Origin of the sequence: Kitasatospora sp. NPDC057738, assembly GCF_042798815.1 — a bacterium.
Classification (GTDB): domain Bacteria; phylum Actinomycetota; class Actinomycetes; order Streptomycetales; family Streptomycetaceae; genus Kitasatospora; species Kitasatospora lactacystinica.
In genome coordinates this window covers 1-49,890 of sequence record NZ_JBHVJT010000070.1, presented here as the reverse complement: position 1 = coordinate 49,890, position 49,890 = coordinate 1, and the positions used below count along the sequence as shown (strand labels likewise).

Below are 49,890 nucleotides of genomic sequence, written 5' to 3'. Positions count from 1 at the left end.
CTCGCGTGCCCCCCGCGCCGGCCGCGCACCACCAGGTGCTCCAGGCCGGACGGGTGCTCCGCCAGGGCCTGCTTGGACTCGGCGGCGCCGATGAAGCCGACCGGAACGCCGATCACCGCGGCCGGTCGCGGTGCGCCCGCCTCGATCATCTCCAGCAGCCGGAACAGCGAGGTCGGCGCGTTGCCGACGGCGACCACCGCGCCCTCCAGCCGGGGCAGCCACAGCTCCATGGCCGCGGCGCTGCGGGTGTTGCCCATCTTCCGGGCGAGTTCGGGCACCGACGGGTCGGTGAGGGTGCAGATCACCTCGTTGTCGGCGGGCAGCCGCTTGCGGGTGACGCCGCTCGCGACCATGTTGACGTCGCAGAGGATGGGCGCACCGGCGTGCAGCGCGGCGCGCGCGGAGGCGACCACACCGGGCGAGTACACCAGGTCCTCGACCAGGTCGACCATCCCGCAGGCGTGGATCATCCGCACCGCGACCTGGGAGACGTCCGCCGGAAGGGCGGCCAGATCGGCCTCCGCGCGGATGGTGGCAAAGGACTGGCGGTAGATGGACGCGCCGTCCTTCTCGTACTCGATCACTTCGTGGTCCTCCTGGCCTCGGCGACCGCCTCGGCCATCTCCTCGTTCGTCACGTCGACGCCCGTCGCGTCCTTGACGTCCACCGCATCGGCAGCCGTCGCACCGGCTCCCGCGGCGTTCACCGTCACCCGGTAGCCGCGCCCTGTGGCGAGCACGTCCACCCAGCGCCCGGCCGGGTGGCCGCAGCGCCGTTCACAGCCCGACCAGTGGACGGGCAGCACACCTGCGGGCCCGGCACCGGCCCCCACCGCGAGACCCGTTCCCGCAGCGGCGCCGGCGGCCAACGCGGCACCGGAGTCCAACGCGGCACCGACTGCCGCAGCGGCGCCGGAGTCCAATGCCCGGGCCGCGTCCGAGCGGACGTCGGCCAGCGACTTGGCGCAGCCCGGCAGCCCGGTGCAGGCGGTGGCCCGCTCCCAGGCCGAGCCGGGCTCGGTGCGGAAGCCGGCCGCGGCGAGCGCCGGCAGCCGGTCGGCCGGAGCCCCGGGCAGCACCGCTCCGCGCCAGGGGGTCAGTCGCAGTTCGCCGGCCGAGGCGGCGACCAGCGCCCGCCACTGTCCGGCGCCCGCCCGGCCGAAGCGCAGTCCCACCGAGAGCCCGCCGGGCAGCGCGCCGACGGCGGGCGCGGCACCGGCGAAGGCGGGCAGCGGCACCGGGCCGGCCGGCAGCAGGTCGGGGACCTCGCGCAGGTGCCAGGCCTTGCGCCCGTTGGTCCGCAGCACCGCCAGGAAGGAGCGGGCCGCGTCCAGCACGGCCGTCACCTCCTGCCCGGCCTCGACCGGGTGTCCGCGGTCGGCGCGCCCGAGGCGCAGCAGCCGGGTGCCGTCCGGGCCTGCGATCAATGTCACATCGGCGTCGAGCGCGGCGACGTCGCCCCGCCCGTCGTCCAGCGCGAACAGGAACTTGCCGGAGAGCCCGGCCGCCCAGTCGCTCGCGCACAGTCGTGCGTCCAACTCCCGCACCCAGGCCTGTACATCGGCTCTGCCGGGGCCGCCCGCGGCGTCCAGTCCGGCCGCCGGCGAGGCGACGATGTTGCGGACCCGCTCGTGGGTGTCCGAGGGCAGCAGTCCGACGGCGCGCAGGCGGTCGGCGAGCTCGGCCGCGCAGTGCGGGGCCAGGCCGCGCAGCTGGACGTTGCCGCGCGAGGTGGTCTCCAGCTCACCGTCGCCGAGGGCCTCGGCCGCCTCGGCCAGCGCGAGGGCCTGACGGTCCGTCAGCAGCCCGCCGGGCAGGCGGATCCGGGCGAGGGCGCCGTCGTCGGCCGTATGCAGACGAAGCGCTCCGGGGCAGGCGTCCGCACGCCCCCGGTCGGGCACCTCCCGGTCGGGTCCTGCGGCGCCCGGCGCGGTGGCGTCGGGTGTCGGTGGCATGGCGGCGAGCATACAGATGATCCGATCGCTTGCCTCCGTCCGCTGCATCACACCCGGGCCGCACCCCGGCCGCACGCCGACCACCTCATCGGCTTCACCACCGGCCTCGCCTCCCGCTTCGGCCCCGCTTCGGCCCCGCTTCGGCCCCGCCTCGGCCCCGCTTCACCCCCGCCTCGTCGTCGCCTCGCATGCCCGAACGTCCGAAAGCTCACTCTCCCCCAGGTCAGCCGTACCCCGTACGATGCTGACGGGCGGTCCCAGCGGGCCGCCCACACGCCAGCGACGGCGCAGGGGAGGAAACCGGTGCGAACCCGGTGCGGTCCCGCCACTGTGACCGCGGTTCACCGGTAGACCGGTCGGCCGCGGGAGCCAGGAACTCCTGCCGTCCTCCACCGGCCCGGGGCGCGGACCCCGAGGAAGGCAGACATGTTCCAGCGCTGTCGCATGCCCGCGCCCGCGTCCCCGGCCGCCATCACGGCCGTTCCGGCCGCCGCCACGACCACCCCGGTCGACCGCGCGGCCGCTCCGGCCACCTCTGCGGCCGACCCGGCCCAGATCCCGGCCGCCCTGGCCACCGACGAGGCCGGGAGGGCCTTCATATGATCCTGCTGCTGTCGACGTCCGACACCGACCTGCTCAGCGCCCGCGCTTCCGAGGGCCCGGTGCGCTACCGGCTCGGCAACCCGGCCCGACTCACCCCCGAGGACCTGCCCGCGCTGCTGGAGGGCACCGAGCTCGTCGTGGTCCGCCTGCTCGGCGGGCGCCGCGCCTGGCAGGAGGGCCTGGACACGCTGCTGGCCGGCCCCCGCCCGGTCATCGTCCTGACGGGTGAGCAGGCCCCCGACGCCCAGCTGATGGAGCTGTCCACCGTCCCGGCCGGCATCGCCGCCGAGGCGCACGCCTACCTGGCCCACGGCGGCGCGGCCAACCTCGCCGAGCTGGGCGCCTTCCTCTCCGACACCGTGCTGCTGACCGGCCACGGCTTCGCCCCGCCCGCCTCCGCCCCGGCCTGGGGCCCGCTGGAGCGCGAAGCCCGTACGACCGAGGGCCCGACCGTCGCGGTGCTCTACTACCGCGCCCACCACATGAGCGGCAACACCGCCTTCGTGGAGACGCTCTGCCGGGCCGTCGAGGACCAGGGCGCCCGGGCCAAGGCCTACTACTGCGCCTCGCTGCGCGGCGCCGAGCCCGAGCTGCTGGCCGCGCTCGGCGAGGCCGACGCGATCGTCACCACCGTGCTCGCCGCCGGCGGCACCCGCCCGGCCGACGCCCAGGCCGGCGGGGACGAGGAGGCCTGGGACGCGGGCGCGCTGGCCGCCCTCGACCGCCCGATCCTCCAGGCGCTCTGCCTCACCTGGTCGCGCGCCCAGTGGGAGGCCAGCGACGACGGCCTGTCCCCGCTGGACACCGCCACCCAGATCGCCGTGCCGGAGTTCGACGGCCGCCTGATCAGCGTCCCGTTCTCCTTCAAGGAGCTGGACGAGGACGGCCTCACCGTCTACGCCGCCGACCCGGAGCGCGCCGCCCGGGTCGCCGGCACCGCCGTCAAGCACGCCCGGCTTCGGCACGTTCCGGCCGCCGAGCGCCGCCTCGCCCTGGTGCTGTCCGCGTACCCGACCAAGCACGCCCGGGTCGGCAACGCCGTCGGCCTGGACACCCCGGCCAGTGCGGTGCGGCTGCTGGAGCGGCTGCGCGCGGAGGGCATGGACCTCGGGAACGACCTCCCCTCGTTCGACGACGGCGAGGGCGGCCACGAGGGCGACGCGCTGATCCACGCCCTGATCGCGGCCGGCGGCTACGACCAGGACTGGCTCACCGAGGACCAGCTGGCCCGCAACCCGGTGCGCATCCCCGCGGCCGACTACCGCCGCTGGTACGCCACCCTCCCGCAGGGCCTGCGCGAGCAGGTCGAGGAGCACTGGGGCCCGGCCCCCGGCGAGCTGTACGTCGACCGCTCGCAGAACCCGGACGGCGACATCGTGCTGGCCGCGATCCGCTCCGGGAACCTGCTCGTGCTGATCCAGCCGCCGCGCGGCTTCGGCGAGAACCCGGTCGCCATCTACCACGACCCCGACCTGCCGCCGAGCCACCACTACCTGGCCGCCTACCGCTGGATCGAGGCCGCCCAGGAGGACGGCGGCTTCGGCGCCCACGCGGTGATCCACCTCGGCAAGCACGGCAACCTGGAGTGGCTGCCCGGCAAGACCGCCGCGCTGTCCGCCGAGTGCGGCCCGGACGCCGTCCTCGGCGACCTGCCGCTGGTCTACCCCTTCCTGGTCAACGACCCGGGCGAGGGCACCCAGGCCAAGCGCCGCGCCCACGCCACGCTCGTCGACCACCTCGTCCCGCCGATGGCCCGCGCCGACTCCTACGGCGACATCGCGCGCCTGGAGCAGCTGCTGGACGAGCACTCCAACATCGCCGCGATGGACCCGGCCAAGCTGCCGGCGATCCGAGCCCAGATCTGGACCCTGATCCAGGCCGCCAAGCTCGACCACGACCTCGGCCTGGACGAGCGCCCGGAGGACGACGGCTTCGACGACTTCCTGCTGCACGTCGACGGCTGGCTCTGCGAGGTCAAGGACGCCCAGATCCGCGACGGTCTGCACGTCCTCGGCCAGGCTCCGGCCGGCACCGACCGGGTCAACATCGTGCTCGCCATCCTGCGCGCCCGGCAGATCTGGGGCGGCGTCAGCGCCCTGCCCGGTCTGCGCGAGGCGCTCGGCCTGGACGAGGCGGCGCTCACCCTCGGTGCCACCGACGCGGCCGAGGCCAAGGCGCGCGCCCTGGTCGAGGCCATGGAGGCGGAGGACTGGGCGCCCGAGGCGGTCGAGAAGGTCACCGCCGAGCTGCCGGAGACCGTCCAGGAGGCCGTCCGCCAGGTGCTGGACTTCGCCGCCACCCAGGTGGTGCCGCGGCTGTCCGCCACCACCGACGAGCTGGACGCCGTGCTGCACGCGCTCCAGGGCGGCTTCGTCCCGGCCGGCCCGTCCGGCTCGCCGCTGCGCGGCCTGGTCAACGTGCTGCCGACCGGCCGCAACTTCTACTCCGTCGACCCGAAGGCCGTCCCCAGCAAGCTCGCCTGGGAGACCGGCCAGGCCCTCGCCACCTCGCTGGTCGAGCGGTACACCGCCGACAACGACGGCGCCTACCCGCCCTCGGTCGGGCTCTCGCTCTGGGGCACCAGCGCGATGCGCACGGCCGGCGACGACATCGCCGAGGCCTTCGCCCTGCTCGGCGTGCGCCCGGTCTGGGACGACGCCTCGCGCCGGGTCACCGGCCTGGAGCCGATCCCGCTGGAGGAGCTGGGCCGTCCGCGCATCGACGTCACGCTGCGCATCTCCGGCTTCTTCCGGGACGCCTTCCCGCACGTCGTCGCCCTGCTGGACGACGCGGTGCGCCTGGCCGCCGCCCAGGAGGAGTCCCCCGAGTCGAACTACGTGCGCGCCCACGTCCAGGCCGACCTCGCCGTCCACGGCGACGAGCGCAAGGCCACCGTCCGGGTCTTCGGCTCCCGCCCGGGCACGTACGGGGCGGGCCTGCTGCAGCTGATCGACAGCCGGGACTGGCGCACCGACGCCGACCTGGCCGAGGTGTACACGGTCTGGGGCGGCTACGCGTACGGCCGCGGGCTGGACGGGCGCCCGGCGCGCGAGGAGATGGAGACCGCGTACAAGCGGATCACCGTCGCCGCGAAGAACACCGACACCCGCGAGCACGACATCGCCGACTCGGACGACTACTTCCAGTACCACGGCGGCATGGTGGCCACCGTGCGCGCCCTCACCGGCAAGGCGCCGACCGCCTACATCGGCGACTCGACCCGCCCGGAGACGGTCCGCACCCGCACCCTGACCGAGGAGGCCGCCCGCGTCTTCCGCGCCCGGGTGGTCAACCCGCGCTGGATCGAGGCGATGCGCCGCCACGGCTACAAGGGCGCCTTCGAGATGGCCGCGACGGTGGACTACCTGTTCGGCTACGACGCCACCACGGGCGTGGTCGCGGACTGGATGTACGAGAAGCTGACCCAGGAGTACGTCCTCGACCCGGTCAACCGGGAGTTCCTCGCGGGCGCCAACCCGTGGGCGCTGCACGGGATCAGCGAGCGGCTGCTGGAGGCGGCGAGCCGCGGGCTGTGGGAGCAGCCGGACCCGCAGCTGATCGAGCAGCTGCAGGCCGCGTTCCTGGAGACCGAGGGTGACCTGGAGGGCGGCGAGGACTGACGCCCCGCTGAGCGGAGGCCGCCGGTGTCAGGACCGGCGGCCTTCGCGTTCCCACCACTGCGCTTCGAGGCGGGCCCGCCAGCGGTCGGCCTCCTCGGTCCGGCCGGCGGCGATCAGGACGTCCAGGTAGGTGGCCTGGAAGGCGAGACCGACGTGGTCGTCGTCGACGCGTCGTTCCACCAGCTTCAGCGCGTCGTCGTACCTCTCGGCGGTCAGCAGAATCCGGACCAGGATCTGCGCGATGTACGCCCGGTCCGTCAACGGGCGCAGCTCCTGCTCCGCCTCGTCGAACTTCCCTTGGAGTGCCAGGGCCTGGGCAAGCCACTCCTTGACCTCGATGTCGTCGCTGCCCGACGACCGGGCGACCCGCTCGGCCTCGGCGAACCGGCCGGCCTTGACCAACGCCCTGGCACAGCCGGCCACGCAGAGGTTGTCGGTCGGGAAGAGCTCGGCGCCCCGCCGGTAGTACGGCAGAGCCTCCTCGGGACGGTTCAGGTAGTCGAGATAGCCCGCCACGGACCAGGCGTACAGCCCGTTGCCGGGGTCGAGCCGAAGGGCGTTCAGCATGTGTCCGAGCGACGCCTCGACGTCCCCGAGGTGGTCCTCCAGGTAATCGGCGACCGCTTCGGCCGCGTCCGCCGACTCCATGTCCACGCCCCGGAGCGTCTTCAGAACAGCTGTGATCCCGCTGTCATTCGACTTGGCCAGAGCGCGCAGGTACAACACCGTCAACGGGCTCCGAGGGTTTCCTTCGAATTCCTTCTTCAGGAATTTCGCAGCTTCTTGAGGATTTTCGGAGTCGAGCATCCTCTCGGCGATGCGGTACGCAATGCGCTGCCTCCCCAGACCCGTTTCCGTCCCTTCCGACAGCCGATAGCGGCGACTGTCCGCGGGCATCGCCCGGTCGGCGGGTTCCTCCGGGCTGTCCTCCTGGAGCCGAGCGGACTTCCAGGCGGCGCGGAACTCCTCCGGATCTCCCCCGAGCGCCTCCACGATCAGCTCCAGCGCGCCCCACCTGGGCAGGCGCTTGCCGGTCAGCGCCTGGTGGACGGTGCTGTGGCTCACCGCGCCGGCGGTCCCGGCGGCGATCCGCCGGGTGCTGGGCTCGCCGGCGTTGAGGTGCAGCTCGCGAAGCCGCATGGTCAGGTCGGCGAGCGCTCCACCATTTTGCACGTATTGCCCCCTTTTTCCGTAATCCCTCGTAAAACGTTACACCACTCCCGTCCCGCCGGGTCCCGCCACGTATCACTCGGTAACGCTTTGCCCGGCCCCGTATTCGACACGTCCCGGTACACCAGATTTGAAGCATGACGACGAACACCGAAACCAGCACGGCCGGGAACGGGAAACTCCACGAGCGCATCAAAGTCGCGGTCAACCTCCTTTCCGCGGCCAATCTCCTCACCCAGGTGATTTCGGGGGTGATCCAGTTGTTCCGATGATTCGCCGACCCGCCGGTCCGCGTCGGCCTCGCGTGCGGCCATCTGGCACCGAGGGCGGTCCGAGCGGACAATACGGGGCATGTCGCGCCGCACCGCTCCCACCGGCCCTGCTCCGACCACGACGACCACGACCCCCACCGAGGGGCGGGAGCCGCACGCGCCGCACCGGTACCGGGGGCGGGTCGGAGCGCTGGCGGCCGGAGCGGTTCCGGTGCTCGCCCTCCCCGAACCCGGGCAGGCGTGGCTGGCGTGGATCGCGCTGGTGCCCGGGCTGCTGCTGATGCAGCGGGCGCCGTCGGGCCGGGAGGCGGCGGTGCGCGGCTGGTGGTTCGGCGCGGGGTTCATCCTGACCGCGATGTCCTGGCTGGTCCCGTCCATCGGGCCGGGGCTGCCGGTGCTCGCGGTGCTGCTCGGGGCGCTCCAGAGCGGCGTCGGGTACACCGTGCACCGGCTGCTGCACCCCCGGCTCTCCGCCCGGCGGGCGCTCCTGGCGCTCCTGGTCGTCCCGGCGGTCTGGGTGACCGCCGAGTACGCGCGGTCCTGGCCCGCGCTCGGCGGCCCGTGGGCGCTGCTCGGCGCCACCCAGTGGCGGCACCCGGCGATCCTCGCCCTGGCCTCGGCCGGCGGGATCTGGCTGGTCAGTGCGGCGGTGGCGGCGGTGAACACCGGGGTGCTGATCGCGCTGACCGCGGTGCACCGGCGACCGCGGGCCGTCGCCGCCGGCTCCGTCGTGCTGGTGCTGGCCTCCGGCCCGCTGCTGTTCGCCCTGCGCGAGGCGCCCGCCAGGGACGGGGCCGCGACCGTGGCACTGGTCCAGCCCGGCATCGTGGAGGACCCCAGGGCCCGGTTCGAGGCGAGCGCGCGGATCACGGCCGGACTCGTCGGACAGCCGGTGGACCTGGTCGTGTGGGGCGAGAGCAGCACCACCGCCGACCTGGACCGCGACCCGGCCGCACTGGACACGCTGCGCGGGCTCGCCGCGACCACCGGCGCCGAGGTCGTGGCCGGGGAGGACGCGCGCAAGGCGGACGGGCGGATCTCCAAGGACGCTGTACTGGTCTCCCCCGCCGGCGTGGTGGACCGCTACCGCAAGATCCGGCTGGTGCCGTTCGGCGAGTACATCCCGCTGCGGCCGGCGCTCGGCTGGATCGCCGGGGTCAGCCGGGCGGCGGGCGAGAACCGGGCGCCCGGCACGTCCTTCCACCTCCTGCCCGCCACCGACCGGGCCGGCGCGCCGCTGCCCGTCGGGGCACTGATCTGCTTCGAGTCGGCCTTCCCCGACATGGCCCGCACCGCCGCCCGGGACGGCGCCCGGGTGCTGGTCTACCAGTCCTCGACCTCGACCTTCCAGCGCACCTGGGCGCCCGAGCAGCACGTCTCACTGGCGGCGATCCGGGCCGCCGAGACCGGGCGGCCGGCCGTGCAGGGTTCGCTGACCGGGGTCTCGGCCGCCTTCGACGCCCAGGGCCGGGAGCTCGCCCGGCTCGGTACCGGCGGCACCGGCGCGCTGACCGTCCGACTGCCGCTCACCGCGCCCGGGACGCTGACCTGGTACGACCGGATCGGCGACGTGGTGCCGCTCGGGGCGCTGCTGGTCACGGCGGGGGCGGCGCTGGTGGCCGTGGCCGGGTGGCGGCGCTCGCGCGTCGCCCGGCGGGCCGGTCAGCCCTCGGCGCCGGCGGTGTAGACCCCGAACGCGGCGCCCTGGGGGTCGCGGAGCACGGCGATCCGTCGTCCCCCCGGCAGTCCGGTGGCGGGCATCAGGACGTCCCCGCCGAGCGCCGTCGCCCGACCGACGGTGTTGTCGACGTCGGCGACCGCGAAGTACGGCAGCCAGTGCGGCGGCACCTGGGGCGGGAAGCGGTCGTCCATCGTCAGCATGCCGCCGAAGTCCCGTCCGTCCAGGCCCCATTGGGGGTAGTGCTCGGACGGGGCGACGGACCAGCCGAAGACCTCCGGGTAGAAGGCGAGCGCGCCGGCCGGGTCACGGGTGAGCAGTTCCACCCAGCCGAGCGAGCCGGGCTCGTTGAACACCCCGGCGCCCCGGAAGGCGCGGGCCTGCCAGACGATGAGCACCGCGCCGGAGGGGTCGGCGGCCACCGAGAAGCGGCCGAAGTCGGAGACGTCGGTGGGGTCCTTCAGGACCCGGCCGCCGGACTCCTTGACCCTCGCGGCGGTGGCGTCGGCATCGGCGACCGCGATGCAGACCGTCCAGGCGATCGGCTGCTGCGGGGCGTAGCGCGGGGTGATGGCGGCGGCCGGGGCTCCCCCGACCAGCATCTGGGCGTAGTCGCCGTGCCCGGGGCGGGCCGTGTCGTCCACCTGCCAGCCGAAGAGCTCGGTGTAGAAGGCCAGGGCGGCGGGCGGGTCGGAGGTGCCCAGCTCCGTCCAGCAGGGGGCGTTGGTGGTCACGGAGGTCTGCTTCATGGCGTCTGTCCTCGCAGCTTGCTCGGGAACTCCCGGGTTTTTCGGCGCCTCGGCCCCCGCACCTCCCGCCCCAGCATGCGGGGCGGGGGCGGAGCTTGGCGGGCGATGGTGGGCCGAACGGGGTGGACGAACAGATGACAGCTGACAGATTTCGAAATCTGTCAGCTGTCATCTGTTATTCGTCATCGGTTATCTGTCGGCTGTTGTCCGGCGGCGGGCGTCCGGCGACAGGCGCCTGACGGCTGGTGCCCGCCGGCTGCCGTCCGCCATCCGTCAGCTGCGCACGGCCCGTGCCACCGGGATCCACAGCTCCGCCTCGGCGTCGCCCGTCCCCGGCACGGGGCGGACCCGGAGGATCTCCGGACCCGGCCGGGCCTCGTACGGGTTGGACGGGAACCACTGGCTCGCCACGTCCCCCCACATCTCCTGCAGGGCCTGCGGGAACGGCCCGGTGTTGGTGAACACCGCCCAGGTGCCGGCCGGGACGTCGAGCACGTCCAGATCCGCCGGGACGGCGACACCCTCGCGCGCCACCACCGCGTGCCAGTAGTCGAGTTCGGACCCCTCCTCGCGGTTCGGCGCGAAGTCGTCGCTCACCGAAAGGATCCCGGCCGGGTCGTCCCCGGACAGGGCCGCGATCCGAGCGACCGTGTCCTTGTCGAGCCCCTTGACGAACTCGGCGATCCCCGGGTTGATCCCCACGTAGATCAGGGTGACCCGGGCCTTCTTGCCGACGATCCGGAAGTCCGGCTTCTCCACGATCCGGTATTCCATGCTGCTGCTCCCCTCCACGACGAGTCGGAAGGACATCCGGGGCTGGGAGACGAGCACCGCACCGTCGCGCCGGACCTCGCCCGGCCCGACTCCGTGCATGGCCCGGAACGCCCGGGCGAACGCCTCCCCCGAGGAGTACCCGTACCGGACCGCGATGTCGAGCAACGTCCGCTCGCCGTCGAGGACTTCGGCCCCGGCGACGGTGAGCCGCCGACGCCGGACGTACTCCGACAGCGGCATCCCGGCGAGCATCGAGAACAGCCGCCGGAAGTGGTACTCCGACGTCATCGCGATCCGCGCCAGCTCGGCCACGTCGACCTCGCGGTCCAGGTCTCGTTCGATCCGGTCCATCGCCCGGTTCAGGTGCTCCAGCACGCCAACCCCGTCCTTCCCTTGTGACACTCACCGTAGGAAGGACACACCCTGCCGCACCCGACAATCGGTGCCCGCTCCGGTCGGGTACCGATCACCGGGTACCGATCACCGGGCGACGGCCGTCGGGTGACGGCCGTCGGCGGCTCGGATGCGGCGGTGCTGCCTCGGCGGCGCCGAGGCAGCTGCCTTGCGCCAGCGGGCCTCACGTCAGCGGCTCAGATCAGGCCCTGGGCCAGCATCGCGTCGGCGACCAGCTCGAAGCCGGCGATGTTCGCACCGACCACGTAGTTGCCCGGGTGGCCGTAGCGCTCGGCGGTGGTGAAGCAGGAGTCGTGGACGTGCTTCATGATCCCGGCCAGCCGCTCCTCGGTGTGCTCGAAGGTCCAGGAGTCGCGCGAGGCGTTCTGCTGCATCTCCAGGGCGCTGGTCGCGACGCCGCCGGCGTTCGCCGCCTTGCCCGGACCGAAGGCCACCCCGGCTTCCTGGAACACCCGCACCGCCTCCGGGGTGGTGGGCATGTTGGCGCCCTCGGCGACGGCCAGCACCCCGTTGCGCACCAGGGCCAGCGCGTCGGCCTCCGCCAGCTCGTTCTGGGTGGCGCAGGGCAGCGCGACGTCACAGGGAACGCTCCACACGCCCGGGCCCTCGACGAACCGGACGTGGCCACCGCGCAGTCGGGCGTAGTCGGAGACCCGGCCGCGCCGGACCTCCTTGACCTCCTTGAGCAGGTCGAGGTCGATGCCCTTCTCGTCCACCACGTAACCGGAGGAGTCGGAGCAGGTGAGCACGGTCGCGCCGAGCTGCTGGGCCTTCTCGATCGCGTAGACCGCGACGTTGCCGGCCCCGGAGACGACCACCCGGCGCCCGTCCAGGCTCTCGCCGCGGCTGTGCAGCATCTCGGAGGTGAACATGACGCAGCCGTAGCCGGTGGCTTCGGTACGGACCTGCGCCCCGCCCCAGCCCAGGCCCTTTCCGGTGAGCACGCCGCTCTCGTACCGGTTGGTGATCCGCTTGTACTGGCCGAAGAGGTAGCCGATCTCCCGGCCGCCGACGCCGATGTCCCCGGCCGGCACGTCGGTGTACTCGCCGAGGTGGCGGTAGAGCTCGGTCATGAAGGACTGGCAGAACCGCATGATCTCGGCATCCGACCGGCCCTTGGGGTCGAAGTCGGAGCCGCCCTTGCCCCCGCCGATGGGCAGACCGGTGAGCGCGTTCTTGAAGATCTGCTCGAAGCCCAGGAACTTGACGATCCCGAGGTTCACCGAGGGGTGGAAGCGCAGCCCGCCCTTGTACGGCCCGAGGGCGCTGCTGAACTCCACCCGGAAGCCGCGGTTGACGTGGATGTCACCGGAGTCGTCCGTCCACGGCACCCGGAACATCAGCTGCCGCTCGGGCTCGCAGATCCGCTCGATGATCCGGGCGTCGAGGAGCTCGGGGCGGTGGGCGAGCACCGGCGCGAGGGTCTCCAGCACCTCGTGGACGGCCTGGTGGAACTCGTCCTCGCCCCGGTTGCGGCGGACCACGTCCGCGTAGAGCGCCTCTATCGCGCGCCGCTCGGCGTCGAGGGAGGAGTCGAGGGAGGAGTGGGGGGTGGCGGGGGTCAGCGGCATCTGGTCAGGACCCTTCCGTGGTCGTCGATGGGCGTGCGCGGTGTCCCGGCGGGCCTGAGGGACGTGCCCAGGAAACGCGGCAAGTCTCGCAGTGTCCACACCGCGGGTCCCGCACCATCCACATGCTGGAAGGCCTGGTGGGAACAGTCGGGACCGGTGGGGTGGTGTGCGCCTCCGCGGTCGAGCCCCGTCCCATCGGCCCGCTAGTTGTTCAAATTGGAACTACCTAGTACGGTCGACCTCCGATCCACCGCGATCCGTCCGGACCGGTCGAACCCACCCGGTTCGTCCCGGTCCACCCCTGATTCGTCCCGGCCCATCCCCGATCCACGGAGGCCCACCCATGCCGCAGCCCGGCTCCGCCACGGTGCGCTCGCGTGTGCGCATCCCGCTGACCTTCCCCGACGGCTACCGCGCCGAGGCGGAGACCTTCACCTTCCACGGCCTCGCCGACGGCGCCGAGCACCTGGCGCTCGCGCTCGGCACGGTCCCCGAGGGCGGGACGCCGCTCGTGCGGCTGCACTCCGAGTGCCTGACCGGCGACGTCTTCGGCTCCGACCGCTGCGACTGCGGGCCGCAGCTGCGCGAGTCGGTGGAGCGGATCAGCGAGGCCGGCGGATACCTGCTCTACCTGCGGCAGGAGGGCCGCGGCATCGGGCTCTACAACAAGCTGGACGCGTACGCCCTCCAGGACTCCGGTCTGGACACGTACGACGCCAACACCGCCCTCGGCCTGCCCGAGGACGGCCGGGACTACACCGCGGCCGCCCAGATGCTCGCCGCGCTCGGCGCCACGGACATCGACCTGCTGAGCAACAACCCGGACAAGGCGGCGCAGCTGGCCGAGCTGGGGATCGTCGTGCGGCACCGGGTGCCGACGGGCGTGCACCTGTCGGCGAGCAACGTCCGCTACCTGCGGGCGAAGGTGGAGCGGACGGGACACTCGATCGAGCTCTCCCGACTGGTCGGCTGAGCGCCGGCAGAGAACGGGCCGCAGCGAACAGAGAACAGATGACGGATGACAGCTGACAGATTTCGAAATCTGTCAGCTGTCATCCGTCAGTCGTCATCCGTCCGCTGCCAGCTGCCAGCTGCCAAGTGCCAGCTGGCACTCGTCGCCCCTCAGCCGCGCCCCGCCCGTCCCCGGACCGTCCGCAGCCCCCCGTACGCCGCCAGTGGCAGCATCACCAGCAGGGCGGCCCAGAAGGCCCCGTGCCCCCACAGCCCGGCGATCGACCTGAACGGCCCCTCGAACACCGGTATCCGCAGTGCCTCGACCGGTCCCAGCGGCCCGGGCCAGGCCCCCAGGAACAGGGTGGCCGGGACCCAGAGCGCGAACAGCCCCCGGGCGGTGGCCGGAGTCCCGAGGGCGCTCACCAGCGACACCACCGCCAGCAGCAGGACGAACCCGGCCTGGTAGGCCGCGCCGCTCTGTCCCGTCCCCCAGGAGCCGGGCGTCCGGTGCACCCCGGTGGCCGCGAGCCTGACCTCGACCGCCGCCCACAGCAGCAGCACCAGCACCGCCGTCGTCCCGAGCGCGAACCGCACCCGGTCGCGGGTCCCCGCGCCGCCCGTCCGCCACCGCCCGGACGGCGCGCTCCACACCCGTTCGCCGCCGGTGGCCCCGGGCGATTGCTCAGCGCTCCGCTCGTCCAGCCGCCGCCAGGCCGCCCGGACCTGGGTGCGCGCCTCCTGGGCGGGCTTCAGCAGCCGGTTGGAGGCCCGTTCCACCAGGACGAGCGAGACCACGATCGCCACCACCGCCGCGATGCCGGCCCAGCTCCCCATCCCGCCCTCGAACACGACCACCCGGTCGGCCACCGACTGCGGCGTGGCCGGCGCGGTCATCGGCGGCCCGAGCCGCAGGTAGCCGATGGCGAGGGCCCCGGCCCCGGTCAGCAGCGCCGTGCCGATGCCCACCCGGGCGGGGAAGAAGGCGATCACGGCGGCCGCCACGAGCCCCGCACCGAGTTGTCCGACCACTTGCCGGGCCGCGTGGTCGCCGGCGTTGCGCAGGTGTCCGCCGAAGGCGCCGGCGGGCGAGAGGTCGAGCTTGTCGCCCGCCTCGACCGGGTAGCGGAGCACCGCTCCCGCCCACAGCAGCAGTCCGAAGGCGAGGAGCAGCAGCAGGACCGCCCCGGCCCGGCGCGGCAGTGCGGTGCGGGCGTAGGGCCACCAGGCCGCCAGTCGGGCCCGCCGGTCCACCGGGGGCCGCCGGCGCCGGTTGTGCCACAGCCGGGCCACCCGCCCTTCCTGTCGTACCCCCGCCTCCGGCTCGGGCCGCTCGGGCTGCTCGGACCGTCCCCGGCCGCGCCGCCGCAGTGCCTCCGCCGCGATCAGGGCCGCTCGCCCGCCCTGCTGAGCCGGGTCGGCGCCCACCGCCCGGCGTCGCAGCGCGGACCAGCGGCGCCGCACCACGTCCCGGGCGGTGGCCGCCGCCGGGTCCGGCGCCGGCCTGCGGGCCGCCGCCCGTACGACGGTGCGGGCGCCCGCGTCCACCGCCAGCGCGCCGTCCACCACCGTGGCGGCCACCACGGCCGCGAGCTCGGACACCCGCTCGGGCAGCGGCAGCCGGTGCAGGGCGGCGGGCAGCGGCGAGAGCCGGCCGAGCAGCCGTGCGCGCTCCTCGGGCCGGATGCTCAGCCAGACCGCCTGCCGGTGCGCCTCCTCGCGTTCCTCGGGGCTGAGCCCGTCGCCGCCGCGCCGGCCGCCGCCGACGGTGCGTGCCAGCCGGTCCACCTCGGCCAGCACCTCCGGCAGTCCGGCCAGCGCGAGCAGCCGCGAGCAGTGCTCGCCCGCGCACTCGGGGTGGAAGCAGTCGTAGCGGGCGACCACGGTCGGCGCCCCGCCCCGGACCAGTTCGTCGATGAACTCGGCGCCGTCCGGTTCGGTGACGACGCGTTCCAGGCCGGTGGTGTCGATCCGGCGGTCGCGGTAGTGCGGGACGGCGCCCGGGGCGAAGGCGGCGCCCAGGGCGAGCACCGCGACCGCCGCCACGGACTCGCGCCGGGAGCCGGGCGCCCGGGCCACGTCGGAGAGGTGGTGCAGGTCGAAGACGGTGTCCTCGACCTCGTCCCGCAGCCAGTCGCGCACCCGTTCCGCTCCCCCGGTGGAGAGCCAGCGGGCCGCCGCGCCGGAGTTCTTGAGCAGCGCCTCGGTGAGCCGGACCGGGTCGGTGAACGGGTTGCCGAGGAAGGTGACCGGCCGGTGCGCCCGGGCCTGCGCCTGCGGCCGGCGGCGGATCACCTCGGGGGTGCCGCCGGCCAGCCAGCCGCGGACCTGCGGCGCGGTCCAGCGGTCCTCCGGCTTCTTGGTGAACAGCCCTTGGAGGAGCAGCAGTTGGCGCGGGTCGCGGACGGCTGCGAGGTCCACCTCCTCGCCCATGACCAGTTCCAGTTCCAGCTCCTGGTCGGCCGGGCGCTCGCCGTCCGCGCCGATGAAGCGCGGGCGGCCGACGAACAGCTCGTACAGCACGTTGCCGAGACCCCACCAGGGCCCGGCCTGGTGGTTCTTGCCGGCCAGCTGCTCGGGGGCCATGTAGGCGACGGTGACCATCATCGCGGAGGTGAACCGGCGGCTGTCGGTGAGCCGGTCGACGCCGCCGAAGTCGGCGATCACGAACTCCCCGGACCCGCTGCCGGGGCGCACCAGGATGTTGGCGGGCTTGAAGTCCAGCGGGTTGCGCTTGATCCGCTGCTGCCAGAAGTCGAGCAGGGCGACGAGCTCGTGGACGATCTGTTCGGTGGTCCGCCGGTCGCCGTGACCGCCCTCCCGCCACAGTCCGGCGACGTGCGCGGCGAGGGTGACCGGCAGGTACTCCATGGCCACCCAGTCCACCTGGGCGCCGTGGTGGCCGACCCGGCCGAAGTCGATCAGGTGCGGGACGTGCCGGCGGAAGCCGTCGTTGCGCAGGTGGGCGAGCAGGTCGTGGTCCATCGGGTGCCCGGCGACGGCCACCTTGACGGCCGCGTCACCGCCTCCGTCGGTGCGCCGGACGTACCAGACGGTGCCCTCGGAACCGGCCCCGGCCCGGCCCAGCGGGATGAAGCGGCCGCGCAGGGCGTCCGGGAAGGCGCCCTCGAACGGGCCGTCGGAGCCCGGGCGTCCGCCGGGGCCTCCGGCCGGAGCGGGACCGCCGGGCCCGATGCCGTCCTGCCAGGAGGGCGAGCCGCCTCCGCCTCCCGCCCCGGACCTGGGCCGGACGACCTCGGTGACCGCCTCCGGGTCGGCGCCGCCCGAACGTCCCGGGTGCGTCGGACGCCCCGGCCGGCCCGGACTCCCCGGCCTCCCCGGCCGGACCTCCGTCAGCGCGTCCTGGTCGGACCCCCGCCCGGCATCCGGCCTGCGGCGGGTGGCCGCCTCCGGGTCGAACCGCGGCTCGGCGCGGGACGTCCGACGCGTCGCCGCCTCCGGGTCGAAGCGTGGCGGGACGGCGGGCGCCCGACGGGTCGCGGCGCGCGGGTCCACCCGGGTCGGCGGATCCACCCCGGGCGGCACCGACCCTGACGACACCGACCCTGAAGGCACCGACCCGGGCTGGACCGACCCGGGCGGGACCGACCCGAGCCGGGAGGGCCGGTCGGAGGCGGCTTCGGAGCCGCGCCAACGCCCCCGCGACCACCGCTCCACCCTGCTCCCCGGCGGATTCCCCGGCTCGGCTCCGGCGGCCGACCGGGGCCTCGGCCCGCGCCGTTCGCCCTCGGCCGGATCCGCGTCCTCCGTCGTGCCCATGCGACGTTTCCCTCCCCCGCAGCCCGGACCGGCGCGGGGTCGTGACCGCGGGCGCACCGGTGCCGGGGTGGATTGTGACGCGTCATCATCCCGCACGGCGGGCGCGGGTGTCGGGCGCTTTTCCGGATCAGGACCGACCCGTCGCAGGACCGGTACGCAAGCGCCTCCCGCGACGCGGAACCGGGCGCCGTCGGCCCTCAGTTCTCCCCGACCGGGCGCCCCGCCGGCTCCTCCACGATCCGCCGGGCGATCTCGTCGGGCCGCACCGGGCGCCCGAAGTGCCAGCCCTGCGCCCAGTCGCAGCCCATGGTCCGCAGCCGCTCCGCGTCCCGGTGGGTCTCCACGCCCTCGGCGGTGACGTTCAGCCCGAGCGCGTGCGCCATCGACACCAGTCCGCTGACGATCCGCCACCCGGTGGACTCGTCCTTCCCCGGTTCGTGCAGGTCGCCGACGAAGGAACCGGCGATCTTCAGCCCGGAGACCGGCAGGTCGCGCAGGTAGGCGAGGTTGGACCAGCCGGTGCCGAAGTCGTCCACGGCCAGCGACACCCCGAGGTCGACCAGCCCGTGCAGGGTGCGCAGCGCCTCGTCCTCGGGCCCGACCACGGTCGACTCGGTGATCTCCAGCTGCAGCCGGGCCGGGTCCAGTCCGGTGCCGTCGAGGATCCGGCCGAGGTCGGTGACCAGGGCGGCGCTGCGGGCCTGCCGGACCGCCAGATTGACGTTCAGCTGCGGGGCGGCGTCGCCGTACCGCTTGATCCAGTCCGCGGCCTGGCCGCAGGCCTGCTCCAGCACCCAGCGGCCGAGCGGCATGATCAGCCCGGTCTCCTCGGCGGTGGTGACGAACTCGTCCGGGCCGAGCACGCCGAGCTGCGGGTGGCGCCAGCGCACCAGCGCCTCCACGGCGGCCAGCCGGCCGTCCGCGAGGCGGTAGAGCGGCTGGTAGTCGATGAAGAACTCGCCGCGGTCGAGGGCCGCCGGCATCCGCACCGACACCGCGTAGCGGCTGACCGCGCGGGCGTTCTCCTTGGGGTCGAACAGCGTCCAGCGACCGCGGCCGGCCTCCTTGGCGCGGTACAGCGTGAGGTCGGCGGCGCGGACGGCCGCGCCCGGGGTGGTGGTGGACACCCGCCGCTCCAGCACGCCGACGCTGGCACCGACGGCGAGCTTGTGGTCGCCGATCAGCACCGGCCCGGCGAGCGCCTTGAGCACGGTCTTCGCGGCGGCCACCGCCTCCTGCTCGCCGCGGCAGCGCTCCAGCAGGACGACGAACTCGTCGCCGCCGAGCCGGGCGACCAGGTGGCCCAGCGGGCTGAGGGCGGCCTTCAGCCGGGCGCCGACGGCGGCCAGCAGCTGGTCGCCCATGTCGTGGCCGAGGCTGTCGTTGACAACCTTGAAGCCGTCGAGGTCGACGTAGCAGAGGCCGAAGCGGGCACCCGGCTCGGGCTCCTCGAACAGCTTCTCCAGCCGCTCGAAGAAGGCCGCGCGGTTGGGCAGCCCGGTCAGCGGGTCGTGGGTGGCCTGGTGGCGCAGCCGCTCCTGGAGCCGGTAGCGGTCGGTGACGTCCTCCAGCATCGCGACCTGGTACTGCGGGATGCCGTCGTCGTCGCGGATCAGCGAGACGGTCAGGTGGGTCCAGATCACCTCGCCGTCCTGGCGGTAGTACGGCTTGTCGAACTGGAAGTAGTCCCGCTTGCCGCTGATCAGCTCCTCGTACGCCTCCCACACGCCCGGAGTGTCCTCGGGGTGCACGAGGTCGCCGACCCGGCGCCCGATCATGTCCTCCGGGCCCGCGCCGAACAGCTCCTGGAGGGCCTTGTTGACCGCCATGATGTTGCCGTCGGTGTCGCCGATGCCGATGCCGATCGCGGCGCTCTCGAACAGCGCCCGGAAGCGGGCCTCGGACGCGCGCAGCGCCCGCTCGGCCTCCTTGCGGGCGGCGTCGGCGGCGGTGCGGATCGCCTCCTGCTCGATCAGCGTGCGCTCGCGCAGGGCGCCCGCCCAGCCGGCCGCGAAGGCGCCGGTCAGGGCCGGGCCGCGGTCGTCGTGGACGGGCTGCGCCTGGAGCAGCTCGACCGCCCGGGCCAGCAGCACCGGGTCGGTGAAGTGCGCGTCGACCAGTTCGGCGCCGGCCTGCGCGGCCAGCCGCGGCTCGAACGGGTCGTCCTCCTGGGCGCGGTGCAGCAGCGCGGCGGTGCGCGCGACCAGCCGGCCGAGCAGGCCGGGGTGGACGGCGATGCCGTGGTCGGCGGAGAGCAGTCGGGCCCAGTCCTCGTGGAACCGCTCCGCGTTGCCGCGCACCGGGGTGGTACTCATCTGCTGAACCTGGTTCCTCTGCTGTGCGCGCCGGTTGCGGCGGGCCCGGCGACGGCCGCTCGGCCGCTCCGGTTGCCCCGGGTCGTGCTGCCGCCCGGGCCCGGCACCGCGCTTCCGGCGGCCGCCGCGCGGGGCGCACGGCCGTCGGTGCCTCGTCCGTCGCGTCCGATCAAGGGCGGAACCCCACGCCCGCCACCCCGGTCATCCGCTCGGGGTGCTCACCGACCGTACCGGGCTGGTCCGGGCGCCACTGCGGCAGGTAGACCACGCCCGGCTCGACCAGCTCGAAACCGGAGAACATCGCGGTGATCTGCTCGTGGGTGCGCATGGTCAGCGGGGTCGGCGTCATCCGGTACAGCTTCTGGTGGTCCTCCGCCTGGTCCGGGCGGCCCTCCAGGGAGGCGTGCGAGAGCACCAGCGCGCTGCCGGGCGGGAGGGCGTCGCGGATCACGCCGATCAGCTTCCACGGGTCCTCCTCGTCGCTGACGAAGTGGGCGACGGCGACCAGCAGCACGGCCACCGGCTCGCCGGCCGCCAGCAGCTCGGCGACCTCGGGGCGGGCCAGCAGGTCGGCCACGTCGCGCAGGTCGGCCTGGACGACGGCGCTGTCCCGGTCGTCCTCCAGCAGCAGACGGCTGTGCGCGACGGCGACCGGGTCGCGGTCCACGTAGACGACCTTCGCCCCGGGGCGGATCTCGCGGGCGATCTCGTGCACCGCGCTGAAGGTCGGGATGCCGGAGCCGATGTCCAGGAAGCGGCTGACGCCCTGCTCGGCGAGGAAGGTCACGGCGCGGCGCAGGAAGGCGCGGTTGGAGCGCATGATCTGCGGCAGCTCCGGCCACAGGGCCATCGCCTTGCGGGCCATCTCCCGGTCGACCTCGAAGTTGTGGGAGCCCCCCAGGTAGTAGTCGTAGACCCGCGCGGCGTTCGGTTTGTCCAGGTCCGTACCCTCCGGTACCCAGCTCGGTCGCCGCATGCCTGTGACTCCTTCACTCCGGTTCTGGGGTGGCAGCACCCTGGGATGCCGCTGTGACTGTTGAGACTACAAGCACACAAGATCCTCCCCCGCACCCCGAACGGGTGCAAGCGGAATGCGCCCTTCCCGAAGCGCGGACGCCTCCGGAGCGCCCGTCCTCCGGCGCGGGTCCGCACCGGGGACCAACTCGACAACGGTCCACCGGCGTTCGCCCCTCGGGCCGGCCTGGCCGCACTAGGGTGGGGCGGTGGACCCCAACCACTACCGATTCCGGGGCGTCTGGCGGCTCGCGGCTCCGGCGCCCGCCGTGTACGCGGCTCTGGAGGACGTACGGAGCTACCCGCTGTGGTGGCCGGAGATCCGCGAGGTCCGGCCGACCGGCGAGGACCGCGGGGACGTGGTGGTGCGCGCGCTGCTGCCGTACCGGCTGGTGATCGGCCTGGTGGCGAGTCGGCGCGACCCGGCCGCCGGGGTACTGGAGGTGACCATGCGGGGCGACCTGACCGGGTGGACGCGGTTCACGGTGACGCCGGACGCCACCGGCGGCTCGGTCGGCGCGGGCGGCGCGGGCAGCCGGGTGCTGTTCGAGGAGGACACCCGGCCCGGCAAGCCCTTGCTGCGCCGGCTCGCCCTGCCGCTGCACCCGCTGTTCCGGGCCAACCACGCGGTGATGATGCGCCGGGGGCGGCGGGGGCTCGCCGCCCACCTGGCGGGCGGCGGACGACGGACGACGAGCGGCGGGTGACGGCGAACAGATGACGGACGACAGCTTTCAGCGAACAGATGACAGATTTCGAAATCTGTCATCTGTTCGCGGCGCCCCCGCCTCCGGCCCCGATACCGACTCCGGCCCCGGCCCCGGCCCCGCACCCCACCCCGTCCCCGCCCCCGACTTCGGGTTCGACGCCCCCTTCGACCGGACCGGCACCGGCAGCAGCAAGTGGGCCCGCGCGGACGCCCCCGGGGTGATCCCGATGAGCCTCGCCGACATGGACCTGCCCGGCCCGCCCGCCGTCGCCGAGGCACTGGAGCGGCGCGCCCGTCACCGCGCGTACGGCTACACGGTGTGCGACCCGGCCGGCCGCACCCTGGTGGCCGACTGGTACCGCGCCCGGCACGGCGCCGCGGTGGACCCGGACTGGGTCCTGCTGCTGCCCTGCGGCCCGCGCACCGCGCTGCGCATCCTGCTGGAGACCGTACGGCCGCAGGCCCCCGTCCTCTTCCCCACTCCCGAGTGGGGCGGTTTCGCCCAGCTCTGCCGCGCGGCCGGCCTCCCCCACCACGCGCTGCCGCTGCACCTGGGCCCGGACGGCTACCGGCTCCCGCACGGCCCGCTCCCCCGCCCCGCCGGCGCCGTGCTGCTGAGCAACCCGCACAACCCCTCCGGCACCGTGTGGCCCCTCGACGCGGTGCGCGGTCTCGCCGCGCGGGCGGCCGAGAGCGGCGCGCTGCTGGTCTCGGACGAGGTGCACGGCGACCTCACCCACCCCGGCCGCGCCCATCCCGTCGCCGTCGCCACCGCGGACCCGGCGCACCTGCGCCACGTCGTCACCCTCAACTCCGTCGGCAAGACCTTCAACTGCTCCGGCATCCCCAGCGGTTTCGCCCTCGTCCCCGATGCCGGGCTGCGCGCCCGGTTCGCCGAGGCGCTGGCCGGCTACGGCCTCTGGGAGGGCGGCCTGCTGGAGCAGACCGTGCAGCAGGCGGCACTGCGCGAGGGCGGCCCCTGGCTGGACGCGCTGCTCGCCCACCTGGCCGCCGCCCGCACCCGGCTGACCGACCGGCTCGGACCGGCCGTCCGCTCCGCCCCGCACGCCTCCTACCTGCTCTGGCTGGACGCCGCCGCGCTCGGCCTGCCGCCCGCCGACGCCCGCCGGGCCCTACTGGAGCGCTGCGGCCTGGAGGCCTCCGACGGAGCCGAGTTCGGCTCCGGCGGCCGGGGTTCGCTGCGCCTGAACTACGCCCTGCCGGGGCCGGTCCTGATGACCGTCCTGGAGCGGCTGGAGCGCCTGTGACCCCGGCACATGCCCCGGCCGGATCGGGCCCGGGCCGCGCCCGCCGGTCGGCCGGAAAATCCCGCCCTCACCCGTTCGCCACGCCCCTGACCTGCGAAAACGAACGTTCACGCGAATTTTGCAGGGCGCCCCCGCATGCTCCGTAGCAGACTGGGCAGGGTAGACCGGGCCGCAATCGTGATCCCGAGGATGGTGAGTCCGGTGATACCGGTATCCCGCACCACTCCGCCCGAACGGCAGAGCACGCCACTACCCCCGTCGGGGGTGACCCCGTTGACCGAATCGGGGGCGCGCAGCCACGTGTCGGGCGTCTGCTTCAAGATCGGACCGCCCCGCCTGGTGGGGGTGGAGGTCGAGTGGTTCGTCCATGACGATCAATGTCCCACCCGGCCCGTACGGCCGGAACTGCTCCACGCCGCACTGGATTCGCTGCCCCTCGGCGGCCCGGACGGCGACTCCCTCCCCTCCGGTTCGCGCCTCACGCTCGAACCCGGCGGACAGGTCGAGCTCAGCTCCCCGCCCGCCACCGGCCTCCTGGCCTGCGTCGAGGACACCCGACGTGATCTGACCGCCCTGCGGGCCGCCTTCGCGGCGCAGGGCCTTCGACTCACCGGCACCGGAACGGACCCGCTGGCCCGTCCCCGACCGATGGTGCTGGACCACCCCCGCTACCTCGCGATGGAGCGCTTCTTCGACTCCGCGGGGCCCTGGGGCCGGATCATGATGACCGGTACCGCGTCGGTGCAGGTGTGCCTGGACGCCGGCGACACGGACGGTCCGCACGCGGTGGAGCGCCGCTGGCGACTGGCCCATCTGCTGGGCCCGGTGCTGGTCGCCGCCTTCGCCAACTCGCCTATCCTGGACGGCAGTCCAACCGGTCACCGGTCCACCCGGCAGACCGTCTGGTCCCGGATGGACCCGACCCGCACGCTGGCCCCCGAGCCGGACCACGGCGATCCGCGCGAGGCGTGGGCGCAGTACGTGCTGGACGCCCGGGTGCTGTGCGTGCGACGGCCCGAGGGCCTGCCCTGGACGGCCCCGGCCGGTCTGACGTTCCGCGACTGGATCCGCGGCGCGGGCGAACGCCCGCCCACCCTCGACGACTTGGACTACCACCGCACCACCCTCTTCCCGCCGGTGCGCCCGCGCGGCCACCTGGAGCTGCGGATGATCGACGCCCAGCCCGGGGACGGCTGGGTGGTGGTCACCGCGCTGGTCACCGCACTGCTGGAGGACGCGCTGGCCGCCGACGCCGCACTGGCCGCGCTGGAGCCGCTGGACGCCATCGACCGGCGGGAGGGGGCGGACGGTCCGCGACCGCCGCGCAGCGGGGTCTGGCGCCGCGCCGCCACCCTGGCGACGGCCGACCCCGAGCTGCGCCGCGCCGCCCTCGCCTGCTTCGCCGCCGCCGACGCCGCACTGGGCCGCCTGCCCGGTGCCGGGCGGCTGCGCACCACCGTCGCCGAGTTCGCCGAGCGCTACCCCGCGCGCGGCCGCTGCCCGGCCGACGACCAGCTGGACGCCCTGCGCTCCGGCACCCGACGCACTCCCCCGGAGGAGGCCGCATCATGACCGACGTCCGACCCCACGGGGATGCCGGGGCAGGCAGCACGGACCGCACCGACGCCACGGGTGGAACCGGCCCCACCGGCGGTCTCGACGGCCTCGGCACCGCCGGCACCGCCGGCACCGAGGCACTGCGCGAGAGCATCGCCACCGAGCTGCTGGCCGCCCGCGCCCGCACCGCCGCCCTGACCGACTGCGTCGAGGACGGCGATCTCACCGCCCAGCACTCCCCGCTGATGTCCCCGCTGGTCTGGGACCTCGCGCACATCGGCAACCAGGAGGAGCTCTGGCTGCTGCGCAACGTCGGCGGCCGCGACCCGATGCACCCGGAGATCGATCCGCTCTACGACGCCTTCCAGCACCCCCGCGCCGAGCGCCCCGCCCTGCCGTTGCTGCCGCCGGCCGAGGCCCGCGCCTACGCCCACGAGGTGCGCGGCCGGGTGCTGGACCTGCTGGCCGCCAGCCCGCTGGAGGGCGCGCCGCTGCTGGAGGCCGGGTTCGCGTTCGGGATGATCGCCCAGCACGAGCAGCAGCACGACGAGACCATGCTGATCACCCACCAGCTGCGCACCGGCGAGCCGGCCCTGGCCGCTCCCCCACCGCCGCCCGCGCCCGCCGACGCGGCCACCCTGCCCGCCGAAGTCCTCATCCCCGCAGGACCGTTCACCATGGGAACGGACACCGAGCCGTGGGCGCTGGACAACGAGCGCCCGGCGCACACCGTCGACCTGCCGGCCTTCCTGCTGGACACCGCCCCGGTCACCAACGCGGCCTACCAGCGGTTCATCGCGGACGGCGGCTACGACGACCCGCGCTGGTGGACGCCGGAGGGCTGGGAGCACCGCCGGCGCGCCGACCTGACCGCCCCGCTCTTCTGGCGTCACCTGGACGGCCAGTGGCTGCGCCGGCGCTTCGGCACGGTCGCGCCGGTCGAGCCGGACGAGCCGGTCCTGCACGTCAGTTGGTACGAGGCGGACGCGTACGCCCGGTGGGCCGGACGACGACTGCCGACCGAGGCCGAGTGGGAGAAGGCGGCCCGGCACGATCCGGCGACCGGCCGCTCCCGCCGCTACCCCTGGGGCGACGGGCCGCCCGGCCCCGAGCACGCCAACCTCGGCCAGCGCCATCTGCGCCCGGCCGGTGCGGGCAGCTACCCGAAGGGGCAGTCACCGTACGGGGTACGCCAGTTGATCGGCGACGTGTGGGAGTGGACGGCCAGCGACTTCCGCTCCTACCCGGGGTTCCGGGCCTGGCCGTACCAGGAGTACTCGGAGGTGTTCTTCGGCCCCGAGTACAAGGTGCTGCGCGGCGGCTGCTTCGCGGTGGCGCCGGTGGCCTGCCGGGGCACCTTCCGCAACTGGGACTACCCGATCCGGCGGCAGATCTTCGCCGGGTTCCGCACCGCGCGCGACCTGGAGTCGGCCTGATGTGCCGTCACATCGCCTATCTGGGCGAGCCGTTGACCCCCAGGGAACTTCTGGTGCACCCGCCGTACGGCCTGTACCGGCAGTCCTGGGCCCCCCGGGTCCAGCAGTACGGCACGGTCAACGCGGACGGCTTCGGCCTCGGCTGGTACGCGGACGGCGACGAAGTACCCGCCCGCTACCGCCGGACCGGTCCGATCTGGGCGGACGAGACCTTCGCCGACCTCGCCCGGGTGGTCCGCACCCGGGCGCTGCTGGCCGCCGTCCGCTCCGCCACCGAGGGCTGCGCGCCGGGCGAGGGCGCGGCCGCGCCGTTCGCCGCCGAGCGCTGGCTGTTCAGCCACAACGGCGCGGTGGCCGGCTGGCCCGGCAAGCTGGACGCCCTGGCCGCCCTGCTGCCCCCGGCCGAGCTGCTGGACCTGCAGGCGCGCACCGACTCGGCACTGTTGTGGGCACTCGCCCTGCACCGGCTGCGGGCCGGCGCGGGGCTCGGCGAGGCGCTGGCGGGCACCGTGGCGGACGTCGCCGCGCACACCACCGGCCGGCTCAACCTGCTGCTCACCGACGGCACCGCGATCGCCGCGACCACCTGGGGCGACACCCTGTACCACCGCACGCTGCCGGGCCTCGGCACGGTGGTGGCCTCCGAGCCGTACGACGACGCGCCCGGCTGGACGCCCGTCCCGGACGGTTCGCTGCTGCTGGTGGACGCGCGCGGCATCGCCGTGAACCGCCTCCCCGGCCGCGACTGATCCCCACTCTCCCTTCATCTTCTGAACAGAGGAACCACCCTGTCATGGACACCTTCGATCTCGTCCGACTGCTGCCCTCCGACCACTTCAGCACCGCACTGCGCCATGACGTGCGGCACGGGCTGACCTCGCAGCCCAAGTGGCTGCCGCCGAAGTGGTTCTACGACGCGCGGGGCAGCGAGCTGTTCGAGGAGATCACCCGACTGCCCGAGTACTACCCGACCCGCGCGGAGCGGGCCATCCTGACCGCCCGGGCCGGCGAGATCGCGACCGCCACCGGGGCCCGCACCCTGGTCGAACTGGGCTCCGGCTCCTCCGAGAAGACCCGGCTGCTGCTGGACGCCCTGCGCGCGCTCGGCACGCTGGAGACGTACGTCCCGGTGGACGTCAGCGAGAGCGCCCTGACCGCGGCCGGCGCCGCGCTCGCCGCCGAGTACCCCGGACTCGCGGTGCACGGCGTGCTCGCCGACTTCACCACCCGGCTCGGACTGCCGCCGGAGGGCGGCCCGCGCCTGGTCGCCTTCCTCGGCGGCACCCTCGGCAACCTGCTGCCCCAGGAGCGCGCCGCCTTCCTGCGCGGCCTGCGCGCCGCCCTCGACCCGGGCGACTTCCTGCTGCTCGGCACCGACCTGGTCAAGGACCCGGCGGTGCTGGTCGCCGCCTACGACGACGCCGCCGGGGTGACGGCCGAGTTCAACCGGAACGTGCTGAACGTGCTCAACCGCGAGCTGGGCGCCGACTTCGACCCGGAGGCCTTCGAGCACGTCGCGCTCTGGGACGCCGAGCAGGAGTGGATCGAGATGCGGCTGCGCTCGCTGCGCTCGCAGACCGTGAAGATCCCGACCCTGGACCTGCCGGTGCACTTCGCCCGGGGCGAGGAGCTGCGCACCGAGGTCTCGGCCAAGTTCCGCCGGGAACGGGTGGCCCGGGAGCTGTCGGCGGCCGGGCTGCGACTGAGCCACTGGTGGACCGACCCCCGGGGCCGGTTCGGGCTCTCCCTCGCCTCGCCGGTCTGACCGGCGCACCCGGGCGGCCCAATTTGCTTGTTCACCTTACGAATTCTCAGAGCGAAACTTGAGGGTCCAGGTGTACAAGACTTAAACGAATAGGGGTTACGATCTCGGCTACCGAGCTCAGCGTTGAGTACCAGGAGTCAGATCGTGAGCGTCACCCAGAAGCCCTCCGGGGCGGTCGAGGCCCCCGCGCCCGGCCGCCTCGGCTTCGTCGTCTTCATCACCGCGGCAGCGGCCCTCGGCGGCTTCCTCTTCGGCTACGACAGCTCCGTGATCAACGGCGCCGTCTCCGGGATCCAGGAGAAGTTCGGCGTCGGCAGCGGCGTGACCGGCCTGATCGTCTCCTCCGCGCTGCTGGGCTCGGCGGTCGGCGCCGCGTTCGCCGGACGGTTCGCCGACCGGTACGGCCGCATCAAGGTCATGAAGGCGGGCGCGCTGCTCTTCGCGATCAGCGCGGTCGGCTCGATGCTGCCGTTCTCCGCCTGGGACCTCGCCCTCTGGCGCGTCCTCGGCGGCGCGGCTATCGGCATCGCCTCGGTGATCGCCCCGACCTACATCGCCGAGGTCGCGCCGACCAAGTACCGGGGCCGGCTGGCCTCCTTCCAGCAGGCCGCCATCGTGCTCGGCATCGCGATATCCCAGCTGGTCAACTGGGTGCTGGCGCAGGCGGCCGGCGGCGACACCCGCGGCCAGCTGCTCGGGCTGGAGGCCTGGCAGTGGATGCTCGGCATCTGCGTCGTCCCGGCCGCGGTCTACTTCGTGCTCTCCTCGGTCATCCCCGAGTCCCCGCGCTACCTGATCCAGGCCGAGCGCCTGGACGACGCCCGCAAGGTGCTCGCCGAGGTCGAGGGCGAGGGAACGGACACCGACGCCCGGATCGCCGAGATCCAGTCGCTGATCGCCTCCGACCACCGCCCGCGCTTCCGCGACCTGCTCGGCGGCCGGTTCGGCCTGCTCCCCGTCGTCTGGGTCGGCATCGGCCTGTCGGTCTTCCAGCAGCTGGTCGGCATCAACGTGATCTTCTACTACTCGTCGATCCTGTGGCAGTCGGTCGGCATCGACCAGAGCAACTCGCTGCTGATCAGCTTCGTCGGCTCGGTGATCAACATCCTCGGCACCGTGATCGCGATCGTGCTGGTCGACCGGATCGGCCGCAAGCCGCTCGCCCTGATCGGCTCGGTCGGCATGGCGGTCGCGCTCGGCACCGCCGGCTGGGCCTTCTCCTCGGCCACCGGCAGCGGGGACAACCTCACCCTGCCCGACCTCCAGGGCACCGTCGCGCTGGTCGCCGCCAACGCCTTCGTGCTGTTCTTCGCGATGTCCTGGGGCGTGGTCGTCTGGGTGATGCTCGGCGAGATGTTCCCGAACCGGATCCGCGCCGCCGCCCTCTCCGTCGCCGCCTCCGCGCAGTGGATCGCGAACTGGGTGATCACCGTCTCGTTCCCGTCCATGTCGCGCTGGAACCTGTCGGCGACCTACCTGGTCTACGCCGCCTTCGCGGCGCTGTCCGTCCTCTTCGTGGCGAAGTTCATGAAGGAGACCAAGGGTGTCCGGCTGGAGGACATGGGCTGATCCGCCGCCCCTCGGCCTCCCGGCCCCCGCACCCCGCGCGATCGGCGCGGAGGTGCGGGGGCCGCGTCGTTTCCGCGGGGCCGGGCCTGCACGGCGCAGCGGGCCGGCACGGCGAAGGGGGAAGTCCGGCGAGGCATCGCGCGACGAACGAGCTGGGCGAGGCGTCGTGCGGCGAAGGGGCGAGGCGTCGTGCGGCAGGGCATCGCGCGGCGGGGCGTCCCGACGGGTCAGGGCCGCTCGGCGAGCCTGGCGTAGCGCAGGGCGAGCCCGTCGAGCAGCGCCTCCAGCCCGGTCTCGAAGGCGCCCTCGTCCACCGTCCCGCGGTGCCCGGCCAGCCGGTGCGCCTCACCGAGGTGCGGGTAGTCGGCCGCGTCGTAGACCTCGGCGTCCGCAGGGAAGCCGGCCGCGAAGGAGGCGAGCGCCGAGCCCGTGACGAAGTAGCGCATCAGCGCGCCGATCCTGGTCGCCTGTCCGCGGGGCCACCCGGACTCGACCAGGTGGCCGAAGACCGCGTCGGCCAGCCGCAGCGCGTTCGGCCGGCGCCCGGGGCCCTGGGCCAGGACCGGGACGATGTTGGGGTGGGCGGCCAGCGCGGCGCGGTAGGAGCGCGCCCAGTCGCGCAGCGCCTGCGGCCAGGCGCTCCCGGTTCTCCCAGCAACTCCCGCGGCCCCCAGGGCTCCCGCGGCTCCCGCGTCCCCCGCGGCCCCGGCGGCGGTCCCGAACATCGACAGGTCGACCTCGCCGATGACGCTGTCCACCACCGCGTCCAGCAGGTCGTCCTTGGTGGCGAAGTGGTTGTAGAGCGAGGGCCCGCTGACGGACAGCTCGGTGGCGAGTCGGCGGGTGGAGAGGGCGTCCAGCCCCTCGTCGTCGATCAGCCGCAGTGCGGCGGCGACGATGCGCTCGCGGCTGAGCAGCGGGGTGCGTGGACGGGCCATCGCGGCGGGTTCCTCCGGTTCCTCCGGTCGGGTGTGTCGGGGACCGATTCTGGCAGGCGCCCCTTCCCAGCGCGGGCCGGGCGGGGCTACAGTCGCCCTCATAAAACTTGCAGCGCTAGTTTAATCGGCCCGGACCCCGTACCGGGCCCAGGACACCGGATTCGGGAGCCGCCGTGAACCTGGAGCTGTCCGAGGAGCAGAGCGCCGTCCGTGACCTCGCCGCCTCCTTCACCGACCGCGAGATCGTCCCGTACGCCGCCGAGTGGGACCGCGCCGAGTCCGTCGACCGGGCGATCGTCGGCAAGCTGGCGAAGGTCGGCTTCCTCGGACTGACCATCCCGGAGGAGTACGGCGGCAGCGGCGGCGACCACCTCGCGTACTGCCTCGTACTGGAGGAGCTCGGGCGCGGCGACTCGGCCGTGCGCGGGATCGTCTCGGTCTCGCTCGGCCTGGTCGGCAAGTCCGTCAACACCTTCGGCACCGAGGAGCAGAAGCGGCACTGGCTGCCCCGGCTCACCTCCGGCGAGTCCCTCGCCTGCTTCGCGCTCACCGAGCCGGGCACCGGATCGGACGCCGCCAACCTCACCACCCGGGCCGTCCGGGACGGCGACCACTGGCTGATCAGCGGCGCCAAGACCTTCATCACCAACGGCACCTGGGCCGACGTCGCGCTGGTCTTCGCCCGCACCGGCGGCGACGGACCGCAGGAGCGCGGCCACCGGGGCATCACCGCCTTCCTGGTCCCCACCGACCTGCCCGGCTTCACCCGCACCGAGATCCACGGCAAGCTCGGCCTGCGCGGCCAGGCCACCGCCGGGCTCTCCTTCGAGGACGTCCGGGTGCCGGACACCGCCCGGCTCGGCGAGGTCGGCAAGGGCTTCACGGTGGCGATGGCCGCCCTGGCCAAGGGCCGGATGTCGGTGGCGGCCGGCTGCGTCGGCATCGCCCGGGCCTGCCTGGAGGCCGCCGTCCGCTACGCGGGCGAGCGCGAGCAGTTCGGCAAGCCGATCGCCGCGCACCAGCTCGTCCAGGAACTGCTGGCCGGCATCGCCGTGGACGTCGAGGCGGCCCGGCTGCTCACCTGGAAGGTCGCCGACCACATCGAGCGCGGCCTGCCGTTCGCCACCGAGTCCTCCGTCGCCAAGCTGTACGCCAGTGAGGCAGCCGTGCGGGCCGCCAACAACGCGCTCCAGGTCTTCGGCGGCTACGGCTTCATCGACGAGTACCCGGTCGGCAAGTACCTGCGCGACGCGCGGGTGATGACGCTCTACGAGGGCACCAGCCAGATCCACCAGTTGCTCATCGGACGCGCCCTGACCGGCGTCAACGCCTTCTGAACCCGCCACGGACACCCCCGCCCCGCCACCCGACAAGGAGCCCGACGACGTGCGTCCCGTCTACTTCGCCGCCGCCCGCCGCACACCCATCGGCCGGCTGCGCGGCGCGCTCGCCACGGTCCGCCCGGACGACCTCTCGGCCACCGTGCTGCGCGCCGTGCTCGCCGACGTCCCCGCGCTCGACCCCGCCCGGATCGACGACGTCTACTGGGGCGCCGCCAACCAGGCCGGCGAGGACAACCGCAACGCCGCCCGGATGGCCGTCCTGCTGGCCGGCCTGCCGGAGACCGTCCCCGGAGCCACCGTCAACCGGCTCTGCGCCTCCGGCCTGGAGGCCGTCACCCTCGCCGCCCGGGCCATCGGCTCCGGCGAGGCGGACGTGGTGCTGGCCGGCGGCTGCGAGTCGATGACCCGCGCCCCCTTCGTCCTGCCCCGCCCGGACGAGGCGCTGCCGCACCGGATGGAGACCTTCGACACCCGGCTCGGCTGGCGGCTCACCAACCCGCGGATGGCCGAACTGCACGGCGTGCTCGGCATGGGCGAGACCGCCGAGGAGGTGGCCGCCCGGTACGGCATCGGCCGGGAGCGCCAGGACGCCTTCGCGCTGCGCAGCCACCAGCGGGCCGGCGCCGCCCGCAAGGACGGGCACTTCGACGCCGAACTGGTCCCGGTCGAGCGGCCGGACGGGGTGACGGTGAGCCGGGACGAGGGCATCCGCGAGGACACCAGCCTGGCGAAGCTCGCCGGCCTCAAGCCGGTGTTCCGCGCCGGGGGCACGGTCACCGCCGGGAACGCCTCGCCGATGAACGACGGCGCGGCCGGGCTCGTCCTGGTCGGCGAGGAGGCGCTGCGCGACCTCGGGCTCCAGCCGCTCGGCCGGTACGTGGCCGGCGCCTCGGCCGGGGTGCACCCGGACGTCATGGGCATCGGTCCGGTGCCGGCCACGGCGAAGGTGCTCGCGCGGGCCGGCTGGTCGCTCGCCGATCTGGACACCGCCGAACTGAACGAGGCCTTCGCCGCCCAGGCGCTGGCCTCCGCCGACGGCATCGGTTTCGGACCGGAGCAGGCCGAGGAGGTAGTCAACCCCAGTGGCGGGGCGATCGCGCTCGGCCACCCGCTGGGCGGCTCCGGCGCCCGCATCCTCACCACCCTGCTGCACCGGATGCGCCGTACCGGTGCCCGGCGCGGCCTGGCCACCATGTGCGTGGGCGTGGGGCAGGGAACGGCCGTGCTGGTCGAGAACGTCTGACCATCCGTGGTCCACCGCTCGTCGACCGTCAACTCGTCGACCGTCAACTTGTCGACTGTCGATCCCAACCACCGAGGAGTTCACATGACGCGGTTCGCGGACAAGGTCGCCGTGGTGACCGGCGCGGCGCAGGGCATCGGGGCGGCCACCGCCCGCCGGCTGGCGGAGGAGGGCGCGGCGGTCGCCGTCGTCGACCTCACCGCCGAGCGGGCGGCCGGGACGGTCGCCGAGATCACCGCCAAGGGCGGCACCGCACGGGCGTACGGCTGCGACGTGGCCGACTACGACGCCGTGGAGGCGGTGTTCGCCCAGGTCGCGGCGGACCTCGGCGGGCTGCACATCCTGGTCAACAACGCCGGGATCACCCGGGACAACCTGTTCTTCCGGATGCCCAAGGCCGACTGGGACGCGGTGCTGACGGTCAACCTGACCAGCGCGTACAACTGCAGCCACGTGGCACAGAAGTACATGGTGGCGCAGAAGTACGGGAAGATCGTCTCGCTCAGCTCGCGCTCCGCCCTCGGCAACCGGGGCCAGGCCAACTACGCGGCCGCCAAGGCCGGCATCCAGGGCCTCACCGCGACCCTGGCGATCGAGCTGGGCCCGTTCAACATCAACGTCAACGCCGTCGCGCCCGGGTACATCGCCACCGCGATGACCGCGGCCACCGCCGAACGGGTCGGCAGCAGCGCCGAGGACCACCAGGGCGAGGTCGCCGCCCGGACGCCGCTGCGCCGGGTCGGGCAGCCGGAGGAGATCGCCTCGGTCGTCGCCTTCCTGGCCAGCGAGGAGGCCTCCTACGTCAGCGGGCAGACGCTGTACGTCAACGGCGGGGCGCGCTAGCCGCCCTCCTGACGCGTCGTCATCGGGTCGTCCCAGGTGGGGAGTTACTTTCCCCTGGGACGGCCTTTACCTTTTCGCGTGGCCGAGCATGACCATGCCCTTGATCATACGACCCCACCAATTGACTATGGCATGATCATGCGGCTCTCGATGGGATGGCCGGACCGACCCGACCGAACCAGGTCAGGCCCTGCGCCCCAAGGAGCCCCATGGGCAGCCCCGCCACCCTCCGCCGCGCCCTGGCCCTTCTCGCCGTGGGGGCCACCGCCCTCACGGCCGGCACCGTCGCCGTACCGGCCGCCGGTACCGCGATCGCCTCCCCCGCCCACGACCTCACGGGCGTCCACGTCCGCCCCGCCTCCTTCGGGCAGCACAGCGCCCAGGGCCGCCCCGCCCCGCTGAGCACCACCCAGTGCGTCAGCCAGGTCGGCATCCACTGCTACTCGCCGCTCCAGTACCGGGCCGCCTACAACCTGAACCCGCTGTACCAGGAGGGCATCACCGGCAAGGGCCGCACGATCGTCATCGTCGACTCCTTCGGCTCGCCGACCATCCAGCACGACCTGGAGGTCTTCGACAAGCAGTGGGGCATCCCGGACACCAACGTCGAGGTGGTCAAGTGGGGCAACGTCCCCACCTGGGACCCGAAGAACCCCGACCACACCGGCTGGGCCGGCGAGACCACCCTGGACGTCGAGTACGCCCACGCGATCGCCCCCGACGCCCACATCATCCTGGTCGAGACCGGCGTCGCCGAGACCGAGGGCACCACCGGCCTGCCCGAGATGATGGACGCCGAGAAGGCCCTCATCAAGGCCGGCCGCGCCGACGTCATCTCGCAGAGCTTCGGCGCCACCGAGAACACCTTCCCGGGCTACGACAAGGGCGACTTCAAGTCGCTCACCGATCTGCGGTACGCCTTCCAGGCCGCCGCCGACCACAACGTGACCGTGCTCGCCGCCTCCGGCGACAACGGCGCCACCGACGCCCAGGAGAACGGCAGCGACCTGTACCCGTACAAGGTCAACTCCTGGCCGTCCTCGGACCCGCTGGTCACCTCCATCGGCGGCACCCAGCTCACCCTGGACGACTCCGGCAACCGCACCGCGCCCGACAAGGTGTGGCACGACAAGTCCGGCGCCGGCGGCGGTGGCGTCTCGGGCATCTTCGAGCGCCCGTGGTACCAGGCCGGCGTCGCCAACGTCACCGGCAACCACCGCGGCACCCCGGACATCAGCATGAGCGCGGCCGTGGACGGCGCCGCCTGGACCTACGAGTCCTACGACCCGACCTCGGTCGGCTGGCACCTCACCGGCGGCACCAGCGAGGCCACCCCGCTGTTCTCGGGCGTCGTCGCGCTCGCCGACCAGCTCGCCGGCCACCGCCTCGGCCAGCTCAACTGGCGCCTGTACGGCATGAACCTGCTGCCGAGCAAGTGGAGCGGCATCGTGGACGTCAAGCAGGGCGACAACGGCTGGAACGGCGTCACCGGTTACAACGCCGCCGAGGGCTACGACCTCGCCAGCGGCCTGGGCACCATCGACGGCGCGAAGTTCGTGCACGCGATCGCCGGCCGATGAGCCGACCGGTCGCCGGGTCGCGAGTGGCAGGTGACCGGTAACAGATGACTGGTAACAGATGACAGCGAACAGCTGACAGATTTCGAAATCTGTCAGCTGTTCGCTGTTTTCCGTCTGCTGTCGTCCGTCCGCCGTCCGCCGTTCCCCGCCGGTGGGCCTTCGGCGGGGAACGGCGGACGCCGACTGTCAGCCAGTGGCGGCAGCGGCCAGCTGGGCGAGGTAGCGCTCGGCGGCACGGAGCTTGCGGCCGTCGGGGCCCGGGAGGTGGGCACGCAGTTCGATGATCTCCGGGGCGATCCGGATGGCCTCCGCGCGGTCCGTGATCGCACGCCAGCAGGCCTCGGCGTTGGTGGCCGCCCGCTGGGTCTCCGGATGGTCCGGCCCCTGGGAACGGAGCAGCGTCAGGGCCACCTCGCGGTAGATCTCCGCGGCCTCGGCCGACCGGCCCGCGAGCCGGCAGACGTGCGCCCGGACCTGCCGGACCTGCAGCACCGGCTCGGAGACGGCACCGTGCTCGGCGATCGCCTCCAGTTCGAGGGCGAAGGCCAGGTCGGTGGCGGCGGCGTGGTCCCCGGCGTCGGCGCTGCGGACGATCCGTCCGATGACCTCGCGGTAGTCCGCCCGGGGCGGCCTGGCCGCAGCGGCCTCGTCGGCCGACGCTTCGGCAGCGGTGCCGGCCGGGCTGTCGGTCGGACTGTCGGTCGGGGCGTCGGCCCGGGCGGGCGGCGCGTCGGCGGGAGCTTCGCCGGCCGGCCCCTCGACGCCCGGTCCATCGACGCCCGGTCCCTCATCTGCCGGGCCGTCGTCGGCCGGTCCATCGCCCTGCGGCACGGCGTCGACCGGTGCCTCGTCAGCGGGCCGCTCGTCGGCCGGAACGGCGTCAGCAGGCTCCTCCGCCGTCGGCGCCTCGTCGGCCGGAACGGCGTCGGCTGGAGCCTCCTCGGCGGGCGCCTCCTCCGCCCCCGCGGGAGCCTCCGGGACGGCGTCCCCGGGCTGCTCCGTGACCGCGGGGGCCTCTTCGGCCCCGGGCCCCTCCGCAGCCTCGGACTCCTCCGCGACGGCCTCCCCGGTCGCGTCCCCGCCGGCCGCTCCGGCCGTCTCCGCCGTCGTCTCCCCCGTCGTCTCCCCCGTCGTCTCCGCAGCCGTCCCCTCGACCGCCTCCGTCGCGACCTCGGAGGCCACCACGGCTTCCTCCTGCGGGAGTTCGGGCTCGGCGACCGCGACGTCCGCGGGCTCCGGCCGGGGCTTGAGGAGCGTGACGCCCGCCGGGGGCGTGCCGTCCTCGGGCACGGCGTCGGCCGGGGCGGGCTTGCGCAGGGTCACGCCCGGCGCCTCGGCCGTTCCGCCCGCCTTCAGCAGGCTCACCGGGCGGGCCGGCCGCGGCGGAGTGGGCGGGACGCCCGGCTTGACCAGGCTGACCGGACCACCCGCGGTCGCCGGGGAGCCGACGGCCGCGGTCGACGGCTCGGACAGCGCGGCCGGTACCGGCGACGGCCACCCCGGGACGGCGTCCCGCGGTTCCGTCGGACGCGGCAGCGGCGGCGCCAGGGGCGGCGGCAGGTCGGAGAGCGCCACGCCGGCGGCCGGCACCGGCGGCACGTCGGCCGGCAGGCCCTCGCCGCGACGGGCGGTGTTGCGGAAGAACGGCCGGTCCGGGGCGTGGGTGGCCAGGACGATCACGTCCGGCCGCAGCACCGAGTACACCTGCTGCCGCAGCTGCTCGGGCGCGAGCACCTCGCCCGCGCCGGGCCGTCCGCCGTGCAGCGCCTCGATCAGCGCGCGGGTGAAGGTGCCGATCTGCTCCGGGTCCGGGCTGACCACCGCCCACAGCGGGATGCCCTCGCTGAGCGGCGAGACGGTGCCCTGGAGGTACGGCCAGGCGTTCTGGTCGGCACTCAGGTCCGCGATGACGAGGGTCTGCCACTCCGCCGGACGGTGGCTCAGCTCGGCGGCGACGGACTGCCAGGGGAGGCCGTCCTGCTTGGCGTCGCGCAGGGTCAGCTGGAGCTGCCCGCCGCGCTTGTCGGCGACGATGTGGCCGCCCAGGTGGACCAGCAGCGGTCCCGGGTGGCGGGAGGCGGCGCGCAGGTGGGCGAGGACGGTGTGCGGGTCACCGGCGCCGGGGAGGTGGACGGCGTCCACCGCGTCCGCCGCGAGCAGCACCTGCGGCGAGACGGCGGCGAGCATCGCCGAGAGCACCGGCGCCTGGGCCGGTCCGCCACGGCCCCAGGTGCGGCGGCCGGAGTTGCCGTACCCGCCCTCGATCACCAGGATCCGCCCGCGCGGCGCGGCACCGAGGCCACCCGCACCGATGCCGCCCGCGCCGAGCCCGCCCGCACCACCGACGGTGGCCGGCGTCGCGCTCTGGACCGGGAACGGCGGCGGGGTCGCCGAGGAGGCGAACCCGGCGGTGGGCAGGCCGGTGAGGGTCCACCCGGTGGGCGGAACGGGTGGTGCGGCCGGGGGCGCGGGCGGCGGCATGGGCGCCTGTCCGACCGGCTGCACGCCCCCCTGCACGCCCCCCTGCGTGCCCGCCCCGGAAGCAGGCACGGCCCCCGGGGGAACACCCGGTACGGAAGCGGCGACCGGAACGGGGGCAGGGGCGGCCGGGGGCGGCGGCGGCTCGTACAGCGCTGCGGGGCCGGGCGGGTGCTCCTCGGCCGGGAGGCGCGGGGGCGGCGGTACGGCGTCCCAGGGCCCCGAGCCGCCGGCCGGGTCGGGACCTCCGGAAACCGCTGTCGTCTCCGCCATCTCCTGGTCACCGCCCCGCCCCGCCGCTCCCGCGGCGTCTGATGCCCTCGCCTGCATGGTGCCTGCCACCACACTCCGTGCGCGCCACCCTACGAGATCCCGGCTCACCCGTTCCAGGCCGGGTGGCCGATCGGCGCACCACACCACCCGCGCCGCCCCGCTAAGGTGCCGTCATGGTCGATGCCGATCGCCCCTTGCTCTTCCTCGACGTGGACGGCCCGCTGATCCCCTTCGGCGACCCTCCCCCCGGTGGCTACCCCACCTACCGCAGCCCGTACGTACCGCCCGGCACGGCGATGGGCGGGAATCCGCTGATCGCCCGCGTGAACCCGGAGTTGGGGCCGCGGCTGCTGAGCCTGCCGGGCGAACCGGTGTGGGCCACCACCTGGCTGGAGGACGCCAACGAGTGCCTCGCGCCCTGGCTCGGCCTGCCCCGACTCCCCGTCGTGGACTGGCCGGTGGACGACACGGGTGCCATGGACGCCCCGGACGCCCCGGACACCTTGGACGCCCCTGCGACGACGGACCGGCCGGACATCACGAACTGGCCGGACGGGCCCGACGGCCTGCACTGGAAGACCCGTGCGCTGGTCGCATGGGCGGACGGGCGGCCGTTCGCCTGGGTGGACGACGAGATCACCGAGCCCGACCGCCGCTGGGTCGCCGCCCACTCCCCCGCCCGCGCCCTGCTCCACCGGGTGGATCCCCGACGCGGACTCACCGAGGCGGACTTCACCGCCCTGGACGCCTGGCTGCGGGCGGTCTGACCGGCCACCGGCCCGCCGATCCCCCGGTCCTCCGGGCCGCCGATCCACCGATCGGCCCACCGGTCGGCCCACCGATCGATCCGCCGGCCGCATCCGTACCGAATGTCCACACGACCGCCACATCCGCCGTCGGCCCGTCAACACGACTGCCCGGCCACCCCCGTGGGAGTGGCCGGGCAGTCGGCGATCCACCTCAGGAACCCGCGAGCAGATCCCGCAGCAGGGCGACGGTGTCGGCGTCCAGGTCCCGGCCGGTCCGGCGGCTGAGCGCGTCCAACCGGTTTACGGCGCGCAGGAGTTGGTCGCGGGCGCCGGCCGAGGCGTAGGCGTAGAAGAGGTCCCGGTGCAGCAGTTCGACGTCCGGGGCGACGGCGAGGCCGCGGAAGACGGCGGCCTCGGCGCTGCGGTGGTCGCCGTACTGCAGACGCCGGGCGGCCAGTTCGTGGGCCGTGTCGACGATCGCCGCGATCATGTCCTGCCGCTCGGCCTCGGCCCAGCCGTACGAGGCCGGCGGGGCCTCGGCGAACGGCGCCCCGCGGACCAGGGCCAGGGCGTGGGCGAGGGCCGCGTCGGCGGTGGCACTGGTGCTGCGCATGCCGCGCCGGTAGAGGCCGCGGAACTCGTCCCAGTCGCAGGTGACCGCCGGGGCGAAGGAGTACCCCTCGGTGCCCTCGGTGGGCAGGAAGGCGCGGCCCTCCGGGGAGGTGCCGAACCAGGCTGCCAGGTCGCCGAGTTTGGCCACCACCGGACTCTTGGCGTCGGCCGCGGTGGGGTGCGGGTCGAGGTGCGCCGCGCCGGGGTGCAGATCGTGGTCGAGCGCGTGGCGGTCCGACCCCGGACGCAGCGCCAGGTAGACGGCCAGCTCGGTGAGCCGGGGCAGCGCACCGGGGACGGCGGTGCCGAGGACCCCCGCGACGTCCACCGGGCCGAGCAGCCGGATCCGGGGGGCGTTGCGGGCGGCGTGCGCCTCCGGGGAGCGGAGGATGGCGAGCAGGTCGTCGCTGTCGCTGCGCCCGGGGGTGGTCCGGGCGACCGGGGCGACGGCGGCGGGGCCCGGTTCGACGGCGGGCTCGAACTCCCCCGTACCGGCGGGGTCCGCGGTCCCGACCGTCTCGGTGGTCCCGACCGTCCCGGCGGTCCCGGCCGGACCGGTCCCGGCGGCGACGGCGGGCACCGCGGCGGACGCGGCCGACGGCGCCGACTCCTCGGCCCGCTCCGGCGCGGTCGGCTCCGGCGTCCCCGGCTCCGCCACCACGGGAGGCGACACCACGGACTGCGGAACGACGGACTGCGGGACGACGGGCTTCGGGACGACCGGCTGGACGGCGAGCACGACCGTCGCCGTGGACTCCGAGGAGGTGTCCCCCGACTCGTCCGCCCCCTCGCCCTCCGGCAGGCCCGGGCGCCGCAGGTCCCGGGTGGTCTCGTCGGTGGCCGCCTGCCTCCCCTGCCCGTTGACGACGAACCGCGCCGGACCGGCCGGAACCGGCGCTGGGGCCGGAGCCGGGACCGCGGCCGAAGCCGCGGGCGGCAGGGCGGCGGGCCCCGGAGCGGGCGTCACCGGATCGGTGCCCGCGAACGGGCTGGCCCCGGTGCCGATGACCCGGGCGAGCAGCCGCGGACCGGCGGCCGCGTCCGCGCCCTCCTCCGCCCCGACGGCCGAGGCACCACCGGCCGAGGCCCCGCCGACCGACAACCCACCGACCGAAGCCCCGCCGGCCGAGGCACCACCGGCCGAGGCCCCGACGGCGGCCAGCACCGGTACGGCGGCCGGCAGTTCGGCGGTGTCGGGGTCGTCCTCCGGCCCGTCCAGGGTCCAGGCCGGGGCCGGGTGCTGGGTGGTGTCGTCGGCGGCCCGGAGCAGCTCGGCGACCTGGTCGTACTGGTGGCCGCTGAGCCGCTGGAGCTCGACCGTGAGGTGCAGGCCCGGGATCGCGGCCTGCCCGGAGGTCGGCAGGGTCCAGCGGGCGACCGGGCCGGTGCCGCGCTCGGGGGCGCGGGTGATGACGGCGACGCAGGTGCGCGGGCGGGCGTCGAGCAGGCGTCCGAGCTCGGCCGGGACGTCCCCGCCGGGCTGGTGGGCGCAGAGCACGATCTCGGGCGTCCAGGACTCGTCGGCCTGGCCCCGGCTGCGGGCCTCGCGCGGGCTGGTGGCCTCGGCGGCGACCAGGGTGGCGCGGGCCTTGGCGGTGCGCGGGCCGAGGGCGGCGAGCGCGGCCTCCAGGGTGGGGTGGCGGTGCACCCGTTCGGCGGCCGGTCCGCTGATCGGCAGTTCCTCGGCGAGGTCCACCAGGTGCAGGTGGAGCCGGTCGGCCAGCGGGCTGTGGGCCAGTTCGACGGCGAGGGTGCGCAGCACGTCCCGGGCGTCGTCCGGGTGGCCGGACAGGTGGAGCAGCCGGACGGCCTCCAGGTCGGCGAGGACCACCGAGCCGTCCGGCGAGGTGCCGAGGGTGACCAGCGCGGGGTACGGCGCGGCGGTCCGCCGGGCCTGGCCGGGGCTGAGCAGGTCGCCCGAGTCGGCGCTGCACCACCACACGTTGGCGGCGTGCGCGGCGCGGAAGGGCGCGATCGGGGTGGCCGGGCCGGACAGGTGCAGCTCGATGGTCTGGCCCTGGGTGATCCGGGCGGCGACGATGGCGGGCAGCCGCTTGCCGCCGCGCACGGTGTTGCGGGCCATGGTGCGCAGGGCGCGGTCCAGCAGTTCCAGTCCGGCCTGGTCCTGCCGGGCCATCAGCTCGTTCTCGAAGGCGGCGGCCTCGGCGTCGGGCATCGCGATGCGGTGCCGGGGGCGGCGGGCGCGCTGCTGGCCGCCGCGCTTGTGGGCGACGGCGCCGACCATGATGGCGGCGAGCAGGACGCCGACGGTGGAGGCCGAGAGCGCGACGGTGTAGTCGTCGCTGGGGGCCGGGTCGGCGTGCGCGGCGGGGGCGGGCGCGTGGGCCGGTGCGTGCGTGGGCGCGGGCGCGGGGGCCGACTGCGGCGTGCCCTGCGAGGGTGCGCCCTGCGAGGGAGCGCCCTGCGCCGGAGCGGGTGCCGGGGCCTGGTCGGCAGGAGCCGGCGCGGGCGCCGGCGCCGGCGCCGGCGCCGGCGCGGCACCGCCGGCCCCCGGCACCGTGAGCACCATCCCCGGCACGACCACGTCCGGGTTCGTCAGCTGCTCCCCGTCCGGGGCCTGCGCCCCCTTGTTCGCCTCGAACAGCTTCGGCCACTGCTCCCCGTCCCCCAGCTCCCGCTGGGCGATGGCCGACAGGCTGTCCCCGGCCTGGACGGTGACGGTCCGCTGCCCACCGGATCCGCCCGCACCACCGGCGCCACCGGGCCCCCCGGACTCCGTCCCGGACTGCGGGACGTTCTGTGGGGCACCCTGCGCCGGGGCCTGGTCGGCGGGAGCCGGCGCGGGGGCCGGAGCCGGTGTCCTCGCCTCGTCCGGCTTGGCGTCCGCCGGCATCAGCAGTTCCCAGCCGGGCTGGATCGGCCGTTCGGCGTCGAAGCGGACGCCCGAATCGCCCATCGCCCGGCCCTCGTTGAGCTTGGCGATCTCCATCCACCGCTCGCCCGAGCCCAGTTGGCGCTCGGCGATGGACCACAGGCTGTCGGCCGGGCGGGCGTCGCGCACCGTGTAGGTGCTCTGCTGTTCGGCGGCCGGGGTCGGGGCCGGTGCGGCCTGCGCGGCGGGCAGTGCGGCGCGCTGCACGCCCGGCGTCAACTGCGCCTGGACGACCGGGCCGTGGGCGGCGTCGGGGACGGCCGCGAAGGCCGAGCCGGCCACCGGCAGCAGGGCGAGCACCGAACCGACCAGTCCGGCCGCGATCCGCTGGCTCCAGCCGAAGGCCGGGATGCGGCGGGCGATCCGGCCGCGCAACTGGGCGGGGATCTCCAGCAGGACGGAGAGCGCGAAGCAGGCCCAGGCGAGCCAGCCGACCACCACCAGCGCCCACAGGAACAGGCTTCCGTCGTCCGGGCTGGTGAGCGCCTCGCCCACCCCGCCGGAGGCGACCTCGCCCATCCCGGCGACCGCCTGGGTGCCGTACAGCAGCAGTGCGGGGACGCCCAACAGCAGGGCGAGCAGGGTGACCAGCGCGCCGAGCGCGGTGATCACGGCACGGCCGCGCCCGCGGGGTGGTCGGGGCGCCGGGGCGGCGGGACTTCGGGCGCCGCCGGCGCGATGGGACGTCCCGGCCCGGCCGTTGCGGGCCTGGGCGGTACGGGCCTGGTCCTTGGCACGTGGCGCGGCCATCAGTCGGTCTCCGCTTTCTCGACTCCGTGGACGAGGGTCGCACTGCCCTTGCCCGTTACCTTCCGTTGCCCGAGGGCGCCCAGCAGGACCGGGCGGTAGTCGGCCTGCACGGTGACGGTGACGACCTTGCCGTCACCGGAGAACTCGATGTCGCCCGCGTGCAGGCCGTACAGGCGCAGATAGGCGTCGGCGGCGTCCCGGACGTAATTCTCCTGGACCTTGAAGCCCTTGCCCTGCAGGACGGCCGCCCGGTCGAGCTGCTGGCCGCCGACCCGCGCGGCCTCCAGGGCGTAGGCGTCGGTCCGCTCGGCGACCCGCAGCCGGCCGCCGGCGTCGATCACCAGGGCGATGACGAGCACGACGTAGGCCGCGCAGATCGCCACGAAGAGGGCCACCGCGCCCCGGTCGGACCGGCGCGCCGACAGCCGTCGCCGCAGACGGCTCACCACTCCCGTCCCCTCCCCCCACTTCGCACGCTGTTCTCCCCACCGGCCCCCACCGGGCGCCACTCGGTACCGCTGTGTCATCCCCCGGGCGCTCTCCGCTTGCGTCTCCCCCGCACGGGCCGTCTCCAATCCCCCGTCTTCCCGGCGACGGCGCCGCGCGCCGTCATGTGCCCCGGTAACGGTCCACCACCGAGGTGAACTCGCCGACGAGGTGCTTCGTCACGGGTACCCCGGACGGTCCGCCGAGCAGGTCGGCCAGTTCCACGTCGCAGATCACCGTGACGGTGACGGTCGTGGCCGGTCCGCCCGGCAGGTTCAACTCCCCCTTGCCGACCCGCACGTCCCCGTTGCGGCAGGACACGCCCTGCTGGCGCAGGGTCGCGAGGGCGGACTCCCTGGCCGGCTGGTCCATCCCGTCCACGCTGCGCTGCAGGGACGCGGTCCGGGCCCCGGCCCGGGCGGCGGCCTCCACGGTGCCGGCCGTGGTCTGCACCCGACCGGCGGCGATGGCCACCAGGACCAGCCCGACGACCCCCGGCACGACGATCGCCGCCTCGATCGCGATCCCGCCGCGGTCCCGCCTGCGCGGCCGCGACCAGAACCGCCGCCGCGGCGGCCGCGACGGCCGCCGCCACCCACCGGGTGCCCGCGGTTCACTCCTCACGGCTTCACCGCCGGCGCCACGAAGCGCTCGCGCGGCGCCTCGGCGAACTGGGTGACGGTGGGCGCCCTGAGCCCGGGTATCAGCAGCGGCGGGGTCAGCTCCACGGTGACCCGGACGGTCTGGGCCGTGCTGCCGTCGGTCCGCACCACGTACCCGCGCACGCCCTGCCGGTCGAGGAAGTCGCGGGCCTGCCGCTGGGCCGCCTCGTTCTTCTCGCCGTCCGTCGCGCTGCTCTGCACCCGTCCGGCGTCCACACCCTCGCGGGCCGCGGTGAGCGCGACCTGCCGGTCGTACCAGAGCAGCGCGGCCTGGACGACGAGCAGCAGGAGCAGCAGGACGACCGGGAAGACGATGGCGAGGCTCACGCTCATCGACCCCCGGTCGCCCCTGCGGCGGAGAGCAGGACGCATCACTGGGTGGCGCCGCCCGCGCCCGCGCCGCCCGGCATGTTCGGGTCCTGCTCGACCTTCTTGACGACCTTGTCCTTCAGCAGGTAGAGCGCCGTCGCCACGGCACCGGCGACGAAGACCAACGCGATGATGGCGAGGGCGAGTTCGATGCTGATCGCACCGCGGTCGCCGCGCGCCCGGGCGGCCCGCAGCCGGCCGAGCCGCAGGGTGAACAGCATCAGTGCGAACTGGACCGGTAGCAGGGCGGGTCGCAGCACCCGGTCTGCCAGGTGGGCGAGTCGTGCGGTCATCGGGTTCTCCCGGGGATGTGGCGGTGTGGTGTGGTGGTGCCGGCTGCTCTGAACTGGCGGGTCGGGCTTGCGAGGTCCGGTCGGGGACGTTACCCGGCCGTGGAGCACGGTCAGTTGAGCATCTGGTGCAGGGCGGGGAAGACGATCAGGACGGTCATCAGCAGGGTCAGCGCGGCCCCGGGCGCGACCATCCGTTCGCTGTCGGCGTTCGCCCGGGCGAGGTCCTCGGCGAGCAGTTCCCCGCGCAGGCCCTTGGCGCGGGCCCGCAGGGTGTCGTAGACGGCGGCGCCGTCGGTGCCGGACAGCCGCATGATGTCGGCCACGTCCTGGAGCGGGCTGAGCCCCAGTTCCTCGGCCAGCGCGTCGAGTCCGGCCCACGGCGGGAGCCGGTCGGTGGCCGCGCGCTCCAGGGCGTCGCGGATCCGCCGGAACACCGTGCCCTGCCCGACCGCGGCGGCCCGGCGCAGCGCCTCGGCGGGGCCGCAGTCGGCGGCCCGCTCCATCGCGACGAGTTCCAGGTAGGCGGCGATGCCGTGCAGGTACTCGGTGCGCGCCTCCTTGGCCTCGCCGCGCACCACGGCGTCCGGGACGAACCAGAGCAGCCCGGCCAGCAGCGGCCCGGCGACCAGCGGCAGCGCGAACGGCAGGCCGGTGTCCATCAGCACGGCCATCGCCCCCAGGTAGGCGGGCAGCAGCAGGCCGAGCGCGGCGAACAGCAGCTTGTGCACCATGAACCGGGCCGGGGTGCGGCCGATCAGGGCGAGTTCACGGCGCGGTACGGAGACCCCGCGCAGGTGGACGGACCGCTCGCCGATCCGGTCGTACCAGCGGGGCCGCTCGTCCGGGTCCTGCTCGCGGTCGGCGGGGGTGGCGTGCAGCCGGTCCAGCGCCTGGCGCAGGTCCGGTGGCGCCGGCCGCAGTTCGGCGACCAGGAGGGCGAGGCCGCCGGCCGCGAAGGCGCCGGCCAGCACGGACCAGGGCGAGATCACCGGACCTCCCCGAGCTGCTCGGCCGGCTCCGGCGCGGCCGCCGGTGCGGCGGACCGGCGCCCGCTCCTGCTGCGCCGGTCCGGCGTCAGCAGCCGGGGCACCGGCGGGTGGGAGGCCAGCGCCCGCATCCAGGCGATGATCGCCACGAACAGGGCGGCGACCACGGCGAGCACCACCTGACCGAGGAAGGTCCCGTACGGCCGGGTGTACTCGGTGTTGAAGGAGCCGACGGTGACGACCAGCACGATGATGCCGACCAGCCAGCGGATGGTGGTCCGGTGCTTGGCCCGGTCCGCCTCGATGGCGCGGCGCTGGCGGACCTCCTCGCGCACCGAGTCGGCCATGTCGGAGAGCGTGCGGGCCAGGCCGGGGCCGCTGTCCCCGGCCCGCAGCACGAGCGCGGCGAGCACCTTGTCGGCGGTGGCGTCGGCGAGGCTGTCGGCGAAGGCGCGCAGCGCCTCCTCGGGCCGCCAGCGGGCCTGCAGCCGGGCGGCCAGCTCCCCGATCTCGTCCTCCAGGGCGGCCGGGGCGGTGCGGCGGCTGGTGACGATGGCCTGGTTGAGGCCGACGCCGAGCAGCAGCACGTCGGCGATCCGCTGGGTCCACTCGGAGAGCGCCTCCAGCCGCTCGATCCGGTGGGTGTCCGGACGGGTGGTGTCGAACAGCCAGGGCAGGCCGAAGACGGCCAGCGGCACCAGCAGCGCGGTCAGCGGGATGCCGGTGAACAGCCAGGCCAGCGGCGCGCCGGCGAGCGCGAGCGGCAGCTGGACGCGGCGCAGCCGCACCATCCGGTGCGCGGCCGTCCCGGGGGCGCCGTACCAGAACACGTGGATCCGGCCGGCCAGCGGGTTGGGCTCCCGCTCGGCCCCGTCCTCGGCGCCGGGCTCGCTGCCGCGGGCCCAGGCCACCAGGGCGACCAGGCCGCCCGCGACCGCCAGCCCGCAGAGGGCGAAGAGCAGCATCACCGCGCGCCACCGCCGATCCGCAGCTGGAGCGGGGTGGCCCAGCTCCCGTACCGGGAGCCGAGCAGCGAGGCGTCGAAGCCGGCCCGGCGCAGGTCGTCCAGGCACTGCGGCGGGGTGTGCGGGACGGCCCGCGGCTCGCCGAGGTCCGGCCGGGGGCCGAAGACGGTGTTCAGTGCGGGCCGGCCGCTCTCCCCGAGGCCGGTGACCTCCAGGACGTGGGAGACGAAGCGGTGCCGGCGGCCGCCGACGGCGGTCTCGTCGACCATGGTGACGTGCACGATGAGGTCCAGGGCGTTGGCGGTGAGCCGGTAGGCGAGCGAGTCGGTCATGTGCGAGCCGTACTCCAGGCAGAGTTCGGCGATGCGGTCGACGACCATGTGCGGGCCGCGGGCGTGCAGGGTGCACATCGAGCCGCCCTCGCCGTTGGTCATCACCCGCAGCATCGGGACGACCTCGCCGGAGCGGACCTCCCCGACGATGATCCGGGAGAGCGTCATGCGCAGCGCGGCCGGAATGAGGTCGCCGATGGTCAACTCCCCGGCCAGGCGCCCCTCGACGCGCTCGCCGTTGCCCTCGCGGGCCTCCATCGGGACGACCTGGCGCAGGTGGCCGAGGGTGTGCAGCCAGAGTTCGAACTCCGACTCCAGGGTGCCGATCCGCTCGTCCGGCGGGATCTCGGCGGCCATCGCGCGCAGCAGGCTGGTCTTGCCGACGCCCTGGGTACCGGTGATCATCACGTTCTTCCGGGCCCGGATCGCGGAGGCCAGGAAGGCGGCCAGGGTGGCGTCCAGGGTACCGAGTTCGACCATCTCGGGCAGCGTCGCCGAGGCCACCCGGTGGCGCCGGATCGCGATGTACGGGCGGGGCGTCACCTCGGTGAGCGCCTGGAGGCGCATGCCGCCCTCCAGGCGCAGCGCGAGGGTCGGGCTGGCGGTGGAGAGGCTGCGCTCGCCGCCGCCGTGCTGGCGGGCCAGGTCCTGGAGCAGTTCGATGAGTTCGGCGTCGTTCTCGGCCACCGGCGGTACCTGGCGCAGGGGTTGGTGCACCTTGGAGACCCAGACGTCGTCGCAGCCGTTGATCAGGATGTTCTCGATCTCCGGGTCGTCCAGGTAGGGCTGGAGCCGGCCGGCCCGGAACAGCAGGTCGAAGACGGCCTCGGCGAGGGCCCGGTCCTGCTCGCGGGTGGGCGGGATGCCGTGGGTCTGCGCATAGGCGTCGGACCACCGGGCGACGGCCTCCTCGATCAGCGCCCGGCCGCGCTGGCGGCGGGTGGCGCGGTCCGGATCGGAGCCGGAGGCGGCGGTCAACCGGGTGATCTGCTGGTGCAGTTCGGCCGCGACCTGGCGCTTGAGCTCCCGGGCGACCTGCGGGTCGACGGCGGGCCGGGTGGCGGAGCCGCGCAGGTCCAGCGAGGGCAGCTGGGAGGGCACGGCGGCGGGCCCGGCCGCGCCGGGCGGAACGGGCTGGGGCGCGACGGGCTGCGCCGGGGCGGGCTGGGGCGCGACCGGTCCCGGCCGGTACCCGTGCGGCGGGACGACCGGTCCGGGCGGCGGCGCGGCCCAGGGCAGCGCGGCCGGATCGGAGGCGGGACGCTGGTGCAGGGGGCTACCGCGCACGGAGCACCTCCCCGGGGTTGTTCGGGTACGGCCCGCCCGTGTCGTCCTGACGGTTCGTCACCGCAGGCTGCTGGAGCGGGTACTGGTCTTCCGGTTCGCCGTACGGGGCGGACTGGACGTGCGCCGGGAAAGGTGCCGGCGCGGCCGGCTGCGGCGCCAGCCCGGCCAGCGGCGCCACCGGGCCGGTGGTGATCACCGGCGGGACGGGCTGCGGCGGGGCGTACGAGGGCTGCTCGCCCTCCGCCGTCCCGTAGCCGGAACGGCCGTGCACGGACCGGCCGTGGGCCGCCGTGCCGTACCCTCCCGGCGGGTACGGCGACGGGCCGTGGCCGCCCGTCCCGTATCCCGGCTGGGCGTACCCCGGCTGGACGTACCCCGGCTGCCCGTGGTCGGACTGGCCGCCCGTCCCGTACGCCGGCTGCCCGTACGGGCCCGGCGCGGACGCGGGCGGAGGAACCGGCCCCGTCCCGGACAACGGCCCCGCCCCGGACAACGGCACGGGCCCGGACGACGGCACGGGCCCGGCCCCGGGAACGGGCACGGACACCGACGGCTGCGGCGCCATCGGCACGGGCGGGGTCGGTATCGGCGGGGCCGGCACCGGAGCCGTCGGGACCGGCGGCATCGGCACCGCCGCCGCGACCGGGGCCGCCGCCGGGCCGCCCGCCGTCAGCCGGGCCGGCGCCGCGTCCTGCGCCGCGCCCGGCGCGAGCCGCTGGCGCCGACGGCGGATCAGCAGCTGCACCTCGTCCGCCGCCGACCGCGCCGTGCGCATCAGCTCCGAGCGGATGAACCGCCGGTCGCCGGTGTCCCCGCCGTCGGAGAGCACCTTCGCCGTCCGGGTGGCGTGCGGCAGCACCCCGAGCACCGGCAGCCCGAGCTCGCGGGTCACCTCCGCCCTCGTGTACGGCCCCTCGGCGACCAGCAGCAGCCCGAGCGCGTCCGCGCCGGTGCCTGCGGTGGCCAGGTCCTCGGTCAGGGCGGCGAGCCGGGGCCGGACCGAGCTCAGCCCGCGCAGCGTGGTGCGCACCGTCGCCACCACCGCGTCGGCGCGGCGGGCGAGCACCGCGCTGTGGCCGGTGGCCCCGGAGCGGCCGAGGTCCACGATGACGTCGTAGCCCTGCCGTTCCACGCCGTGCAGCAGTTCGGCGAGCGGTTCCCAGGTGTAGGCGAGGCCGGGCGCCTGGGTGGGGTCGGTCAGCCCGGGCAGCAGCAGCCGTTCGGCGTTGCCCTCGGGCGAGAGGTCGATCAGCTGCTCCCAGATGGTCTGCGTGAGCAGTCCGCGCCGGTCGGCGACGGCCAGGTTGCGCAGCCCGTACACCGCCTCGACCCGGCCCTCCAGGGCGCCGGCGAGCACCGCGCCGCCGTCCGGGTCGGCCTCGACCAGCAGGATCCGCCGGCCGGGCGACAGCGGCCACGACAGCAGCAGCGCCAGGGCGGTGGTGGTCGCTCCCGGTGCGCCCGGGCCGCCGACCACCGCGATCACGGCCATCAGGCGCCGCCCGTCGCGGCCGGGGCCCCGGAGGCGGCGCCGCCGGGGCCCGGCGTGGTGGCCCCGGGCGCCGCGCCCCCGGGTGCGGTGGGGGGGGTCGAGGGAGGAACGCCTAGGGCAGGGAGCGGGATGGGGGCAGCGCCGAGG

At 74.8% G+C, this 49,890-nt stretch carries 37 protein-coding genes and 1 riboswitch; of the genes, 17 read left to right on the top strand and 20 right to left on the bottom strand.

The window, feature by feature from the left end:
- Positions 1-584 (bottom strand): precorrin-8X methylmutase (locus tag ACFVGO_RS30825; RefSeq protein ID WP_380635289.1); only part of this gene is annotated, 584 nt, incomplete at its 3' end.
- Positions 581-1,966, bottom strand: a complete 1,386-nt coding sequence (locus ACFVGO_RS30820; RefSeq protein WP_380635287.1) for a hypothetical protein — start codon at positions 1,964-1,966, stop codon at positions 581-583. The genes ACFVGO_RS30820 and ACFVGO_RS30825, both read right to left, overlap by 4 nt.
- Before the next feature lie 281 nt (positions 1,967-2,247).
- A riboswitch (cobalamin riboswitch) is annotated at positions 2,248-2,333 on the top strand.
- A gap of 47 nt (positions 2,334-2,380) precedes the next feature.
- Between ACFVGO_RS30820 and ACFVGO_RS30815 the strand changes: the two genes are divergently transcribed.
- Positions 2,381-2,557 carry a hypothetical protein gene (locus tag ACFVGO_RS30815; protein ID WP_380539474.1) on the top strand — a complete coding sequence of 59 codons (177 nt, stop codon included), beginning with the start codon at positions 2,381-2,383 and terminating at the stop codon, positions 2,555-2,557.
- Positions 2,554-6,177 carry a cobaltochelatase subunit CobN gene (gene cobN, locus ACFVGO_RS30810; RefSeq protein WP_380348761.1) on the top strand — a complete coding sequence of 1,208 codons (3,624 nt, stop codon included), beginning with the start codon at positions 2,554-2,556 and terminating at the stop codon, positions 6,175-6,177. The genes ACFVGO_RS30815 and cobN overlap by 4 nt, the downstream gene beginning before the upstream one ends.
- Before the next feature lie 27 nt (positions 6,178-6,204).
- On the opposite strand, the gene ACFVGO_RS30805 is transcribed toward cobN, so the two are convergent.
- Positions 6,205-7,317, bottom strand: coding sequence for a tetratricopeptide repeat protein (locus tag ACFVGO_RS30805; RefSeq protein WP_380635284.1), 1,113 nt, complete (start codon positions 7,315-7,317; stop codon positions 6,205-6,207).
- 167 nt (positions 7,318-7,484) lie between these two features.
- On the opposite strand from ACFVGO_RS30805, the gene ACFVGO_RS30800 reads away from it, so the two are divergent.
- Both ACFVGO_RS30800 and lnt read left to right on the top strand, forming a co-directional pair.
- Positions 7,485-7,619, top strand: a complete 135-nt coding sequence (locus ACFVGO_RS30800; RefSeq protein ID WP_380348757.1) for a hypothetical protein — start codon at positions 7,485-7,487, stop codon at positions 7,617-7,619.
- 79 nt (positions 7,620-7,698) lie between these two features.
- On the top strand, positions 7,699-9,306 hold the full coding sequence (lnt, locus tag ACFVGO_RS30795) for an apolipoprotein N-acyltransferase (protein WP_380348755.1): 1,608 nt from the start codon (positions 7,699-7,701) through the stop codon (positions 9,304-9,306).
- Here lnt and ACFVGO_RS30790 read toward each other — a convergent pair.
- The 3 genes from ACFVGO_RS30790 to gdhA all read right to left on the bottom strand — a co-directional run bounded on the left by ACFVGO_RS30790 (position 9,282) and on the right by gdhA (position 12,805).
- On the bottom strand, positions 9,282-10,046 hold the full coding sequence (locus ACFVGO_RS30790; protein WP_359901697.1) for a VOC family protein: 765 nt from the start codon (positions 10,044-10,046) through the stop codon (positions 9,282-9,284). The genes lnt and ACFVGO_RS30790 overlap by 25 nt on opposite strands.
- Before the next feature lie 273 nt (positions 10,047-10,319).
- Positions 10,320-11,195 carry an AraC family transcriptional regulator gene (locus ACFVGO_RS30785; protein WP_359901700.1) on the bottom strand — a complete coding sequence of 292 codons (876 nt, stop codon included), beginning with the start codon at positions 11,193-11,195 and terminating at the stop codon, positions 10,320-10,322.
- A gap of 215 nt (positions 11,196-11,410) precedes the next feature.
- Positions 11,411-12,805 (bottom strand): NADP-specific glutamate dehydrogenase, encoded by a 1,395-nt coding sequence (gdhA, locus tag ACFVGO_RS30780; protein ID WP_380635281.1) that lies wholly within the window; start codon positions 12,803-12,805, stop codon positions 11,411-11,413.
- Positions 12,806-13,148: 343 nt separating this feature from the next.
- Here gdhA and ribA point away from each other — a divergent pair, with 343 nt between their 5' ends.
- Complete coding sequence (ribA, locus tag ACFVGO_RS30775; protein ID WP_359901706.1) at positions 13,149-13,778, top strand: GTP cyclohydrolase II; 630 nt, start codon at positions 13,149-13,151, stop codon at positions 13,776-13,778.
- Between the two features lie 149 nt (positions 13,779-13,927).
- On the opposite strand, the gene ACFVGO_RS30770 is transcribed toward ribA, so the two are convergent.
- The 3 genes from ACFVGO_RS30770 to ACFVGO_RS30760 form a co-directional block, all read right to left on the bottom strand.
- Positions 13,928-17,290: a hypothetical protein gene (locus ACFVGO_RS30770; protein WP_380635279.1), complete on the bottom strand. Its 3,363-nt coding sequence runs from the start codon at positions 17,288-17,290 to the stop codon at positions 13,928-13,930.
- Between the two features lie 443 nt (positions 17,291-17,733).
- Complete coding sequence (locus ACFVGO_RS30765; RefSeq protein ID WP_380635277.1) at positions 17,734-19,851, bottom strand: putative bifunctional diguanylate cyclase/phosphodiesterase; 2,118 nt, start codon at positions 19,849-19,851, stop codon at positions 17,734-17,736.
- Positions 19,852-20,020: 169 nt separating this feature from the next.
- Entirely contained in the window at positions 20,021-20,827 is an 807-nt protein-coding gene (locus ACFVGO_RS30760; protein ID WP_359901715.1) for an SAM-dependent methyltransferase, read from the bottom strand.
- A gap of 247 nt (positions 20,828-21,074) precedes the next feature.
- Here ACFVGO_RS30760 and ACFVGO_RS30755 point away from each other — a divergent pair, with 247 nt between their 5' ends.
- The 7 genes from ACFVGO_RS30755 (at position 21,075) to ACFVGO_RS30725 (ending at position 29,169) form a co-directional block, all read left to right on the top strand.
- Complete coding sequence (locus ACFVGO_RS30755) at positions 21,075-21,572, top strand: SRPBCC family protein (protein WP_380635274.1); 498 nt, start codon at positions 21,075-21,077, stop codon at positions 21,570-21,572.
- A 229-nt stretch (positions 21,573-21,801) separates the two neighbouring features.
- Entirely contained in the window at positions 21,802-22,842 is a 1,041-nt protein-coding gene (locus ACFVGO_RS30750; protein ID WP_380635272.1) for an aminotransferase class I/II-fold pyridoxal phosphate-dependent enzyme, read from the top strand.
- A gap of 189 nt (positions 22,843-23,031) precedes the next feature.
- Entirely contained in the window at positions 23,032-24,414 is a 1,383-nt protein-coding gene (gene egtA, locus ACFVGO_RS30745) for an ergothioneine biosynthesis glutamate--cysteine ligase EgtA (RefSeq protein ID WP_380348743.1), read from the top strand.
- Positions 24,411-25,835 carry an ergothioneine biosynthesis protein EgtB gene (egtB, locus tag ACFVGO_RS30740; protein ID WP_380635271.1) on the top strand — a complete coding sequence of 475 codons (1,425 nt, stop codon included), beginning with the start codon at positions 24,411-24,413 and terminating at the stop codon, positions 25,833-25,835. Before egtA ends, egtB begins: the two co-directional genes overlap by 4 nt.
- Entirely contained in the window at positions 25,835-26,584 is a 750-nt protein-coding gene (egtC, locus tag ACFVGO_RS30735; protein ID WP_359901730.1) for an ergothioneine biosynthesis protein EgtC, read from the top strand. The genes egtB and egtC overlap by 1 nt, the downstream gene beginning before the upstream one ends.
- Before the next feature lie 44 nt (positions 26,585-26,628).
- Positions 26,629-27,600 (top strand): L-histidine N(alpha)-methyltransferase, encoded by a 972-nt coding sequence (egtD, locus tag ACFVGO_RS30730; protein WP_359901733.1) that lies wholly within the window; start codon positions 26,629-26,631, stop codon positions 27,598-27,600.
- Between the two features lie 144 nt (positions 27,601-27,744).
- Positions 27,745-29,169 (top strand): sugar porter family MFS transporter, encoded by a 1,425-nt coding sequence (locus ACFVGO_RS30725; RefSeq protein WP_359901736.1) that lies wholly within the window; start codon positions 27,745-27,747, stop codon positions 29,167-29,169.
- A gap of 227 nt (positions 29,170-29,396) precedes the next feature.
- On the opposite strand, the gene ACFVGO_RS30720 is transcribed toward ACFVGO_RS30725, so the two are convergent.
- Positions 29,397-30,107, bottom strand: a complete 711-nt coding sequence (locus ACFVGO_RS30720; protein ID WP_380635270.1) for a TetR/AcrR family transcriptional regulator — start codon at positions 30,105-30,107, stop codon at positions 29,397-29,399.
- A 173-nt stretch (positions 30,108-30,280) separates the two neighbouring features.
- Between ACFVGO_RS30720 and ACFVGO_RS30715 the strand changes: the two genes are divergently transcribed.
- The 4 genes from ACFVGO_RS30715 (at position 30,281) to ACFVGO_RS30700 (ending at position 35,116) form a co-directional block, all read left to right on the top strand.
- Complete coding sequence (locus tag ACFVGO_RS30715) at positions 30,281-31,444, top strand: acyl-CoA dehydrogenase family protein (protein ID WP_359913762.1); 1,164 nt, start codon at positions 30,281-30,283, stop codon at positions 31,442-31,444.
- A gap of 49 nt (positions 31,445-31,493) precedes the next feature.
- Positions 31,494-32,693, top strand: a complete 1,200-nt coding sequence (locus ACFVGO_RS30710) for a thiolase family protein (protein WP_380635267.1) — start codon at positions 31,494-31,496, stop codon at positions 32,691-32,693.
- 84 nt (positions 32,694-32,777) lie between these two features.
- The gene (gene fabG, locus ACFVGO_RS30705) at positions 32,778-33,536 is read left to right on the top strand and encodes a 3-oxoacyl-ACP reductase FabG (protein ID WP_359913768.1); all 759 of its coding nucleotides are present in this window, start codon (positions 32,778-32,780) and stop codon (positions 33,534-33,536) included.
- A gap of 209 nt (positions 33,537-33,745) precedes the next feature.
- Complete coding sequence (locus ACFVGO_RS30700) at positions 33,746-35,116, top strand: S53 family peptidase (RefSeq protein ID WP_359913771.1); 1,371 nt, start codon at positions 33,746-33,748, stop codon at positions 35,114-35,116.
- 186 nt (positions 35,117-35,302) lie between these two features.
- On the opposite strand, the gene ACFVGO_RS30695 is transcribed toward ACFVGO_RS30700, so the two are convergent.
- Positions 35,303-37,633, bottom strand: coding sequence for a hypothetical protein (locus tag ACFVGO_RS30695; RefSeq protein ID WP_380635264.1), 2,331 nt, complete (start codon positions 37,631-37,633; stop codon positions 35,303-35,305).
- Positions 37,634-38,040: 407 nt separating this feature from the next.
- Between ACFVGO_RS30695 and ACFVGO_RS30690 the strand changes: the two genes are divergently transcribed.
- Positions 38,041-38,634 (top strand): hypothetical protein, encoded by a 594-nt coding sequence (locus tag ACFVGO_RS30690; RefSeq protein ID WP_359913776.1) that lies wholly within the window; start codon positions 38,041-38,043, stop codon positions 38,632-38,634.
- A gap of 193 nt (positions 38,635-38,827) precedes the next feature.
- Here ACFVGO_RS30690 and ACFVGO_RS30685 read toward each other — a convergent pair whose 3' ends face one another.
- The 9 genes from ACFVGO_RS30685 to ACFVGO_RS30645 form a co-directional block, all read right to left on the bottom strand.
- Positions 38,828-42,871 (bottom strand): LysM peptidoglycan-binding domain-containing protein, encoded by a 4,044-nt coding sequence (locus ACFVGO_RS30685; protein ID WP_380635262.1) that lies wholly within the window; start codon positions 42,869-42,871, stop codon positions 38,828-38,830.
- A complete protein-coding gene (locus tag ACFVGO_RS30680; protein ID WP_359913782.1) occupies positions 42,871-43,320 on the bottom strand; it encodes a hypothetical protein in 450 nt (149 codons plus the stop codon). The genes ACFVGO_RS30685 and ACFVGO_RS30680 overlap by 1 nt, the downstream gene beginning before the upstream one ends.
- Positions 43,321-43,480: 160 nt before the next feature.
- Complete coding sequence (locus tag ACFVGO_RS30675; RefSeq protein WP_380635259.1) at positions 43,481-43,858, bottom strand: pilus assembly protein; 378 nt, start codon at positions 43,856-43,858, stop codon at positions 43,481-43,483.
- 119 nt (positions 43,859-43,977) lie between these two features.
- Positions 43,978-44,352, bottom strand: a complete 375-nt coding sequence (locus ACFVGO_RS30670; RefSeq protein ID WP_359913787.1) for a TadE/TadG family type IV pilus assembly protein — start codon at positions 44,350-44,352, stop codon at positions 43,978-43,980.
- A gap of 38 nt (positions 44,353-44,390) precedes the next feature.
- Positions 44,391-44,681 (bottom strand): hypothetical protein, encoded by a 291-nt coding sequence (locus ACFVGO_RS30665; protein ID WP_359913790.1) that lies wholly within the window; start codon positions 44,679-44,681, stop codon positions 44,391-44,393.
- A 110-nt stretch (positions 44,682-44,791) separates the two neighbouring features.
- Positions 44,792-45,670: a hypothetical protein gene (locus ACFVGO_RS30660; protein WP_359913793.1), complete on the bottom strand. Its 879-nt coding sequence runs from the start codon at positions 45,668-45,670 to the stop codon at positions 44,792-44,794.
- Positions 45,667-46,632: a type II secretion system F family protein gene (locus ACFVGO_RS30655; protein WP_359913795.1), complete on the bottom strand. Its 966-nt coding sequence runs from the start codon at positions 46,630-46,632 to the stop codon at positions 45,667-45,669. Before ACFVGO_RS30655 ends, ACFVGO_RS30660 begins: the two co-directional genes overlap by 4 nt.
- Positions 46,632-48,251 (bottom strand): ATPase, T2SS/T4P/T4SS family, encoded by a 1,620-nt coding sequence (locus tag ACFVGO_RS30650; protein ID WP_359913798.1) that lies wholly within the window; start codon positions 48,249-48,251, stop codon positions 46,632-46,634. The genes ACFVGO_RS30655 and ACFVGO_RS30650 overlap by 1 nt, the downstream gene beginning before the upstream one ends.
- Entirely contained in the window at positions 48,241-49,743 is a 1,503-nt protein-coding gene (locus ACFVGO_RS30645; protein ID WP_380635254.1) for a hypothetical protein, read from the bottom strand. The genes ACFVGO_RS30650 and ACFVGO_RS30645 overlap by 11 nt, the downstream gene beginning before the upstream one ends.
- Positions 49,744-49,890 lie beyond the last annotated feature (147 nt).

Bases quoted from the DNA above. Each gene is read 5' to 3' on its own strand.
- ACFVGO_RS30815 (WP_380539474.1), top strand. From the start codon at position 2,381: ATGTTCCAGCGCTGTCGCATGCCCGCGCCCGCGTCCCCGGCCGCCATC.
- cobN (WP_380348761.1), top strand. From the start codon at position 2,554: ATGATCCTGCTGCTGTCGACGTCCGACACCGACCTGCTCAGCGCCCGC.
- ACFVGO_RS30670 (WP_359913787.1), bottom strand. From the start codon at position 44,352: ATGAGCGTGAGCCTCGCCATCGTCTTCCCGGTCGTCCTGCTGCTCCTG.
- ACFVGO_RS30690 (WP_359913776.1), top strand. From the start codon at position 38,041: ATGGTCGATGCCGATCGCCCCTTGCTCTTCCTCGACGTGGACGGCCCG.
- ACFVGO_RS30805 (WP_380635284.1), bottom strand. From the start codon at position 7,317: ATGCGGCTTCGCGAGCTGCACCTCAACGCCGGCGAGCCCAGCACCCGG.
- egtB (WP_380635271.1), top strand. From the start codon at position 24,411: ATGACCGACGTCCGACCCCACGGGGATGCCGGGGCAGGCAGCACGGAC.
- ribA (WP_359901706.1), top strand. From the start codon at position 13,149: ATGCCGCAGCCCGGCTCCGCCACGGTGCGCTCGCGTGTGCGCATCCCG.
- ACFVGO_RS30655 (WP_359913795.1), bottom strand. From the start codon at position 46,632: ATGCTGCTCTTCGCCCTCTGCGGGCTGGCGGTCGCGGGCGGCCTGGTC.
- egtD (WP_359901733.1), top strand. From the start codon at position 26,629: ATGGACACCTTCGATCTCGTCCGACTGCTGCCCTCCGACCACTTCAGC.
- egtC (WP_359901730.1), top strand. From the start codon at position 25,835: ATGTGCCGTCACATCGCCTATCTGGGCGAGCCGTTGACCCCCAGGGAA.
- ACFVGO_RS30720 (WP_380635270.1), bottom strand. From the start codon at position 30,107: ATGGCCCGTCCACGCACCCCGCTGCTCAGCCGCGAGCGCATCGTCGCC.
- lnt (WP_380348755.1), top strand. From the start codon at position 7,699: ATGTCGCGCCGCACCGCTCCCACCGGCCCTGCTCCGACCACGACGACC.
- ACFVGO_RS30760 (WP_359901715.1), bottom strand. From the start codon at position 20,827: ATGCGGCGACCGAGCTGGGTACCGGAGGGTACGGACCTGGACAAACCG.
- egtA (WP_380348743.1), top strand. From the start codon at position 23,032: ATGGTGAGTCCGGTGATACCGGTATCCCGCACCACTCCGCCCGAACGG.
- ACFVGO_RS30820 (WP_380635287.1), bottom strand. From the start codon at position 1,966: ATGCTCGCCGCCATGCCACCGACACCCGACGCCACCGCGCCGGGCGCC.
- ACFVGO_RS30665 (WP_359913790.1), bottom strand. From the start codon at position 44,681: ATGACCGCACGACTCGCCCACCTGGCAGACCGGGTGCTGCGACCCGCC.
- ACFVGO_RS30800 (WP_380348757.1), top strand. From the start codon at position 7,485: ATGACGACGAACACCGAAACCAGCACGGCCGGGAACGGGAAACTCCAC.
- ACFVGO_RS30750 (WP_380635272.1), top strand. From the start codon at position 21,802: ATGAGCCTCGCCGACATGGACCTGCCCGGCCCGCCCGCCGTCGCCGAG.
- ACFVGO_RS30765 (WP_380635277.1), bottom strand. From the start codon at position 19,851: ATGAGTACCACCCCGGTGCGCGGCAACGCGGAGCGGTTCCACGAGGAC.
- gdhA (WP_380635281.1), bottom strand. From the start codon at position 12,805: ATGCCGCTGACCCCCGCCACCCCCCACTCCTCCCTCGACTCCTCCCTC.
- fabG (WP_359913768.1), top strand. From the start codon at position 32,778: ATGACGCGGTTCGCGGACAAGGTCGCCGTGGTGACCGGCGCGGCGCAG.
- ACFVGO_RS30645 (WP_380635254.1), bottom strand. From the start codon at position 49,743: ATGGCCGTGATCGCGGTGGTCGGCGGCCCGGGCGCACCGGGAGCGACC.
- ACFVGO_RS30700 (WP_359913771.1), top strand. From the start codon at position 33,746: ATGGGCAGCCCCGCCACCCTCCGCCGCGCCCTGGCCCTTCTCGCCGTG.
- ACFVGO_RS30790 (WP_359901697.1), bottom strand. From the start codon at position 10,046: ATGAAGCAGACCTCCGTGACCACCAACGCCCCCTGCTGGACGGAGCTG.
- ACFVGO_RS30685 (WP_380635262.1), bottom strand. From the start codon at position 42,871: ATGGCCGCGCCACGTGCCAAGGACCAGGCCCGTACCGCCCAGGCCCGC.